This window comes from Microbacterium sp. KNMS (assembly GCF_053851835.1).
This window is the reverse complement of the sequence record NZ_JBSQBP010000015.1, coordinates 1-55,728: the sequence shown is the minus strand read 5'-3', so window position 1 is coordinate 55,728 and position 55,728 is coordinate 1. Positions and strand designations below refer to the sequence as shown.

Annotated in this window: 54 protein-coding genes and 3 tRNA genes (1 of these 57 only partly in view); 23 read left to right on the top strand and 34 right to left on the bottom strand. The window is 70.7% G+C overall.

The annotated features are described in order from the left end of the window. Nucleotides 1–361: the beginning of a pyruvate dehydrogenase (acetyl-transferring) E1 component subunit alpha gene (pdhA, locus tag ACWXWW_RS10750; protein ID WP_282979670.1), read on the bottom strand. The gene continues 758 nt to the left of window position 1, outside the view; only the first 361 of its 1,119 coding nucleotides appear in the window; its start codon is at nt 359–361; its stop codon lies off the left edge, out of view. A 316-nt stretch (nt 362–677) separates the two neighbouring features. Next, on the bottom strand, nt 678–2,117 hold the full coding sequence (locus ACWXWW_RS10745; RefSeq protein ID WP_271173848.1) for an NAD(P)H-quinone dehydrogenase: 1,440 nt from the start codon (nt 2,115–2,117) through the stop codon (nt 678–680). 69 nt (nt 2,118–2,186) lie between these two features. On the opposite strand from ACWXWW_RS10745, the gene ACWXWW_RS10740 reads away from it, so the two are divergent. Next, nucleotides 2,187–3,017, top strand: a complete 831-nt coding sequence (locus ACWXWW_RS10740; protein WP_455969883.1) for a purine-nucleoside phosphorylase — start codon at nt 2,187–2,189, stop codon at nt 3,015–3,017. Beyond that, nucleotides 3,017–4,672: a phospho-sugar mutase gene (locus ACWXWW_RS10735; protein WP_455969882.1), complete on the top strand. Its 1,656-nt coding sequence runs from the start codon at nt 3,017–3,019 to the stop codon at nt 4,670–4,672. The genes ACWXWW_RS10740 and ACWXWW_RS10735 overlap by 1 nt, the downstream gene beginning before the upstream one ends. An 83-nt stretch (nt 4,673–4,755) precedes the next feature. On the opposite strand, the gene ACWXWW_RS10730 is transcribed toward ACWXWW_RS10735, so the two are convergent. Next, nucleotides 4,756–6,678 (bottom strand): BglG family transcription antiterminator, encoded by a 1,923-nt coding sequence (locus ACWXWW_RS10730; RefSeq protein WP_455969881.1) that lies wholly within the window; start codon nt 6,676–6,678, stop codon nt 4,756–4,758. Nucleotides 6,679–6,839: 161 nt separating this feature from the next. On the opposite strand from ACWXWW_RS10730, the gene ACWXWW_RS10725 reads away from it, so the two are divergent. From ACWXWW_RS10725 to ACWXWW_RS10705, 5 genes are read left to right on the top strand one after another with little or no spacing between them, the layout of a single operon-like run. Continuing rightward, entirely contained in the window at nt 6,840–7,163 is a 324-nt protein-coding gene (locus ACWXWW_RS10725) for a PTS sugar transporter subunit IIB (RefSeq protein WP_271173852.1), read from the top strand. Between the two features lie 16 nt (nt 7,164–7,179). Beyond that, entirely contained in the window at nt 7,180–7,455 is a 276-nt protein-coding gene (locus tag ACWXWW_RS10720; protein WP_271173853.1) for an HPr family phosphocarrier protein, read from the top strand. After that, nucleotides 7,455–9,110: a phosphoenolpyruvate--protein phosphotransferase gene (gene ptsP / locus ACWXWW_RS10715; protein WP_324014234.1), complete on the top strand. Its 1,656-nt coding sequence runs from the start codon at nt 7,455–7,457 to the stop codon at nt 9,108–9,110. The genes ACWXWW_RS10720 and ptsP overlap by 1 nt, the downstream gene beginning before the upstream one ends. Nucleotides 9,111–9,139: 29 nt before the next feature. After that, a complete protein-coding gene (locus tag ACWXWW_RS10710) occupies nt 9,140–11,209 on the top strand; it encodes a PTS mannitol transporter subunit IICBA (protein WP_455969880.1) in 2,070 nt (689 codons plus the stop codon). Beyond that, entirely contained in the window at nt 11,209–12,354 is a 1,146-nt protein-coding gene (locus tag ACWXWW_RS10705; RefSeq protein ID WP_455969879.1) for a mannitol-1-phosphate 5-dehydrogenase, read from the top strand. The genes ACWXWW_RS10710 and ACWXWW_RS10705 overlap by 1 nt, the downstream gene beginning before the upstream one ends. Before the next feature lie 87 nt (nt 12,355–12,441). Here the strand turns inward: ACWXWW_RS10705 and ACWXWW_RS10700 are convergent, their stop codons facing one another. From ACWXWW_RS10700 to sdhC, 11 genes are all read right to left on the bottom strand, one after another. Further along, a complete protein-coding gene (locus tag ACWXWW_RS10700; protein ID WP_282979680.1) occupies nt 12,442–13,557 on the bottom strand; it encodes an adenosine deaminase in 1,116 nt (371 codons plus the stop codon). A 67-nt stretch (nt 13,558–13,624) separates the two neighbouring features. Beyond that, a complete protein-coding gene (locus tag ACWXWW_RS10695) occupies nt 13,625–14,914 on the bottom strand; it encodes a thymidine phosphorylase (RefSeq protein ID WP_282979681.1) in 1,290 nt (429 codons plus the stop codon). Further along, nucleotides 14,911–15,306 (bottom strand): cytidine deaminase, encoded by a 396-nt coding sequence (locus ACWXWW_RS10690; protein ID WP_271173859.1) that lies wholly within the window; start codon nt 15,304–15,306, stop codon nt 14,911–14,913. The genes ACWXWW_RS10695 and ACWXWW_RS10690 overlap by 4 nt, the downstream gene beginning before the upstream one ends. Nucleotides 15,307–15,311: 5 nt before the next feature. Further along, nucleotides 15,312–16,598, bottom strand: a complete 1,287-nt coding sequence (locus ACWXWW_RS10685; RefSeq protein ID WP_455969878.1) for an ABC transporter permease — start codon at nt 16,596–16,598, stop codon at nt 15,312–15,314. After that, on the bottom strand, nt 16,595–17,857 hold the full coding sequence (locus ACWXWW_RS10680) for an ABC transporter permease (protein WP_455969877.1): 1,263 nt from the start codon (nt 17,855–17,857) through the stop codon (nt 16,595–16,597). Before ACWXWW_RS10680 ends, ACWXWW_RS10685 begins: the two co-directional genes overlap by 4 nt. Further along, nucleotides 17,854–19,374, bottom strand: coding sequence for an ABC transporter ATP-binding protein (locus tag ACWXWW_RS10675; RefSeq protein WP_455969876.1), 1,521 nt, complete (start codon nt 19,372–19,374; stop codon nt 17,854–17,856). Before ACWXWW_RS10675 ends, ACWXWW_RS10680 begins: the two co-directional genes overlap by 4 nt. Before the next feature lie 74 nt (nt 19,375–19,448). Further along, the gene (locus tag ACWXWW_RS10670) at nt 19,449–20,543 is read right to left on the bottom strand and encodes a BMP family lipoprotein (RefSeq protein ID WP_455969875.1); all 1,095 of its coding nucleotides are present in this window, start codon (nt 20,541–20,543) and stop codon (nt 19,449–19,451) included. A gap of 162 nt (nt 20,544–20,705) precedes the next feature. Beyond that, complete coding sequence (locus ACWXWW_RS10665; protein ID WP_271173864.1) at nt 20,706–21,461, bottom strand: succinate dehydrogenase iron-sulfur subunit; 756 nt, start codon at nt 21,459–21,461, stop codon at nt 20,706–20,708. Continuing rightward, nucleotides 21,461–23,287, bottom strand: coding sequence for a succinate dehydrogenase flavoprotein subunit (gene sdhA, locus ACWXWW_RS10660; RefSeq protein WP_271173865.1), 1,827 nt, complete (start codon nt 23,285–23,287; stop codon nt 21,461–21,463). Before sdhA ends, ACWXWW_RS10665 begins: the two co-directional genes overlap by 1 nt. Nucleotides 23,288–23,307: 20 nt before the next feature. Continuing rightward, nucleotides 23,308–23,781, bottom strand: coding sequence for a succinate dehydrogenase, hydrophobic membrane anchor protein (sdhD, locus tag ACWXWW_RS10655; RefSeq protein ID WP_271173866.1), 474 nt, complete (start codon nt 23,779–23,781; stop codon nt 23,308–23,310). Continuing rightward, nucleotides 23,781–24,215, bottom strand: a complete 435-nt coding sequence (sdhC, locus tag ACWXWW_RS10650) for a succinate dehydrogenase, cytochrome b556 subunit (RefSeq protein ID WP_271173867.1) — start codon at nt 24,213–24,215, stop codon at nt 23,781–23,783. Before sdhC ends, sdhD begins: the two co-directional genes overlap by 1 nt. A 198-nt stretch (nt 24,216–24,413) precedes the next feature. On the opposite strand from sdhC, the gene ACWXWW_RS10645 reads away from it, so the two are divergent. Together ACWXWW_RS10645 and ACWXWW_RS10640 are read left to right on the top strand one after the other, a co-directional pair. Then, complete coding sequence (locus ACWXWW_RS10645) at nt 24,414–25,529, top strand: mannose-1-phosphate guanylyltransferase (RefSeq protein WP_271173868.1); 1,116 nt, start codon at nt 24,414–24,416, stop codon at nt 25,527–25,529. 69 nt (nt 25,530–25,598) lie between these two features. Continuing rightward, entirely contained in the window at nt 25,599–26,441 is an 843-nt protein-coding gene (locus ACWXWW_RS10640; protein ID WP_271173869.1) for an exodeoxyribonuclease III, read from the top strand. 61 nt (nt 26,442–26,502) lie between these two features. Here the strand turns inward: ACWXWW_RS10640 and ACWXWW_RS10635 are convergent, their stop codons facing one another. After that, nucleotides 26,503–27,246, bottom strand: a complete 744-nt coding sequence (locus ACWXWW_RS10635; protein ID WP_455969873.1) for a hypothetical protein — start codon at nt 27,244–27,246, stop codon at nt 26,503–26,505. A 189-nt stretch (nt 27,247–27,435) separates the two neighbouring features. On the opposite strand from ACWXWW_RS10635, the gene ACWXWW_RS10630 reads away from it, so the two are divergent. The 4 genes from ACWXWW_RS10630 (at nt 27,436) to pstB (ending at nt 31,566) form a co-directional block, all read left to right on the top strand. Continuing rightward, entirely contained in the window at nt 27,436–28,545 is a 1,110-nt protein-coding gene (locus ACWXWW_RS10630) for a phosphate ABC transporter substrate-binding protein PstS (RefSeq protein WP_271173871.1), read from the top strand. 138 nt (nt 28,546–28,683) lie between these two features. Further along, nucleotides 28,684–29,667, top strand: coding sequence for a phosphate ABC transporter permease subunit PstC (gene pstC / locus ACWXWW_RS10625; protein WP_271173872.1), 984 nt, complete (start codon nt 28,684–28,686; stop codon nt 29,665–29,667). A gap of 1 nt (nt 29,668) precedes the next feature. Continuing rightward, nucleotides 29,669–30,751 carry a phosphate ABC transporter permease PstA gene (gene pstA / locus ACWXWW_RS10620; RefSeq protein WP_455969872.1) on the top strand — a complete coding sequence of 361 codons (1,083 nt, stop codon included), beginning with the start codon at nt 29,669–29,671 and terminating at the stop codon, nt 30,749–30,751. Between the two features lie 35 nt (nt 30,752–30,786). After that, the gene (pstB, locus tag ACWXWW_RS10615) at nt 30,787–31,566 is read left to right on the top strand and encodes a phosphate ABC transporter ATP-binding protein PstB (protein WP_271173874.1); all 780 of its coding nucleotides are present in this window, start codon (nt 30,787–30,789) and stop codon (nt 31,564–31,566) included. A 749-nt stretch (nt 31,567–32,315) separates the two neighbouring features. Here the strand turns inward: pstB and ACWXWW_RS10610 are convergent. Both ACWXWW_RS10610 and ACWXWW_RS10605 read right to left on the bottom strand, forming a co-directional pair. After that, nucleotides 32,316–32,945 (bottom strand): DNA-directed RNA polymerase subunit beta, encoded by a 630-nt coding sequence (locus tag ACWXWW_RS10610; RefSeq protein ID WP_455969870.1) that lies wholly within the window; start codon nt 32,943–32,945, stop codon nt 32,316–32,318. Between the two features lie 75 nt (nt 32,946–33,020). Then, nucleotides 33,021–33,410 (bottom strand): hypothetical protein, encoded by a 390-nt coding sequence (locus tag ACWXWW_RS10605; RefSeq protein WP_271173876.1) that lies wholly within the window; start codon nt 33,408–33,410, stop codon nt 33,021–33,023. 38 nt (nt 33,411–33,448) lie between these two features. Between ACWXWW_RS10605 and ACWXWW_RS10600 the strand changes: the two genes are divergently transcribed. After that, a tRNA-Lys gene (locus ACWXWW_RS10600) sits at nt 33,449–33,524 on the top strand. Nucleotides 33,525–33,552: 28 nt separating this feature from the next. Here ACWXWW_RS10600 and ACWXWW_RS10595 read toward each other — a convergent pair. Further along, nucleotides 33,553–34,422: an SDR family oxidoreductase gene (locus ACWXWW_RS10595; RefSeq protein WP_455969869.1), complete on the bottom strand. Its 870-nt coding sequence runs from the start codon at nt 34,420–34,422 to the stop codon at nt 33,553–33,555. A 119-nt stretch (nt 34,423–34,541) separates the two neighbouring features. Here ACWXWW_RS10595 and ACWXWW_RS10590 point away from each other — a divergent pair, with 119 nt between their 5' ends. Both ACWXWW_RS10590 and ACWXWW_RS10585 read left to right on the top strand, forming a co-directional pair. Beyond that, complete coding sequence (locus tag ACWXWW_RS10590; protein ID WP_455969868.1) at nt 34,542–35,342, top strand: fructosamine kinase family protein; 801 nt, start codon at nt 34,542–34,544, stop codon at nt 35,340–35,342. A gap of 22 nt (nt 35,343–35,364) precedes the next feature. Beyond that, nucleotides 35,365–35,982, top strand: coding sequence for a GyrI-like domain-containing protein (locus ACWXWW_RS10585; protein WP_455969867.1), 618 nt, complete (start codon nt 35,365–35,367; stop codon nt 35,980–35,982). 3 nt (nt 35,983–35,985) lie between these two features. Here the strand turns inward: ACWXWW_RS10585 and ACWXWW_RS10580 are convergent, their stop codons facing one another. Beyond that, the gene (locus ACWXWW_RS10580; RefSeq protein ID WP_324014220.1) at nt 35,986–36,558 is read right to left on the bottom strand and encodes an isochorismatase family protein; all 573 of its coding nucleotides are present in this window, start codon (nt 36,556–36,558) and stop codon (nt 35,986–35,988) included. Nucleotides 36,559–36,589: 31 nt separating this feature from the next. Continuing rightward, nucleotides 36,590–37,030 carry a MarR family winged helix-turn-helix transcriptional regulator gene (locus ACWXWW_RS10575; RefSeq protein ID WP_455969866.1) on the bottom strand — a complete coding sequence of 147 codons (441 nt, stop codon included), beginning with the start codon at nt 37,028–37,030 and terminating at the stop codon, nt 36,590–36,592. A 42-nt stretch (nt 37,031–37,072) separates the two neighbouring features. Here ACWXWW_RS10575 and ACWXWW_RS10570 point away from each other — a divergent pair, with 42 nt between their 5' ends. Then, nucleotides 37,073–37,270 carry a hypothetical protein gene (locus tag ACWXWW_RS10570; RefSeq protein ID WP_271173882.1) on the top strand — a complete coding sequence of 66 codons (198 nt, stop codon included), beginning with the start codon at nt 37,073–37,075 and terminating at the stop codon, nt 37,268–37,270. A gap of 7 nt (nt 37,271–37,277) precedes the next feature. On the opposite strand, the gene ACWXWW_RS10565 is transcribed toward ACWXWW_RS10570, so the two are convergent. From ACWXWW_RS10565 to ACWXWW_RS10515, 11 genes are all read right to left on the bottom strand, one after another. Further along, nucleotides 37,278–37,676, bottom strand: coding sequence for a hypothetical protein (locus ACWXWW_RS10565; RefSeq protein ID WP_324014219.1), 399 nt, complete (start codon nt 37,674–37,676; stop codon nt 37,278–37,280). 58 nt (nt 37,677–37,734) lie between these two features. After that, nucleotides 37,735–37,807 (bottom strand) — tRNA-Thr (locus tag ACWXWW_RS10560). 103 nt (nt 37,808–37,910) lie between these two features. After that, entirely contained in the window at nt 37,911–39,491 is a 1,581-nt protein-coding gene (locus ACWXWW_RS10555; protein WP_455969865.1) for an alpha/beta hydrolase, read from the bottom strand. Further along, a complete protein-coding gene (locus ACWXWW_RS10550; RefSeq protein WP_271173885.1) occupies nt 39,488–40,645 on the bottom strand; it encodes a DNA polymerase III subunit delta' in 1,158 nt (385 codons plus the stop codon). Before ACWXWW_RS10550 ends, ACWXWW_RS10555 begins: the two co-directional genes overlap by 4 nt. A gap of 55 nt (nt 40,646–40,700) precedes the next feature. Further along, entirely contained in the window at nt 40,701–41,321 is a 621-nt protein-coding gene (tmk, locus tag ACWXWW_RS10545; RefSeq protein ID WP_455969864.1) for a dTMP kinase, read from the bottom strand. 2 nt (nt 41,322–41,323) lie between these two features. Continuing rightward, the gene (gene topA, locus ACWXWW_RS10540; protein WP_271173887.1) at nt 41,324–44,065 is read right to left on the bottom strand and encodes a type I DNA topoisomerase; all 2,742 of its coding nucleotides are present in this window, start codon (nt 44,063–44,065) and stop codon (nt 41,324–41,326) included. A 72-nt stretch (nt 44,066–44,137) separates the two neighbouring features. Continuing rightward, on the bottom strand, nt 44,138–44,458 hold the full coding sequence (locus ACWXWW_RS10535; protein WP_455969863.1) for an Rv3654c family TadE-like protein: 321 nt from the start codon (nt 44,456–44,458) through the stop codon (nt 44,138–44,140). Continuing rightward, the gene (locus ACWXWW_RS10530; protein WP_455969862.1) at nt 44,458–44,820 is read right to left on the bottom strand and encodes a TadE family type IV pilus minor pilin; all 363 of its coding nucleotides are present in this window, start codon (nt 44,818–44,820) and stop codon (nt 44,458–44,460) included. The genes ACWXWW_RS10535 and ACWXWW_RS10530 overlap by 1 nt, the downstream gene beginning before the upstream one ends. Next, nucleotides 44,820–45,008 carry a DUF4244 domain-containing protein gene (locus ACWXWW_RS10525; RefSeq protein ID WP_271173890.1) on the bottom strand — a complete coding sequence of 63 codons (189 nt, stop codon included), beginning with the start codon at nt 45,006–45,008 and terminating at the stop codon, nt 44,820–44,822. The genes ACWXWW_RS10530 and ACWXWW_RS10525 overlap by 1 nt, the downstream gene beginning before the upstream one ends. Before the next feature lie 43 nt (nt 45,009–45,051). Then, nucleotides 45,052–45,996 carry a type II secretion system F family protein gene (locus ACWXWW_RS10520; protein WP_455969861.1) on the bottom strand — a complete coding sequence of 315 codons (945 nt, stop codon included), beginning with the start codon at nt 45,994–45,996 and terminating at the stop codon, nt 45,052–45,054. After that, the gene (locus ACWXWW_RS10515; protein ID WP_455969860.1) at nt 45,987–47,012 is read right to left on the bottom strand and encodes a TadA family conjugal transfer-associated ATPase; all 1,026 of its coding nucleotides are present in this window, start codon (nt 47,010–47,012) and stop codon (nt 45,987–45,989) included. Before ACWXWW_RS10515 ends, ACWXWW_RS10520 begins: the two co-directional genes overlap by 10 nt. Nucleotides 47,013–47,141: 129 nt before the next feature. Here ACWXWW_RS10515 and ACWXWW_RS10510 point away from each other — a divergent pair, with 129 nt between their 5' ends. Both ACWXWW_RS10510 and acs read left to right on the top strand, forming a co-directional pair. Continuing rightward, a complete protein-coding gene (locus tag ACWXWW_RS10510; protein ID WP_455969859.1) occupies nt 47,142–47,798 on the top strand; it encodes a CatA-like O-acetyltransferase in 657 nt (218 codons plus the stop codon). A gap of 123 nt (nt 47,799–47,921) precedes the next feature. Further along, on the top strand, nt 47,922–49,889 hold the full coding sequence (gene acs / locus ACWXWW_RS10505) for an acetate--CoA ligase (protein ID WP_455969858.1): 1,968 nt from the start codon (nt 47,922–47,924) through the stop codon (nt 49,887–49,889). 51 nt (nt 49,890–49,940) lie between these two features. Here acs and ACWXWW_RS10500 read toward each other — a convergent pair whose 3' ends face one another. Beyond that, nucleotides 49,941–50,408, bottom strand: coding sequence for a RidA family protein (locus tag ACWXWW_RS10500; RefSeq protein WP_271173922.1), 468 nt, complete (start codon nt 50,406–50,408; stop codon nt 49,941–49,943). Then, a complete protein-coding gene (locus tag ACWXWW_RS10495; RefSeq protein WP_271173923.1) occupies nt 50,405–50,629 on the bottom strand; it encodes a hypothetical protein in 225 nt (74 codons plus the stop codon). The genes ACWXWW_RS10500 and ACWXWW_RS10495 overlap by 4 nt, the downstream gene beginning before the upstream one ends. Nucleotides 50,630–50,728: 99 nt before the next feature. On the opposite strand from ACWXWW_RS10495, the gene ACWXWW_RS10490 reads away from it, so the two are divergent. From ACWXWW_RS10490 to ACWXWW_RS10480, 3 genes are all read left to right on the top strand, one after another. After that, nucleotides 50,729–53,338 carry a transglycosylase domain-containing protein gene (locus tag ACWXWW_RS10490; RefSeq protein ID WP_455969857.1) on the top strand — a complete coding sequence of 870 codons (2,610 nt, stop codon included), beginning with the start codon at nt 50,729–50,731 and terminating at the stop codon, nt 53,336–53,338. Continuing rightward, the gene (locus tag ACWXWW_RS10485) at nt 53,338–54,255 is read left to right on the top strand and encodes a metallophosphoesterase (RefSeq protein ID WP_455969856.1); all 918 of its coding nucleotides are present in this window, start codon (nt 53,338–53,340) and stop codon (nt 54,253–54,255) included. Before ACWXWW_RS10490 ends, ACWXWW_RS10485 begins: the two co-directional genes overlap by 1 nt. A 107-nt stretch (nt 54,256–54,362) precedes the next feature. Beyond that, a complete protein-coding gene (locus ACWXWW_RS10480) occupies nt 54,363–54,623 on the top strand; it encodes a hypothetical protein (RefSeq protein WP_455969855.1) in 261 nt (86 codons plus the stop codon). Nucleotides 54,624–54,658: 35 nt separating this feature from the next. On the opposite strand, the gene ACWXWW_RS10475 is transcribed toward ACWXWW_RS10480, so the two are convergent. Continuing rightward, on the bottom strand, nt 54,659–55,303 hold the full coding sequence (locus ACWXWW_RS10475) for a Pr6Pr family membrane protein (RefSeq protein ID WP_455969854.1): 645 nt from the start codon (nt 55,301–55,303) through the stop codon (nt 54,659–54,661). A 146-nt stretch (nt 55,304–55,449) separates the two neighbouring features. Here ACWXWW_RS10475 and ACWXWW_RS10470 point away from each other — a divergent pair. After that, a tRNA-Pro gene (locus ACWXWW_RS10470) sits at nt 55,450–55,526 on the top strand. Nucleotides 55,527–55,728 lie beyond the last annotated feature (202 nt).

Below are 55,728 nucleotides of genomic sequence, written 5' to 3'. Positions count from 1 at the left end.
GCAGCAGGTCGCCGAGGTCGACGCCCCGCAGCACGGCGAGGGCGTGCTCGCGGTACGAGCCGAAGACGAAGTCGGTCTCGCGGAGGGCGTGCGCGGCCCCGACCTGCGCCGCCTCCTGTCCGCGCAGCGGCGGCCACAGCACGAGCTCGCCCTGGCGGGTCAGGGCGAAGGCCTCCTCGTCGACGCGGCGCACGAGGGACATGTCGACGAAGAGGTCGGTGAGCGCGGTCTCGTCGAGGTCGGCCAGGTGCTCGTCGAGCGTGCGGCACGCGCGTCGGGAGCCGTCAGGGGCGAGGACGCCGAGCGGGGTGTCGAGCCCCTCGACCAGCTCGCTGCGGGGTGCGGGAATGGCGATCGACATCGCGGAACCTCCTCGTTCGCGCTGCGCCTTGTGGGCGTCATTGCCGTCCTGGTCCGGACACCGCTCACGCTACGCCGACGCAGCAGACCGAGCAATGACATCCGTCAGAAGTCCGCAGATTGCTCACTCCTCGCCGCCCCTCCGGCTCTGCATGTCTCACTTATCGTCGTTATGGGACCCCGAAACCCACGACGAGTGAGACATGCACGAGAGCGGCATGCACGAGAGCGGCGTGCACGAGAGCGGCATGCGAAGAGCCGGCCCGGGACGATCCCGGGGCCGGCTCTTCCGCGCGCCGCGCCGGCGCCTGAGGTTGCTAGCTCCGGCGGTCGACGTGGTGCAGGGCGCGCGCGGCGTCGGTGATCGAGCCGGCGAGCGACGGGTACGCCGCGAACACCCGCGCGATCTGGTCCACCGTGAGACGGCGCTCGACCGCGATCGAGATCGGGTAGATGAGCTCCGACGCGCGGGGCGCGACGATGACGCCCCCGACGATCGTGCCGGATCCCTCGCGCGCGTAGAGCTTCACGAAGCCGTCCTTGACGCCCATCATCTTCGCGCGCGCATTCGAGGCGAGCGGCAGCTTGTGCACCTCGGCGCTGACCTCGCCCTCGTCGACGGCCGGCTGCGTCCAGCCGACGGTCGCGATCTCGGGGCTCGTGAAGATGTTGGAGGCGATCTTGTGCGTGTCGAAGGGGATGGCCACATCGCCCATCGCGTGGAAGACGGCGGTGCGGCCGAGCATCGACGCGACCGACGCGAGCGGCATCATCGTCGTGCAGTCGCCCACCGCGTACACGTTGGGCACCGACGTGCGCCCCACCTTGTTGATGCGGATGTGCCCCGACTCCGTGCGCTGGACGCCCGCGTCCTCGAGGCCGATGCCGGCGGTGTTCGGGATCGAGCCGACCGCCATGAGGCAGTGCGAGCCCTCGACGACGCGGCCGTCGGAGAGGGTGACGGTGACGCCGTCTCCCGTGTTCTCGACCTTGTCGGCGCGCGACTTCGCGAGCAGCGTCATGCCGCCGCGCGTGAAGACCTTCTCGAGGACCTTCGCGGCGTCCTGGTCCTCGCCGGGGAGCACCTGGTCGCGGCTCGAGACGAGCGTGACCTTCGCGCCGAGGTTCATGTACGCCGACGCGAACTCGGCGCCCGTGACGCCGGAGCCGACGACGATGAGGTGCTCGGGCACGGCCTCGAGGTCGTACAGCTGCTTCCACGTGAGGATGCGCTTGCCGTCGGGCTTGGCCGAGGGCAGCTCGCGCGGCGACGCGCCCACCGACACGATGATCGTGTCGGCCTCGACGCGGTCGAAGTCGGTGCCCTTCGGGCCCGTCGAGACGACGATCGCCTCATCGCCCTCGAGGCGCCCGTGGCCGGAGATGATCTTGACGCCGGCCTCGATGAGCTGCGCGCGCATGTCCTCCGACTGCTGCCCCGCGAGCGCGAGGAGGCGCTTGTTGATCGCGAGGAGGTTGATGGCGACCTCGGGCTTGAGCGGCTTGCCGTCCTCGCCGCGCGCGTAGAACTGCACGCCGAGCTCCCCCGCGTCGGCGATCGACTGGGCCGCGTCGGCCGTCGCGATGAGCGTCTTCGACGGGACGACGTCGGTCAGCACCGCCGACCCGCCGACGCCCGTGTGCTCGACGAGGGTCACGTCGGCGCCGAGCTGAGCGCCCGCCAGGGCCGCCTCGTAGCCGCCGGGGCCGCCTCCCAGAATCGCGATGCGCTGCGTCCGCTCGAAATCAAAGACCATGCCTCCATTCTCCCCCTTCCTGCGAGATCGGCACGACCCCGGCCGGAGACCGGTCGTTATGCTCATGCCATGACTCTGGAAGGCGCACATCCGCTCGATCCGCCCGCCGACCCGTTCGAGGTCGCCCAGGCCGCCGCGGCCGACATCGCGCGGCTCACGGGGGTCGAGCGACACGACGTCGCGGTGACCCTCGGCAGCGGCTGGGGCAAGGCCGCCGAGCTCATCGGCGAGACCGTCGCGACCATCCCGGCGACGGAGGTCACGGGCTTCTCGCGCCCCGCGCTCGAGGGGCATGTCGGAACCCTCCGCAGCGTCCGCACGCCCGCAGGCCGGCACGTGCTCGTGATCGGTGCGCGCACGCACTACTACGAAGGGCACGGCGTCCGCCGGGTCGTGCACAGCGTCCGCACCGCCGCGGCGACGGGTGCGAAGGTCATGGTGCTCACCAACGGCGCGGGCGGCATCAAGGAGACCTGGAGCGCGGGCCAGCCCGTGCTCATCAGCGACCACATCAACCTCACGGCCGACTCGCCGCTCGAGGGCGCGACGTTCATCGACCTCACCGACCTGTACGCCACGCGCCTGCGCGACATCGCGCTCTCGGTCGACCCGACGCTCGACAGCGGCGTCTACTGCCAGTTCCGGGGCCCTCACTACGAGACGCCCGCCGAGGTGCAGATGGCGAAGGCGATCGGCGGCGACATCGTCGGCATGTCGACCGCCCTCGAGGCCATCGCCGCGCGCCAGGCCGGCATGGAGGTCCTCGGGTTCTCCCTCATCACCAACCTCGCCGCGGGGATCTCGCCCGATCCGCTCAGCCACGAGGAGGTCATCGAGGCGGGGCGGATGGCCGAGGGCCGGATCTCGGCTCTGCTCGCCGAGGTCGTGGGGAAGCTCTGATGGACGTCCTGTCGCACGCGCGCGACTGGCTCGCGCAGGACCCGGACCCGGTCACCCGCGAGGAGCTGTCCGGGCTCATCGCGCGCGCGGAGGGCGGTGATGCCGCGGCCTCGGCGGACCTCGCCTCGCGCTTCGCGGGGCGCCTCGCGTTCGGCACGGCCGGCCTGCGCGGAGAGCTCGGGGCGGGCCCCATGCGGATGAACCGCGTGCTCGTGGCGCAGGCGGCCGCCGGCTTCGCGGCATACCTGTCCGAGCGCGCAGCGGACGGCGCGCGGCCCCGCGTCGTCATCGGGTACGACGGGCGCCGCAACTCCGACGTGTTCGCGCGCGACTCCGCGGAGATCTTCGCGGGGGCCGGGCTGACCGCCATCCTCCTCCCCCGCCTTCTGCCGACGCCCGTCCTCGCGTTCGCGGTGCGCCACCTCGGCGCCGATGCGGGCGTCATGGTCACCGCGAGCCACAACCCGCCCGACGACAACGGGTACAAGGTCTATCTCGGCGGGGCCGATGAGGGCGCGCAGATCGTCTCGCCCGCCGACCGCGAGATCGCCGCGCACATCCAGCGCGTCGCCGACGAGGTCCGCGTTCCCGACCTGCCGCGCTCCGACGCGTACGAGCTCGCCGACGAGGAGGTCGTCGAGGCCTACGTCGCCGCGACCGCCGCGGTCGCGCCGGCTCCCGCATCGGCCGCCGGGATGCGCTGGGCCTACACGGCGATGCACGGCGTCGGGTGGGAGACGCTCGAGCGCATCCTCGCGCGCGCCGGGTATCCGGCCCCGGCCGTCGTCGCGGAGCAGATCGCGCCCGACGCGGCCTTCCCGACCGTCGCGTTCCCGAACCCCGAGGAGCCGGGCGCGATGGACCTCGCCTTCGCGACGGCAGCCGCGCACGACGCCGAATTCGTCCTCGCGAACGACCCCGACGCCGATCGGCTCGCGGTCGGCGTGCCGGGCCCCGACGGATGGCGGCGGCTGACCGGCAACGAGATCGGGATGCTGCTGGGTGCACGGGCCGCACGCTCCGCCGAGGGCACGCCGGGGGCGTCGCTCGCCTGCTCGCTCGTGTCGTCGCCGGGGCTCGGAGCGATCGCCGAGCGGCACGGACTGGACTTCCACACGACCCTGACCGGATTCAAGTGGATCTCGCGTGCCCCGGGCATCGTGTTCGGCTTCGAGGAGGCCCTGGGCTACCTCGTGAACCCCGAGACCGTGCGCGACAAGGACGGCATCTCGGCGGCCGTCGCCGTCCTCGGCCTCGCGGCAGAGGCGCGCGGCCGCGGGACGACGATCTCCGGGATGCTCGACGAGCTGGCCGCGGAGATCGGCCACTTCGCGAGCGGCCAGGTCTCGATCCGCGTCGACGACATCTCGATCATCGGCCGGATCATGGATGCGCTCCGCCAGTCGCCGCCCGGCGCCTTCGGCGAGCGCACCGTGACGCGCGCGGAGGACCTCCTGCACCCCGCAGACGGCGGCCCGTCGGGCGACATCCTGCGCTACACGCTCGACGACAGCTCGCGTGTCATCGTGCGCCCGAGCGGGACGGAGCCGAAGCTCAAGGCGTACCTCGACGTGCGCGGCGACTCTCCCGAGGACGCCGCTGCCCGCCTGTCCGCGCTCGACGCAGCGGCGCGGGAGGCGCTCGACCTGGGCTGAGCCGACCGGCGGCGGCTCACTGCGTTTCGTCTCGCTGCGCTCGCTCAACGTCCGGGCGCTGAGCGCCCGGAGGTCGCAGAGTATTACTGGCCGATGATCGCGACGAGCTCGTCGAGGAAGCCGGTGAAGTCGGTGCCGCGGCGGATGATCCGCTGCACGTTCTCACGCTCGCCGAACACCTCGACGAACTGCTCGAACACCGTCTGGAACGCCTCGCGGTCGCTCTCGCTGAACGCGGCGAGGGCGACCACCTGCACGCGCCCGTCTCCCCATGCGACCGACGGGTCGGCGATCCCGATCGCGATGGCCGTGCGCGATGCCGTCATCCGCAGCGCATGCGGAACCGCGAGGGCGTCGGTGAACGCGGTCGACGACATCCGCTCGCGCTCGATCGCGCCCTCGACGTAGGCGTCGTCGATCACCCCGCGCTCGACGAGCAGCGCGCCGAGCGCGCGGATGATCCCCTCCTCGCCGAGGGTGTCGTCGAGGCCTCGGACGAAGGCGCCGGCGTCGAAGTAGCGCTCGAGCTCGGCGCGCAGCCGCGACAGACGGCGGCCCCGGCGGATCCGGGCGGCGGCCTGCATGACGCGCTCGACGTCGCCGTCGGTGAGGAACGGGCGGATGCGGACCGTGCTCTCAGACGGCGTGGGCGGCTCGATCGTCGTCAGCACGAGGTCGGTGTCGATCGCCTTCCAGTCGGGGTCGACGCGCGTGACGACCTCGGTGACCTCGACCGCCTGCCCGAGGGAGCGGGTGATGCTCGAGCGGAGGAGCTCGTGCAGCTCGTAGTAGCCGGGGCACACGATCGTCGCGGTGAGGCGGGTCTCGGCGCGCCGCTCGCGCTCGAGCTCGCCGCCGACGTGCATCGCGATGTACGCGATCTCGTCGTCGCGGATCGACATGCCGAGCCGTTCGGACAGCTCCCCCGCGATCGAGACGGCGACCTCGAAGATCATCGGGTACGTCGTCTTGAGCGATCGGGTGAGCGGGTTGCGCGACCACGCCTGCTCGCGCGCGCGGTGCGCGAGGTTCTGCACGTGCAGCGCGAGCCGCTCGACGAACTCGTCGCGGCCGAGCGCGACGAGGTACTCGTTCGACACCCGCGCGACCGCCGCGCGGACGGCGGCGTCCACGACCGGGTCGACGCCCGCGGTGCCCACGGCGCCGGCTCCGGGCACGACGACGCGCGTGAGGAGGAGCGAGGCGAGGTGCATGCGGTCGCCGCGCCCGAGGGTCACGCCGAGGGCCGCCTCCGCGAGGCGCCCGACCACCTCGGCCAGGCGCTCCTGCTCGGCGGGCGGCGTGCCGTGCACCGTCTCGAGCGCGCGGCCCTGGCTCGCGCGATCGACGGCGATCGACACGTGCAGCGTGACGTCGGCGACGGCGAACTCGTTCACGAAGTAGCCGAGGTCGCCGAGCTCGGCCGCGAGGGCGGACTTGAACCGCCCGAACGCCTCGGCGGGAACCGAGGTCGATCCCGCGACCCGGCGGAGCGCCTCCACGTCGAACGCGCCGTCCTCCATCTCGTCGTGCGCGAGCGACGACAGCAGGCGGCGGCGCGCGAGCTCGGTGCCGACGAGCGCGATGCGCGGCCCGCTGCGGTCGAGGGAGAGCTCGCCGCCCTCGCGGACGAGAGCGCGCACGCGCGCGAGGTCGGACTCGAGCGTCGCCTCGCTCACGTGGAACGCGGCGGCGGTCTCGTACACGTCGAGGCCGTCGTCCGCATCGATGAGCGCATGGATGAGCCGGTGCAGGCGGTCGCGCGGCGCGCTCTGCGGGGGCTGGTCGCGCTCGCGCAGGAGCGCGGCCCCCGTGGGGTGCGCGCGATACCCCGCGGGGCCCGAGGCGATGACAGGATGGTCGGGCACGCGCGCGTTCACGGCGGTCACGTACGAGCGCACGCTGCGCGGCGTGACGCCGAGGAGGTCGGCGAGCGCCGCGGCCGTCATCCATCCGCCGTCCCTGAGGAGGATCGCGACGAGACGATCCTGACGCTGTCTCGACACGCGCACCTCCTCCTCCGACAGTCAATCACGTCGCGCTGGCCGCGGGCGCACGCCCGGGCGCGCTGCGGCGTGCGGGGCCGCCCGCGCTTTCCGCCCGGGCGGAAGAAAGAGTGGTTGTCCTGCCGAGCGCGCCTCGGGAGGATGAGGATCAGGAGGCGTCGATGAGGATCCTGGTTGTGTGCGGTGCAGGGGCATCGAGCACGTTCGTCGCGCATCGCGTGAACCGCGCTGCGCGCGCCGCCGGGCTCTCCTGGTCGGCCTTCGCGGGCACGCAGGTGTCGCTGCCGGTCGATCTCGACGCGGCGGACATCGTGCTCGTGGGGCCGCACCTCACGACATCGCTCGACGCGATCCGCGGGGCGGCGTCGCCGCGCGGGGTCGCCGTCGTGCCGCTGCCGGACGACGTCTTCACCGACACCGACGGCACGCGCGTGCTCGCGCTCGTGCGGGCCGCCGCCGCCCCGGATGCGCCCGCATCCGAATGAACCGCAAGGAGCACCCATGTCCGCTGTCACCCGCACCGTGAAGATCGCATCGTCGCACGGACTGCACGCGCGCCCCGCCAAGCTGTTCGCCGAGGCCGCCAAGAACTCGGGGCTCGCCGTCACGATCGCGAAGGGCGACGGCAAGCCCGTCAACGCCGCGAGCATCCTCGGTGTCATCTCGCTCGGCGCCAACACGGGCGACGAGGTCACCCTCACGGTCGAGGGCGACGGCGCCGAGGCCGTGCTCGACCAGCTCACGGCTCAGCTCGAGACCGACACGGACGCCGAGTGATGCTCGAGCTCCGCGGCGTCGGGATCGGCCAGGGCGTCGCGCAGGGGCCGATCGCCCGCATGGCATCGCGCCTCGAGCCGCCGCGCGACGAGAAGAGCGCGAAGAGCCCCGACGAGGAGAAGGCCGCGGTCGCCGCGGCGGTCGCGGCCGTCGCCGCGGAGCTCAACGCCCGCGGCGAGCGCGCCGGCGGCGCGGCCCGCGACGTGCTCGAGGCCCAGGCCATGATGGCCGAGGACCCGACCCTCGAGGAGGGCGTCCACGCGCGCATCGACGCGGGCAGCACGGGCGAGTGGGCCGTGCACGCGGCCTTCGCGGAGTTCGCCGAGACCCTCCAGGCGATGGGCGGCTACCTCGGCGAGCGCGCCGCCGACCTCGCCGACGTCGCGCAGCGCGTCATCGCGCACCTGCGCGGTGTCTCCGCTCCCGGCGTGCCCGACCCCGGCCATCCGTTCGTCCTCGTCGCGCCCGACCTCGCCCCGGCCGACACGGCCCTGCTCGACCTCGAGAAGGTCCTCGCGGTCGTGACCACGGAGGGCGGCCCGACGTCGCACACGGCGATCCTCGCGGGCGACAAGGGCATCGTGGCGATCGTCGGGACCGGCGAGAGCGATGCGCTCGTCGACGGCGCCGTCGCGATCGTCGACGCGGCGGCCGGCGTCGTCACGATCGACCCGACCGACGAGCAGCGCGCGGCGGCGGCCGAGCGCGCGGAGGCGCGGCGCGCCGCGGCGAGCGCGCCGATCACCCCCGGTGCGCTCGCGGACGGCACGGCCGTGCCGCTGCTCGCGAACCTCGGCAACCCGGATGGCGCGGCCGAGGCCGTCGCGCTGGGCGCCGAGGGCGTGGGGCTCTTCCGCACCGAGTTCCTGTTCCTCAGCTCCGACGAGGCGCCCAGCGTCGAATCGCAGACGGCGTCGTACACGAAGCTGCTCGAGGCCTTCCCCGGCAGGAAGGTCGTGGTGCGCGCGCTCGACGCGGGTGCGGACAAGCCGCTGAAGTTCCTCACCGACGAGGGCGAGGAGAACCCCGCGCTCGGGCGACGCGGTCTGCGCGCGCTGCGCCACCACGAGGAGGTCCTCCGCGACCAGCTCACGGCGCTCGCGAACGCCGACGCGGCGACCGACGCCGATCTCTGGGTCATGGCGCCCATGGTGGCCACGGTCGAGGAGGCCGAGTACTTCACGCGCATCGCGCGCGAGCACGGCATCAAGACGGCCGGCGTCATGGTCGAGGTGCCGTCGGTCGCGCTCCTCGCGGACGCGGTGTACGAGGTCACCGACTTCGGCTCGGTGGGCACGAACGACCTCGTGCAGTACACGATGGCGGCCGACCGCATGCTCGGCACGGTGTCGTCGTACCAGGACCCGTGGCACCCCGCCGTGCTGCGCCTCATCGCCGAGATCGGCCGGGCCGGCGCGAAGCACGGCAAGCCGGTCGGCATCTGCGGTCAGGCCGCGGCCGACCCGCTCCTCGCGGTCGTCCTCGTCGGCCTGGGCGCCACGACGCTGTCGATGTCCCCGCCCGCACTCGTCGACGTGCGCGCCGAGCTCCTGAAGCACACCCTCGAGGACGCGCAGCGCATCGCGCAGGCCGCGCTCTCGGCGAGCAGCGCGGAGGCGGCGCGCGAAGCCGCCCGAGCCGCCGTCTCCTCCTGAGATCCCCCACAGCAGAAAGCCCGATACCCATGAGTGACACCCGCACCGCGGCGAAGACGCCCGGATCGCTTCGCGTCGGAGTGCAGAAGGTCGGCACCTTCCTCTCCGGCATGATCATGCCCAACATCCCCGCGCTCATCGCATGGGGCCTCTTCACCGCGTTCTTCATCGAGGTCGGGTGGACGCCCAACGAGGCGCTCAACTCGATCGTCGGGCCGATGATCCACTACCTCCTGCCGATCCTCATCGCCGCGCAGGGCGGTCGGATGATCTACGACACGCGCGGTGCGGTCGTCGCGTCGATCGCGACCTTCGGCGCGATCGCCGGCTCGGACTGGCTCATCGGCCTGCAGAACGCGGACCTCCCCGCGGGCGAGAGCCCCATCCCGACGATCCACATGTTCATCGGCGCGATGATCATGGGCCCGCTCGCCGCGTGGATCATGAAGAAGCTCGACGCGCTCTGGGAGGGCCGCGTCAAGGCCGGCTTCGAGATGCTCGTCAACATGTTCTCGGCCGGCATCTTCGGCTTCGTCGCGGCGATCTTCGCGTTCTACGTGCTCGCGCCGGTCGTGAACTTCCTCATGAACATCCTCGGCGGGGCCGTGGGATGGCTCGTCGACAACAACCTGCTGCCGCTCACGAGCATCCTCATCGAGCCGGCCAAGGTGTTCTTCCTCAACAACGCGATCAACCACGGCGTGCTCACGCCGCTGGGCCTCGCGCAGGCGACGGAGGACGGCAAGTCGATCCTCTTCCTCCTCGAGGCGAACCCGGGCGTGGGCCTCGGCCTGCTCCTCGCCTTCACCTTCTTCGGCGTCGGCGCGGCTCGCGCCTCCGCTCCCGGTGCCGCGATCATCCATTTCTTCGGCGGCATCCACGAGGTGTACTTCCCGTACGTGCTCATGAAGCCGGCCCTCATCCTCGCGGTGATCGGCGGCGGCATGACGGGTGTGGCGACCAACGTGCTCTTCCGCTCGGGCCTCGTGGCCCCCGCGGCGCCGGGCTCGATCATCGCCGTCCTCATCCAGACCGCGCGCGACAGCTACCTCGGGGTCATCCTCGCGGTCGTGCTGTCGGCGGCCGTCACGTTCCTCATCGCCGCGGTCATCCTGCGCGCGAGCCGCAAGCGCGACCTCGCCGCCGAAGCGGCGGGCGCAGACGGATTCGCCGACGCCGTCGCGCGCACCGAGGCGAACAAGGGCCGGAAGTCCAGCGTGCTGGGCGGCCTCGCCGGCGGCACGGCCGTCGCGACCCGGCCGATCGAGAAGGTCATCTTCGCGTGCGACGCCGGCATGGGGTCGTCGGCGATGGGAGCGAGCGTCCTGCGCAACAAGATCAAGCAGGCGGGCATCGAGGGCGTCACGGTCACGAACAAGGCCATCGCGTCGCTCGACGGCACGGCGGACCTCGTGATCACGCAGGCGCAGCTGACCGACCGCGCCCGTCAGCGGGAGCAGAGCGCTGTGCACGTCTCCGTGGACAACTTCATGAACTCGCCGCGCTACGACGAGGTCGTGGAGCTCCTGCGCGAGCAGGCATCGGGCGGGACGGCCCCCGCGGAAGCCGACGCGCCTGCCGCGCCCACGACGCGCCGCGAGGCGCGTGCCGTGCCCACGACGACCGGCCCCATCGGCAGCGGCACGTCGCGCCCCGCCGACGACGCGGTCCTCACGCGCGGCAGCGTCCGCATCCACGCCGGCTCCGCGACGCGGGAGGAGGCGCTCCAGGAGGCCGCCGACATCCTCGCGAGCGCAGGTGCCGTCACGGGCGCGTACTTCGACGCGATGCTGGCCCGCGAGCAGACCGTGTCGACCTTCATGGGCAACGAGCTGGCCATCCCGCACGGCACGAACGAGGCGAAGGACGCGATCCTCGGGTCGGCGCTCTCGGTCGTCCGCTATGACGGCGGGGTGGACTGGGACGGCGACGCGGTGACGTTCGTCGTCGGCATCGCCGGCAAGGGCGACGAGCACCTGAAGATCCTGTCGAACGTCGCCGAGCTGTTCAGCGACGAGTCGCAGATCGCGCGTCTCAAGGCCGCGGCGACCCCCGAGGAGCTCTTCGAGCTCTTCCAGAGCGTCAACCAGGAGGACTGATGAAGGCCGTCCACTTCGGCGCAGGGAACATCGGCCGCGGCTTCGTCGGCCTGCTGCTGCACGAGGGAGGGTACGAGGTCGTCTTCTCCGACGTCGCCGCTCCCCTCGTCGACGCGCTGGCTGCCGCCGACGCGTACACGGTCCACGAGGTCGGCGCGGGCGGCGTCGACCGGGAGGTCACGGGGTTCCGCGCGGTGAACAGCGCAGAGGACCCGCAGGCGGTGGCCGACGAGGTCGCGACGGCCAACGTCGTCACGACCGCCGTCGGGCCGACGATCCTGAGGTTCATCGCTCCGCACATCCTCGCCGGGATCGCGCTGCGCGACCCCGACGCTCCCCCGCTGCAGGTCATGGCGTGCGAGAACGCGATCGGAGCGACCGACCAGCTCCGCGCGGAGATCGTCGAGCTCGCCGGCGGCACGTGGGACGCCCTCGAGGGTCGCGTCGTGTTCGCGAACACGGCCGTCGACCGGATCGTCCCCGGCCAGCCGGCCGACGGCGGCATCGACGTCACGGTCGAGCCGTTCTTCGAATGGGCGATCGAGCGCGGCCCGTTCGACGGCGACCTGCCGAGCATCCCCGGTGCGCACTTCGTCGACGACCTCGCGCCGTACATCGAGCGGAAGCTCTTCACGGTGAACACGGGGCACGCGGCGACCGCGTACCACGGCGCGCGGGCCGGCTTCGAGCGCATCGCCGAGGCGCTGGCCGACCCGGCCGTCGCGGCGTCGGTCGAGGCGGCTCTCGAGGAGACGTCGGCGCTGCTCGCCGCGAAGCACGGGTTCCCCGCCGACGAGCTCGCGACCTACCGCGCGACGATCCTCGAGCGGTTCCGCAATCCGGCGCTGCCCGACACCGTCCAGCGCGTGGGACGACAGCCGCTGCGCAAGCTGTCGCGCCACGAGCGCTTCGTGGGCCCCGCCGCCGAGGCCGCCGAGCGCGGCCTGTCGACGAGCGCCCTCGTCGCGGCGATCGCGGCGGCCCTCGCGTTCTCCGACGAGGGCGACGAGCAGGCCGTGCAGCTGCAGGCGCTCCTCGGCGAGCTCGACGCCGACGCGTTCACCCAGCAGGTCACGGGACTCGAGCCCGCCCATCCGCTGTTCCCGGCCATCCGCTCGGCCGTCGCGGAGCACCAGGCCGCATAGGCCCCGCCCTGCGCAGCATGTCTCACTCGCCGCGGGATTGCCGTCGGCTATCCCGCGGCGGGTGAGACATGCCCCAGGGGGCGGCGCCTACCGCGCGAAGCCCTCGGAGATGAGGTCGATGAGCTCCTCGCGCTGCTCGACCGGCAGGAACGACGCGGCCGCGGCGTTGAGCTGGAACTGCTCGATGTCGTCGAGGTCGTAGCCGAAGGCCGCCTGCAGGATGGCCAGCTCGCGCGTGAGCGAGGTCCGGCTCATGAGGCGGTTGTCGGTGTTGACCGTCACGCAGAAGCCGAGCTGGTAGAGCAGGTCGAACGGATGGTCCTCGATCTGGCTCCCCCAGTGGGCCACGGCGCCGGTCTGCAGGTTCGACGAGGGCGACAGCTCCAGCGGGATCTCCCGATCCCGCACCCAGCGCGCCAGGTCGCCGAACTGCACGAGCACCTCCTCGCCCTCGCGCGAGACGACCTCGAGGTCCCGGGCGATCGCGACGCCGTGCCCGAGCCGCAGCGCGCGCCCGTCGAGGAGGGCCGACCGGATCGACGCGACCCCGGCGGCCTCGCCCGCGTGCACGGTGACCGGGAAGAACTCGCCGGCGAGATAGTCGAACGCCGCGCGGTGCTGCGATGGCGGGAAGCCGTCCTCAGGACCGGCGATGTCGAACGCCACGACCCCGTCCTGGCGGAACGCGACAGCGAGCTCGGCGACCTCCTGCACGCGGTCGCCCTGGCGCATCGCGGAGAGGATCTGGCCCACGCGGATGCTCCGCCCGCTGTCCTCGACGATGTCCTCGCCCTGCTCGATGCCGTCCTGCACGGCCTCGACCGCCTCCTCGAGCGTGAGCCCGCCGTCGAGGTGCTGCTCGGGCGCCCAGCGCACCTCGCCGTACACGACGCCGTCGGCCGCGAGGTCCTCGACGAACTCGCGCGCGACGCGGGTGAGCGCCTCGCGCGTCTGCATGACGCCCACGGTGATCTCGAAGGTCTTCAGGTACTCGACCAGCGAGCCGGAGTCTGCGCGCTCGGCGAACCACTCCTGCAGCGCTGCGGCGTCCGACGCCGGCAGCGCGACATCCGTCCCCTCCGCGAGCTCGAGGATGGTCTCCGGCCGCAGGCCGCCGTCGAGGTGGTCGTGCAGCGAGACCTTGGGCAGGCTGCGCAGCGCGACGCCCTGCACGCGGGGCTCAGCGGTCTTGTCCTTCGCCATGTCGGCCTCCAGGGTCGTGCGGTGCGGACGGATGCGGGATGGCCGCGGTCCGGATGTCGTCGGTCGGTCAGGCGGTGATGCGCTCGCGCACGAGAGGCGCGGTCTCGGGAGCAGTATCCCCGATCTCGTACGCGCCGTCGAGAGCGTCCAGCGCCCTGTCGAAGCGCGCGCCGTCATCCGCCGAGAGCGTGAAGAGCGCCTGGCCCTCGGCGACCGCGTCGCCAGGCTTCACGAGCAGGTCGATGCCGGCCGCGTGGACGACCGCGTCCTCGGCCCGCGCGCGCCCTGCTCCGAGCCGCCACGCGGCGATCCCGAAGTCGTAGGCGTCCATCCGGGTGACGACGCCGGAGCGGCTCGCCGTCACGGTGTGCGTCTCGCGCGCGACGGGCAGGGGCGCATCGGGGTCGCCGTCCTGCGCGCGGATCATGCGGCGCCAGGTGTCCATCGCGCGGCCGTCCGCGAGCGCCGCCTCGACGTCGGCGTCGGGCTGTCCGGCGAGCGCGAGCATCTCGCGGGCGAGCGCGACGGTGAGCTCGACGACGTCGGCGGGGCCGCCGCCCGCGAGCACCTCGACCGACTCGCGCACCTCGTTCGCATTGCCGATCGCAAGCCCGAGCGGGGTGTTCATGTCGGTGAGGAGCGCCGTGGTCTTCACGCCGGAGTCCGTGCCGAGCGCGACCATCGTCTCGGCGAGCTCGCGTGCGCGCGCGGGGTCCTTCATGAAGGCGCCCGTGCCGAACTTCACGTCGAGCACGAGCGAGTCGGTGCCCTCCGCGATCTTCTTCGACATGATGCTCGACGCGATGAGCGGGATGGCCTCGACCGTGCCGGTGACATCGCGCAGCGCGTAGAGCTTCTTGTCGGCGGGGGCGAGACCGGTGCCCGCGGCGCAGATCACGGCGCCGACGTCGGCGAGCTGGGCGAGCATCTCCTCGTTCGAGAGGGCGGCGCGCCAGCCGGGAATCGACTCGAGCTTGTCGAGCGTGCCGCCCGTGTGGCCGAGCCCCCGCCCGGAGAGCTGCGGCACGGCGACGCCGAAGGCCGCCACGAGCGGGGCGAGGGGCAGCGTGATCTTGTCGCCCACGCCGCCCGTGGAGTGCTTGTCGGCGGTCGCCTTGTCGAGCGACGCGAACGACATCCGCTCCCCCGACGCGATCATCGCGTCCGTCATGACGCGGATCTCGTCCCGCTCCATGCCGTTCAGCAGCACGGCCATCGTGAACGCCGACATCTGCGCGTCGGAGACGTACCCGCGCGTGTAGGCGTCGACCATCCAGCGCAGCGCGTCCTCGGGGACCGCGCCGCCGTCGCGCTTGGCGCGGATGACGTCGACCGCGTCGAACGGCTCGGGGCTCATCGCTCCTCCAGGTCTCGGGGTCCGAACGCGTCGGGCAGCACCTCTTCGATGCTGCGGATGCCCGACACGGTCTCGAGCAGCATGCCCGGCAGGGCGTGCTCGAACAGCAGCTGCCGGCAGCGTCCGCACGGCATGAGGGTGCGGCCCTCGCGATCCACGCACACGAACGCGACGAGCTGCCCGCCGCCGGTCATGGCGAGATTCGAGATGAGGCCGCACTCCGCGCACAGCCCGACGCCGTACGACGCGTTCTCGGTGTTGCACCCCGCGACGATCCGGCCATCCGTCACGAGGGCGGCCGCCCCCACGGGGAACTTCGAGTAGGGCACGTACGCCCGGGTCATGGCGTCGGTCGCGACGGCACGCAGCTCGTCCCAGTCGATGTCTGTCATCTCTCCTAGCCCTTGATGTACGGCTGTCCCACCGCGGCGGGTCCTCGCGAGCGACCGACAGCGCCTGCCACCACGAAGATGGTCACGAGGTACGGCAGCATCAGCATGAACTCTCCCGGCACGGGAGAGCCGATCACGCTGAGCGTGTTCTGCAGGTTCGACGCGAAGCCGAACAGCAGCGCCGCGAGGGTCGCCTTGATCGGGTGCCACTGACCGAAGATCACTGCTGCCAGCGCGATGAATCCCATGCCGTTGGTCATCTCCTGTCCGAACGGGATGCCGTTCCCAACAGTGAACACCGTGCCTCCTGCGCCCGCGATCGCGCCTCCGAGGAGCACGTTCAGGAAGCGCGTGCGCCCCACGCGGATGCCGACCGTGTCCGCAGCCTGAGGGTGCTCGCCGACGGCACGAAGCCGCAGTCCCCACCGGGTGTGGAACATCGCGAAGTAGACCGCGAAGACCGCGACGTACACCGCATAGACGAGGATCGTCTGACGGAACAGCACGGGCCCGATCACCGGGATGTCCGCAAGCAGCGGGATCGGTATCCGGTCGAAGCGGGGCGGAGTGTTGAGAGTGGCCGCGTTCGGCTGCATGACCTGTGAATAGAGGAAGCTCGTGAGCCCGGCGATCAGCACGTTGAGCACGACGCCGACGATGATCTGGTCGACGACATAGACGATCGCGAACACAGCGAGCAGCGCGGCCACGAGCACACCCGTGATGATCGCCGCAAGAAGACCGAGGATCGGCTGCCCCGTGAGCGTGGCGATGAGCGCGGCGCTGAACGCGCCGCCGAGAAGCTGCGCTTCGATGGCGATGTTCACGACTCCGACGCGTTCGCCGATCACCCCGCCGAGCGCACCGAAGATGAGCGGTACCGCGAGGGCGAGCGATCCGGCGAGGAGCCCGGTCACGGGGATCGTCGCTCCTGCGGCCGCCCAGCACAGGAATCCGAAGACGCCGATGACGATGAACGCCGCGATGATCCATCGCGGCACGGAGGCGGACCGAGAGACGAAGTACGCGGCCGCCGCGGTCAGCAGCGCCATGAGGAGGATCGAGCCCCAGGCTCCGATGCCCACGCCGACGACCAACGACGGCAGGACGACCACGTCGCCCTCGGAGGACAGCCGGAACGTCGATTCCCCGGCCCGCGGCGCGAGCGTCGCCACGATGACGAGCAGCACCGTGAACACGGCGAGGGTGATGGGTGCCTTCCAGCTGCGGGTGAGTGGCGTCACGCCCGCGTCAGCGGCGAGCGCGGGGGGAACTCGCACCGCGTCGCTCATCGCTCTCCGCCTTCCGTGCCGGCAGCGACAGCCAATCGCGCCTTCATCCGCTTCTTCTCCTTCTTGCGCCGGTCGCGCTCGGGCGAGGGCAGACCGAAGATCGCCCGCACGAGCGGTGGCGCTGCGATGAACAGGACGATGAAGGACTGGACGACGAGCACGATCTCGAGGGGGATCTGCTCCGCCGCCTTCATCGTGAAGCTTCCCGCCTTGAACGCGCCGAACAGCAGGCCCGCTGCGAACGTCCCCCACGGCGTGGAGCGCCCGAGAAGCGCCACCGTGATGGCGTCGAAGCCGATGCCGGCGTCGACGCCGGACGCGAAGCCGTTCGTCGAGGTGCCGAGAACCTGGGCGACGCCGGCGATGCCGACGAGGGCACCCGACATGAGCATCGCGAGCACGTACATGCGCTTGACGTCGATCCCGGCCACTCGCGCAGCACTCGGGTTCTCCCCGACGGCCTTGAACTGGAATCCGAGGCTCGACCGGTTCAGGATCCACCACACGAGGACGGTGGCGGCGATGACGACGAGGAAGCCCGCATGCAGGTTGAACTGCGGCCCGAGCAGCGACGGGAAGATCGCGGTCTCCTTCATCGCGGGCGACTTGGGGTCACTGGACCCGGGCTTCTGCAGCAGACCCGGCGTCCGCAGCATCCAGGACACGAGGTGGAACGCGATGTAGTTGAGCATGATCGTGAGGATCACCTCGTGCGCCCCCGTGCGCGCCTTGATGAAGCCCGCGATTCCGCCCCAAAGCGCTCCGGCGACGATTCCGCCCAGGAGCGCCACGAGCGTGTGGATCCCCGCCGGCAGATCCAGGCCGAAGCCGATCCAGCCCGCTGCCGACGCGCCCATGAGCATCTGACCGCGCCCGCCGATGTTGAACATCCCGACGCGGAAGGCGAGCGCGACGCCCAGCCCGCCTGCGATCAGCGGCGTCGCGTAGGTGAGGGTCTCCGTGAGAGGTCGGATGGCGCGAACGAATCCGTCCGCCTCGTAGTTGAAGATCGCACCGCGGAAGAGCGCGGCGTACGCCCCGCCGACCGCCTCCCAGATCGCGGCGACGGTATCCGTCGGTCGCGCGAAGAAGTACCCGGAAGCGCGTTGGACGTCGGCGTCGGTGGCAGCGATCATGATGCCGCCGATCACGAACGAGAGCAGGATCGCGAGCACGATGATCGTGCCGTTCGCGCGCGCGATGCTCATCATTGCGACATGCCAGCGCGATGGCGATGTGGCCTGCTGCGCATCGGTCATGCTGCCGTTCCTCCCTGCGGGGCCGGCTCGCCCGCCATCATGAGTCCAAGCACGTCTCGAGGCGTGTCGCCCGGCACGATCCCGACGATGCGACCGCGGTACATCACCATGATGCGGTCGGCGAGCGCAGCGACCTCGTCGAGCTCAGTGGAGACCACCACAACGGGTACCCCCGCGTCGCGCGTCGCGACGATGCGCTTGTGGATGAACTCGATCGACCCCACGTCGACGCCGCGCGTCGGCTGCGCAGCGACCAGTAGTGAGAGGTCGCGGCTCATCTCGCGTGCGAGCACGACCTTCTGCTGGTTGCCGCCCGACAGGCTGCCGACGGGGGCGTCGATCCCGGGCGCCCGAACGTCGTACTCGGCGAATCGCTCCTTCGCGAACTCCTCCAGATAGGAGCGTCGGATCGCTCCACGCCGTACGAACGGCTCACCGTGAGCACGGTCGAGCATGAGGTTCTCGGCGATCGAGAACGCGCCGACGAGCCCGTCCTCCTTGCGGTCCTCGGGGACGAACCCCACGCCGGCATCGAGGATCTGCCGCACGGACCGACCCACGAGCTCGCGACCGTCCAGCCGGATGCTCCCGTGGACGCGCTCCTGGAGCCCGAGGAGGGCCTCCGTCAGCTCCGTCTGCCCGTTGCCCTGCACGCCCGCAACGGCGAGGATCTCCCCTGCTCGGACTTCGAACGAGGCACCGTCGACGACCTTGCTTCCCAGATCATCGACCACCGTGAGTCCGTCGACGATGAGGCGCGGTTCGCCGAGCCCGGGAGCGTCCTTGTGGACCGTGAGCTCGACAGCACGGCCCACCATCATCGCCGCAAGGTCCTGATTGCTCGCGCCCGGGTCGGCTTCGCCGACGACCTTGCCGAGACGGATGACGGTGATGCGGTCCGCGACTTCGCGCACCTCTCGGAGCTTGTGGGTGATGAAGACGATCGCAGCGCCCCCATCGCGCAGCTGCCGCATCGTGGCCATCAGCTCGTCCGTCTCCTGCGGGGTGAGGACGGCGGTCGGCTCGTCGAAGACGAGAACGCGGGCGTCCCGGGAGAGCGCCTTGATGATCTCGACCCGCTGCTGCACGCCGACAGGGAGATCCTCGACCACGGCATCGGGATCCACATCGAACCCGAATCGCGCCGAGATCTCGCGAACGCGCTCTCGAGCGGCGTCGATGTCGAGAATTCCGCCGGCCTTCGTCGCCTCGTGACCGAGCATGACGTTCTCGGCCACCGTGAAGACCGGGATGAGCATGAAGTGCTGATGCACCATGCCGATGCCGGCGCGCATCGCATCGCCGGGACCCTGGAAGGCCTGGGGCTGATCGTCGAGGAGGATGGTGCCCTCGTCGGCCTGGTAGAGGCCGTAGAGCACGTTCATGAGCGTTGACTTGCCTGCGCCGTTCTCGCCAAGCAGGCAGTGGATCTCTCCGGGCTGCACGACGAGGTCGATGTGATCGTTGGCTGTCAGGGCGCCGAACCGCTTCGTGATACCACGGAGTTCGAGCTTCATATGCCGATCCTAGTGAGAGGGCTGGACGTGCGAGTGCGGGGAGGTCGCACGCGACCTCCCCGCACTCGAAGGGATCACTCGGCGAGGTAGGACTCGACCGCGATGGACCCGTCGATGATCCCCGCGGAGATGTCATCGAGCTCGGCCTGCAGCCCCTCGGGGACCTTGTCCTCGAAGTCATGGAACGGGGCGAGCGAGACGCCGCCGTTCTCCAGCGTGCCGACATACGGGGTGGCGTCGAACTCGCCCGCGCCTGCCGCCTCGACCGTCTCCTGAACGGACACATCCATGCCCTTGCGGATGGAGGTCAGCAGGAGATCGGCGACCGACGGGTCGGACTCGTAGACGTCCGCGTCCACGCCGATGAGAGCGATCTCGCGACCCGAGTCGCGGATGACCGATGCGGCGCTCTGGTAGATCGGGCCGCCCACCGGCAGCAGCACGTCGACACCCTGGTCGACGATGCCCTGCGCGGCATTAACCGCGGCCTGGTCTGCGGCGAATCCTCCGGTGAACACGCCGTCGGAGCCGTCCCAGCCGACAACCTGGACGTCGCCGTCGTTCTGCTCGTTCCAGTACTCGACTCCCTGGCGGAAACCGTCCATGAAGATGGTGACCGTCGGGATGTTGGCGCCACCGAAGGTGCCCACCTTGCCGGCCTCGGAGTACGCGGCCGCCGCGTAACCGCCCAGGAACGCGGCCTGCGCGGTGTCGTAGACGAGAGGCTTGATGTTCGGCTGGTCCGTCTCTCCGTCGCCGTCGAGATCGATCATCTCGTCGATCGAGACGAAGTGGACGTCCGGGTTCGCCTCTGCGGCGTCGTTCGCGTCGGCGGCGAGCTTGAAGCCCACCGTCACGATGAGGTTGCAGTTCTGGTCGACGAGGCTCGACAGGTTGCCCGCGTACTCCGACTCGTCATTCGATTCGACCGTGATGGGCTCGACTCCGAGCGTCTCGCTGGCGGCCGTCAGGCCCTCGAAGCCGAGCTGGTTGAACGACTTGTCGTCGAATCCGCCCTCGTCGGAGATCATGCAGGGCAGGAAGTCGCTCTCGGCGCCGCCGCCGCTTCCGCCCGTGGTCTCCTCCGGCGCCGACCCGCATCCGGCGAGCAGCACCGCCGAAGCGGTGAGCGCGAGACCGCTGAGCGCAGCCTTCTTGGTGGTCTTCACACTGTCCTCCAGAGTGTGCGGGCCCCGAACCGACCCGGGGCCAATATGCTCACGCTAGTTCGCTCACACCGTGCGAAACGACGATCCGGGCGACCGCAACGCGATAGTTACAAACACGACGACGGGGCCCGGGGAACTCCCGGGCCCCGTCGCGGGCGAAGGTCAGCGGCCGCCCTTGAGGATGGCCTGCTTGACCTCGGCGATGGCCTTCGTGACCTCGATGCCACGCGGGCACGCCTCGGTGCAGTTGAAGGTCGTGCGGCAGCGCCACACGCCCTCCTTGTCGTTCAGGATGTCGAGGCGCACCTGCGCCTCGTCGTCGCGCGAGTCGAAGATGAAGCGGTGCGCGTTCACGATGGCGGCGGGCCCGAAGTACTGCCCGTCGGTCCAGAACACGGGGCACGACGAGGTGCACGCCGCGCAGAGGATGCACTTCGTGGTGTCGTCGAAGCGCTCGCGATCGGCGATCGACTGCACGCGCTCCTTGCCCTTGGCGGGCGCGCTGTTCGCCTGCAGGAACGGCTGGACGTCACGGTACGCCGCGAAGAACGGGTCCATGTCGACGACGAGGTCCTTCTCGAGCGGCAGGCCCTTGATCGCCTCGACGTAGATCGGCTTCGAGATGTCGAGGTCCTTGATGAGCGTCTTGCATGCGAGACGGTTGCGCCCGTTGATCCGCATGGCGTCCGACCCGCAGATGCCGTGCGCGCACGAACGGCGGAAGGTCAGCGAGCCGTCGACCTCCCACTTGATCTTGTGCAGCGCGTCGAGCACGCGATCGGTCGGGTACATCTCGACGTCGTAGTCGACCCAGCGGGGCTCGCTGTCGGTCTCCGGGTCGAAGCGCCGGACGATGAACGTGACGAGGTACGACTGGATGGCGGTCTCGGCGGCGGGCGCCTCTGCGACGGTCGACATCAGTACTTCCTCTCCATCGGCGGGTAGTTGAACTCGCCCTTCTCGTTCTTGGTGAACACGACGGGCTTCCAGTCGAGCTTGATGTGGTCCTCCGGGTCCGGCGAGTGCGGGTCGCCGGTCAGATAGGCCATCGTGTGCTTCATGAAGTTCTCGTCGTCGCGGTCGGGGTAGTCCTCGCGCATGTGGCCGCCGCGGCTCTCCTTGCGGTTGCGGGCGGCGTAGGCCACGATCTCCGCGAGGTCGAGCAGGAAGCCCAGCTCGATCGCCTCGAGCAGGTCGGTGTTGAACCGCTTGCCCTTGTCGTCGACGTAGATGTTCTTGTAGCGCTCGCGCAGGTCGTGGATGGTGCCCATGACGTTCGTCAGGGTCTCCTCGGTGCGGAACACCTGCGCGTTCGCGTCCATCTGCTCCTGCAGCGTGCGGCGGATGTCGGCGATGCGCTCGGTGCCGTTGGCGGTGCGGATGCGCTCGACGAGCTCGCGCACCTCCTTGGCCGGGTCCTCGGGCAGCGGGACGAGCTCGCCGGTCTTCACGTACTCGACCGCATGGCGGCCCGCTCGCTTGCCGAAGACGTTGATGTCGAGCAGCGAGTTCGTGCCGAGTCGGTTCGCGCCGTGGACCGACACGCACGCGCACTCCCCCGCCGCGTACAGGCCGGGGACGACGGTCGTATTGTCGGCGAGCACCTGCGCATCGTTGTTCGTCGGGATGCCGCCCATCGCGTAGTGCGCGGTCGGCATGACGGGCACGGGCTCGACGACGGGGTCGACGCCGAGGTATGTGCGCGCGAACTCCGTGATGTCGGGCAGCTTCGTCTCGAGCACCTCGGCGCCCAGGTGGGTGCAGTCGAGGTAGACGTAGTCCTTGTTGGGTCCGGCGCCGCGGCCCTCGAGGACCTCCTTGACCATGCAGCGGGCGACGATGTCGCGCGGGGCGAGGTCCTTGATCGTCGGCGCGTAGCGCTCCATGAACCGCTCGCCCGAGGCGTTCCGGAGGATGGCTCCCTCGCCGCGCGCGCCCTCGGTCAGCAGGATGCCGAGGCCGGCGAGGCCGGTCGGGTGGAACTGGAAGAACTCGATGTCCTCGAGCGGCAGGCCCTTGCGCCACACGATGCCGACGCCGTCGCCCGTGAGGGTGTGCGCGTTCGACGTCGTCTTGAAGACCTTGCCGAAGCCGCCCGTCGCGAAGATGACGGCCTTGGAGTGGAAGACGTGGAGGTCGCCCGTGGCGAGCTCGTAGGCGACGACGCCCGCGATCTTCGTCGTGCCGTCCGCGTCCTTCACGGTGATGAGGTCGAGCGCGTAGAACTCGTTGAAGAAGTTGATGCCGAGCTTGACGCAGTTCTGGAACAGCGTCTGCAGGATCATGTGGCCCGTGCGGTCGGCCGCGTAGCACGCGCGGCGCACGGGGTTCTTGCCGTGCTCGGCCGTGTGACCGCCGAAGCGACGCTGGTCGATCTTGCCGTCGGGTGTGCGGTTGAACGGCAGGCCCATGTTCTCGAGGTCGATGACGGCGTCGATCGCCTCCTTGGCGAGGATCTCCGCGGCGTCCTGGTCGACGAGGTAGTCGCCGCCCTTCACCGTGTCGAACGTGTGCCACTCCCAGGAGTCCTCCTCCACGTTCGCGAGGGCTGCGGCCATGCCGCCCTGCGCGGCTCCCGTGTGGGAGCGCGTGGGGTACAGCTTCGTGATCACGGCGGTTTTCGCGCCCGGGCCGGCCTCGATGGCCGCGCGCATGCCGGCGCCGCCGGCGCCGACGATCACGATGTCGAACTCGTGGTAGTACACGCCGTCCTTGAGCACGGCGTCGGTGTGCTGTGTCGTCACGTCTCTTCCGTCAATCCCTGTCAGTTGGCCGCAGCCTGGCAGACCTCGAACAGCGCGCTGTCGGGGTTCTCGAACGCGCCGAACACGCCGGCGCACGGGTCGAAGGTGAACACCACGAGCGTGCCGAGCACGATCATGAGCGCGGCGACGATGCCGATGACCCACACGAGCGCGGTGCGCACGGTCTTGCCCTGCACGTAGTCGTTGACGATCGTGCGCATGCCGTTAGCGCCGTGGATGAACGCGAGCCAGAGCATGAGCACGTCCCACCACTGCCAGAACGGCGACGCGAACTTGCCCGCGACGAACGCGAAGTTCAGCGCGTGGACGCCGCCCTCCGGCAGCACGAGGTTCACGAGCAGGTGGCCGAAGATGAGCACGACGAGCAGGACGCCCGACACGCGCATGTAGAGCCATCCCCACTTCTCGAGGTTGACACCGCGGCTGGCGGGCCGCTGCGGGGAGCGGGGTGCGGCGAGGTCTGCGGCGGTCATCAGTGTCCTCCTCCGAAGTCGCCGAACACGTTCATGAGCTGACGCGGGACGAAGCCGGCCATGACCACGGCCCAGACGCCGAGGACTCCCCAGAAGAGCTGGCGCTGGTACTTCGCGCCCTTCGACCAGAAGTCGACGAGGATGATGCGCAGCCCGTTGAACGCGTGGAACGCGATCGCGCCGACGAGCGCGATCTCGCCGATGCCCATGATCGGGTGCTGATACGTGCCGATCACCGCGTTGTACGCCTCCGGCGAGACGCGGATGAGCGCGGTGTCGAGCACGTGCACGAGAAGGAAGAAGAAGATGGCGATGCCGGTGATGCGGTGCAGCACCCACGACCACATGCCCTCGCGGCCGCGGTACAGGGTGCCCCTCGGTGTTCTCGACGTCGTCTCCGACACCCGGGGCGTCGGTCGCGCGGTAGCGGACAAGATCGTCCTCCTGCTCTCAGGGCCTGCGAGGCGGCTCGTGGACCTGCCGCCGATCGCCCTTCAGGCTACTCCCAGGGGCGCCGAAGCGGCCATTGAGGATCGCCTAACTATCTCGACGTCGAGAGGTCAGGGCACCCTTACTCCGCGTGATTCCGCGCCTCCCGGGGTTCGGAGGCGACGCCTTGTAGCCTGGTGCTCATGCCAGAACCGATCAAGGACTTCTTCGCCGTCATCCCCGCAGGCGGGGTGGGCTCGAGGCTGTGGCCGCTGTCCCGCGCGGAGACGCCCAAGTTCCTCCACGATCTGACCGGTTCCGGCCGCTCGCTGCTCCAGGAGACATGGGATCGGCTCCTGCCGCTGGCCGACCGCGAGCACATCGCCGTGGTGACCGGGCGCGCGCACGGGCCGAAGGTCGAGAACACGCTCCCCGACATGCCCGAGCACAACGTCTTCGTGGAAGCCGACCCGCGCGAGTCGGCCGCCGCGATCGGCCTGGCCGCGGCCATCCTGCACCGCCGCAATCCCGACGTCATCATCGGCTCGTTCGCGGCCGACCACGTCATCAAGCGGCAGCGGGTGTTCGAGTTCACGGTGCGCCAGGCGGTCGCCGTGGCGCGCGAGGGCTACATCTGCACGATCGGCATCCAGCCGTCCGAGCCCGCCGTGGGCTTCGGGTACATCAAGACCGGCGGCGAGCTCGTCATCGACGACGCGCCGCTGGCCGCCATGGTCGACGCGTTCGTCGAGAAGCCCGACCTCGAGACCGCCCGCCGCTACTACGCCGACCGCTCGTTCCTCTGGAACGCCGGCATGTTCATCTCGCGCGCCGACGTCATCCTCGACGAGCTCAAGGCGAACGAGCCCGAGCTGCACGCGGGCCTCGTCGAGATCGCGGATGCGTGGGATGACCCCGCGCGCAAGGACGAGACCGTCGCACGCGTCTGGCCGACCCTCAAGAAGATCGCGATCGACTACGCCGTCGCGGAGCCCGCGGCCGCGAAGGGGCGCCTCGCCGTCGTCCCCGGCCAGTTCGACTGGGATGACGTCGGCGACTTCGCGAGCCTGTCGAACCTCATCTCCGACGGCGACGGCGAGCGGATGAGCGTGCTCGGGCCGAACGACAAGGTGATCGTCGACGAGTCCACGGGTCTCATCGTGTCGCAGACCAACCGCGTCATCGCGGTCATCGGCGTCGAGAACCTCATCGTCGTCGACACCGACGACGCCCTTCTCGTCACGACGAACGAGCACGCGCAGCGCGTCAAGGGCGTCGTGGGCCGCCTGCATGAGGGCGGCCGCGACAGCGTCCTCTAGAGCCGCCCCCGGTCGTTGAGCGAGCGCCAGCGAGTCGAAACGTCCGACCCCCTCGGTAGGGTCGAGATCATGTCTCGAACGATCCGCGTCGCCACAGTCAACGTCAACGGAATCCGCGCAGCCGCCCGCAAGGGGATGGCCGGATGGCTGGATGCTGCCGACGTCGACATCCTCACACTGCAGGAGGTGCGCGGCGAGCGCGAGCACCTCGACGCGGCGCTGCCCGGATGGCACATCCTCGAGGACAAGGCCCTCCAGAAGGGGCGCGCGGGCGTCGCGATCGCGAGCCGCCTCGAGCCGACGGCGTCGAGCATCGCCCTGGGCGACGACGCGCTCGAGTCGAACGGGCGCTGGCTCGAGGCCGACTTCGAGGTGGAGGGTCACAAGCTCACGGTGGTCAGCGCGTACGTGTTCACGGGCGAGGCCGACACTCCCAAGCAGGAGCAGAAGTGGGCATTCCTCGACGCGATGGACCTCCGGCTTCCCGAGCTCGCCGCCGACGGCGCGCTCGCGGTCGTGACGGGCGACCTCAACGTCGGCCACCGCGAGCTCGACATCAAGAACTGGAAGGGCAACCTCAAGAAGGCGGGCTTCCTGCCGCGTGAGCGCGCCTACTTCGACCGCTGGCTCGGCGCCGAGGGCGAGACCGTCGACTGCGCGGACGGCACAACCGGCACGGGCCTCGGCTGGGTCGACATCGGGCGCCGCTTCCACGGCGAGGTGCCGGGCCCCTACACCTGGTGGTCGCAGCGCGGTCAGGCGTTCGACAACGACGCCGGATGGCGCATCGACTACCAGCTCGCGACGCCGCCGCTCGCGGAGCGCGTCAGCACGTACCGCGTCGATCGTCACGCGTCGTACGCCGAGCGCTGGACGGATCACGCCCCGGTCGTCGTGGACTACGCGTTCTGACCGCTCACGCAGAGGGCGCCTCGGATTCCGAGGCGCCCTCTGCGTGTCTCCGCCTCGTGGCTCAGCGGCGCAGGAGATCGATCAGCGCGGCCTTCGTCAGGCGCGAGTAGCCCGAGAGGCCCGCCTCCCGAGCACGAGCCCGCAGGGCCGGGACCGTGAGGCCGGCCAGCTCGTCCGACGCGGGCTCCGGTGCGGCGGAACGGCGCGCACGCCGTGGAGCGGGCGCGGCGGGCGCCGCGGCGATCTCCTCCACGATCCGCTCGATCGGCGCGATCGCCGGCGGTCGCACGACCGTGCGCTTGGCCGCGTCCGCTGCGCGCTTCTCCTTCTCGGTCGCCTTCCTGCGGTCGCCCTTCGCGCCATCCGCGCGCTTCGCGTCCTTCTTCTTCGCGGCGTCCTTCGCGGCGGGCTTCGCGTCCTTCTTCTTCGCGGTGTTCTTCTTCGCCGCGTCCTTCTTCGCCGCGGGCTTCGCGTCCTTCTTCGCGGCAGGCTTCGCGGTGTCCTTCCTCTTCGCCGCGGGCTTCTCCGCGGCCGCCTTCTCCTCGGCCTTCCGGACCGCGGCCTCGGTGGCGGAGCGCAGCGCCGCTGCGGCCTCCTCGGCCCGGCGCGCCGTGCGCTTGGGCGCCTTCGATGCGCTCTTGGCCGAGGTCCCGGCGATCTCGGCCGCATCGGCGATGAGGGGCTCGAGGCGCTGCGCGGCCTTCTTCGGGAGCCGCTTCGCGGCCTTCTTCGCGGTCGAGACCGCCTTCGCGGCTTCCTGGAGGGCCTTGTGCGCTGCGCGTTCGCGCTCGGGTGTCTTCGCCATCCCTGCATGGTAGAGCTCCGTGAGAGGCCGCGCCGGTCAGGCCGTCGGCCGTCCTCGGCATTCGTCCAGGCGCGTTCACCGTCCGTTCACCTGCGCACCGCAGTCTCTTCACCGGGCACTCCTAGCGTCACGACGTGCCCTGCGACCCGGCGGGGCTGTCCCTGACACTGAACCGAATGAGGATTCACAGTGAAGATCACTCGTCTTTCGAGCCTGGCGGCCGTGGGCGCCATCGCCGCCCTCACTCTCGCGGGCTGCGCCGCGAACGAGGGTGGAGCCACCCCCGAGACGGAGGGCAGCACCGGCGGCGACAGCGCGCTCAGCGGCACGATCGACGCGACGGGCGCCTCGTCGCAGACCGCCGCGCAGGAGGCCTGGGTCGCCGCGTTCCAGACCGCCAACCCCGACGTCACCGTGAACTACGAGCCCACGGGCTCGGGCACGGGTCGTGAGAACTTCCTCTCCGGCGCGAGCGCCTTCATCGGCTCCGACCGCGCGTTCGACGACGACGAGGTCGCCGCAGGCGGCTTCGGCGCCTGCATGACCGACGACATCGTCGAGGTCCCGCTCTACATCTCGCCGGTCGCCGTCGCCTTCAACCTCGAGGGCATCGACACGCTCAACCTCGACGCCGCGACGATCGCCGGCATCTTCAAGGGCGAGATCACGAACTGGAACGACGACGCGATCGCCGCGACGAACCCCGACGTCGAGCTGCCCGACCTCGCGATCACGCCCGTTCACCGCTCCGACCCCTCGGGCACGCAGGAGACCTTCACGACGTACCTCCAGGCGACCGCTCCGGACGTGTGGACCGACGAGCCCTCGGACGAGTGGCCGCTCGAGGGCGGCGAGGCCGCACAGGGCACGTCCGGCGTGATCCAGGCGATCAGCGGCGGCAACGGCACGATCGGCTTCGCCGACGCGTCGCAGGTCGGCGACCTCGGCCAGGTCCACGTCGAGGTCGACGGGGAGTTCGTCGCCTACTCGGCGGAGGCCGCCTCGCTCCTCGTCGAGAACTCGCCGCTGGTCGAGGGCCGCGGCGAGGCCGACCTGGTCTTCGACGTCGACCCGGCTTCGGCCACCGACGGCGCGTACCCGATCGCTCTCGTGAGCTACCTCATCGCGTGCGAGCAGTACGAGGACAAGGAGCAGGCCGCTCTCATCAAGGCGTACCTCGAGTACATCGCGAGCGCCGAGGGCCAGGAGGCCGCTGCCGAGAACGCGGGCAGCGCGCCGATCTCCGACGGCCTCCGCGAGCAGGTGCTCGCGGCCATCGACCTCATCCAGGTCGACTGACACAACCTCACGGCGGACAGCTGAGCGACGGTGCCCTCGCGCCCTTGTCCGAGGAAGGATTCCTCGGCAGGATGCGAGGGCACTGTCGCGAAGCCCCGCAGACGACGACCCCCACGATGACCCGAGGACTGGGAGCACATGAGCATCTCTGAGAAGACGGCGGAGGAAGCGCCGCCGGCAGCGCCCGCGCCGGGCGAGCCCATCAAGGCGAAGCAGCGGCTCGGAGACCGGATCTTCTCCGGCACGGCCCTCGGCGCCGGACTGATCATCCTCATTGTGCTCGCCGCGGTCGCGCTCTTCCTGATCGTCCAGAGCATCCCCGCCTTCGAGGCGGACACCACCGACAACCACATGCTGCGCGGCCAGTCGTTCTGGTCCTACGTGTGGCCTCTGATCTTCGGCACCGTCTGGTCGTCGCTGATCGCGCTCATCGTGGCCGCGCCGATCGCCATCGGCATCGCGCTCTTCATCTCGCACTACGCGCCTCGACGACTGGCCGCCGTCCTCGGCTACATCATCGATCTCCTGGCCGCGGTGCCCTCCGTGGTCTTCGGTCTGTGGGGCGGCCTCGTCTTCGCGCCCATGCTCGTCGGCCTCTTCGCGTGGCTCAACGAGAACCTCGGCTGGATCCCGCTCTTCTCGGGCCAGGTGTCCCCGACGGGGCGCACCATCCTCACCGCCTCCCTCGTGCTCGCCGTGATGATCATCCCGATCATGACCGCCATCTCGCGCGAGGTGTTCCTGCAGACGCCGAAGCTCCACGAGGAGGCCGCGCTCGCGCTGGGCGCCACCCGCTGGGAGATGGTGCGGATGGCCGTGCTCCCCTTCGCGCGCGGCGGCATGGTGTCGGCGGCGATGCTCGGTCTGGGGCGCGCCCTCGGCGAGACGATGGCCGTGACGATGGTCCTGTCGGCCTCCGGCGCGATCACGTTCGAGCTGCTCACCTCGACGAACCCGACCCCCATCCCGGCGAACATCGCCCTCCGCTTCCCGGAGGCGCACGACTCGGGCGTCAACACGCTCATCGCGACGGGCCTCATCCTCTTCATCGTGACCTTCGCGGTCAACGCGTTCGCGCGCTGGATCGTCGCGCGCCGCGCCGAGTTCTCGGGAGCCAACTGACATGGCCGCCATCGCCGCCCCCGCGCAGAGCGCGCGCCTGACCTCTGGACGCCTTCCGGGCTGGGCCCCGTGGGCCCTTCTCGTCGGCTGCTTCGTCGCCTCCTCCATCGTCTTCGGCATCATCGCCGCCGGCGGCGAGCTGGCCGACTTCAACATCGCCGGTGCGCTCATCGTCGGCATGATCCTCTACATCCTGCTCATCGCGGTCACGTCGTCGATCGCCGAGAGCAGCCGCAAGGCCGTCGACCGGGTGATGACGGCGCTCGTGTCGACCGCGTTCGTGATCGCGCTCCTCCCGCTCGTCTCGCTCCTCTGGACGGTCGTCGTCAACGGCATCCAGCGCTTCGACGCCGAGTTCTTCTCGTACTCGATGCGCAACATCGTCGGCGAGGGCGGCGGCATCGTGCACGCCATCTGGGGCACGATCCTCATCACGCTCATGGCGACCCTGATCGCGGTGCCGATCGGCCTGATGACGTCGATCTACCTCGTCGAGTACGGCCGCGGCAAGCTCGCGCGGGCGATCACCTTCTTCGTCGACGTCATGACGGGCATCCCGTCGATCGTCGCCGGTCTGTTCATCTACTCGGTGTTCGCGCTCTTCATCCGCCCGGGCATCTCGATGGGCTTCATGGGCGCACTCGCCCTCGCGGTGCTCATGATCCCGGTCGTCGTCCGCGGAAGCGAGGAGCTCCTCCGCATCGTCCCGAACGAGCTGCGCGAGGCCTCGTACGCGCTCGGCGTGCCGAAGTGGCTCACGATCGTGAAGGTCGTCCTCCCCACGTCGATCGCCGGCATCACGACGACGATCATGCTCGCGATCGCGCGCGTCATCGGCGAGACCGCACCGCTCCTCCTCACGGCGGGGTACACGCTCAGCCTCAACACCAACCTGTTCGACGGGCAGATGATGACGCTGCCGGTGTTCGCGTACAACCAGTACATGAACCAGGGCACGAGCCCCGACGCCGCGGTCGCGCGCGCGTGGGCGGCCGCCCTCACCCTCATCCTCATCGTCATGCTGCTCAACCTCGTCGCGCGCCTCATCGCGAAGGTCTTCGCCCCGAAGACCGCGGGCCGCTGAGCCGAGACTTCTCCGACCACAACGAAGGAACCCCCGTGTCCAAGAGCATCGAAGTCAACGACCTCAACGTCTACTACGGCGACTTCCTCGCCGTCGAGGGCGTCTCGATCGACATCCAGCCCCGCACCGTGACGGCGTTCATCGGCCCGTCGGGCTGCGGCAAGTCCACCTTCCTCCGCACGCTCAACCGCATGCACGAGGTCATCCCTGGTGCGTCCGTCAAGGGCCAGGTGCTCGTCGACGGCCAGGACCTCTACGGCCCGGGTGTCGACCCCGTGCTCGTCCGCCGCCAGGTCGGCATGGTCTTCCAGCGCCCGAACCCCTTCCCCACGATGTCGATCCGCGAGAACGTGCTCGCGGGCGTCAAGCTCAACAACAAGCGCATCTCGAAGAGCGACGCCGACGCCCTCGTCGAGAAGTCGCTCACGGGCGCGAACCTCTGGAACGAGGTCAAGGACCGCCTCGACAAGCCCGGGTCGGGCCTCTCGGGCGGTCAGCAGCAGCGTCTGTGCATCGCGCGCGCCATCGCGGTCTCGCCCGACATCATCCTCATGGACGAGCCCTGCTCGGCCCTCGACCCGATCTCGACCTTCGCGATCGAGGAGCTCATCAGCGAGCTGAAGAACGACTACACGGTCGTCATCGTCACGCACAACATGCAGCAGGCGTCGCGCGTGAGCGACAAGACCGCGTTCTTCAACATCGCGGGCACCGGCAAGCCCGGCAAGCTCATCGAGTACGACGACACCACGAAGATCTTCACGACGCCCCAGGTGCAGGCGACGGAGGACTACGTCTCGGGTCGCTTCGGCTGAACCGCCCCGTGCCCGAAGGGCCGGTCTCGCTTCCGCGGGGCCGGCCCTTCTGCATGCGGACGGGCGGATGGCGGCGGGCCGCTGTGCGCGCACACCGCCCGGCACGCCCGCGCCGGCCGCGGCGCCTGCGTGTGGCTCGCCCGTGCGCGGAATCGGACCCCTGGGGCTGGTGTGCGCGTGTCAGCCCCAGCCGACACCATCCGCCCCACCGATCCGAATCGGCGCACGCCCCGCGCCGCCCGCGCCCCGCGCCGCCCGTGCGCGGAATCGGACCCCCGGGGCTGGTGTGCCCGTGTCCGCCCCAGCCGACGCCATCCGCCCCACCGATCCGAATCCGGAGACGCCCTCGCCCCGCCGCCCGTCCGCGGAATCGGACCCCCGGGGCTGGTGTGCGCGTGTCCGCCCCAGCCGACACCATCCGCCCCACCGATCCGAATCGGCGCACGCCCCGGCGGATGGATGGCCGCTGCGAGCGGGCAGGGAACGCCGCGCCAGGGCGCAACGGGCAGGGAACGTCGCGCAAGGGCCCAGCCAGGGAGGGAACGTCGCAGCAGGGCCCCGGCAGGCCCAGCCAGCCCGGCACGCCCGAGGGTCGCCGCGTGCTGAATGCCCCATGGGAATACCCGACAGGGGGTGCCCGTTAGACTGTGATGGCCGGGCCGCAGTAACCCCGGGCTCCAAATTCTGCCGCTGCGAGCGGCCTTCCGCCGAGAGGCGTTTTCTGCGGCTCGGCCTTTTTCATGCCCCGGTCACTCGAGGGCATCCCGACGCCACAGGCGCGCCGCCGCCGCGAGATCGGCGGCGAAGGCCGACAGGCGCAGTGCCCGCGTCGTGAGGGCGGATGACCGCTCCGGCTCGGTCGGCTCGTAGTCGTCGGCGAGGTGCGTCGCTCCGGACGCGACAACGCGGCAGTACGCTGCCGTGCGATCGAGCGCGACGGCGTAATCGCCCGTGAAGGCGCCGTGCAGGATGGTGTCGATGAGGCGCACGAGCTCCTGCGGCCCCGCCGGCGTCGGCGCCCCGGCGATCACCGGATCGGCCGAGTGCAGCTCGACCCTTCCGCGCTCGTACAGCAGCGATGCCGTGTGCGGGTCGTCGTGGATCGAGAGCTGGACGAGGTAGAGGCGCCAGAGCGAGCCGGGCAGCGAGCGCGCGGGCGACTGCGACCACAGCTCGGCGATGTCGTCGATGCCGTGGTGCGCGGTGAACGAGATCAGCCGCTCGACGACATCCGCGTCGGCCTCCTCACGCACGCGCGAGAGCAGCGCGACGGCCGTCGCGTGCGCCGCGCGCGAGACCTCGGCCGGGTCGCTCCCCGCGAACAGCCGGTCGAACATCTCCGAGGGCCGGCGCACCGGCTTGCTGAACTCCGCACTCATCCCGAAAAGGCTACGCCCGGGTCGCGCCCCGGTCTCCGGGGCGACGCACATGCCGGACGGATAGGCTTCCCCCCGTCAGCGCGGCGCGGAGTAGCGCGCGGCGATCTCCTGCAGGAACGCCCCGCCGAGGCGCTCGACGTCGTCGAAGGTGAGCGTGAGATGCTCGCCGATCGCGTTGCCGAGCACGGCGCGCGAGCGGTCGTAGACGATCGGCGGATGCTCGCGCAGCACGCCGTCCGACATGATCGCCTCGACGACGAGCGAGACCTCGGTGAGCGGGTTGGTGTCCTCGCCGGCGACGCTGCGCAGCCGGTGCACGAACCAGCGGTCGAGCGCGAGGAGGATGCCCTCCGACGCGCGGCGCTCGCCGATCGTGTGGACGTCGCGGGCGGCCTGGAGCGTCTCCTCGAACCACTCGCGCGCGTACGCCTGCTCTTCGTCGGTGAAGGTGCGTCTGTCGAGCATGGCCCGAAGCTACCACCGGGTCCGCGTAAAGTGGTCTCGGGCCTATAGCTCAGTCGGTAGAGCAGCGGACTTTTAATCCGTAGGTCGAGGGTTCGAGCCCCTCTGGGCCCACCAGACGTCGCCTCGCGACGCCGCACTCGCCTCACCCGAGCGAGAATCCGCCGTCGCTCGTGAGCACCTGCCCGACGATCCACGCCCCCTCGTCGGTGGCGAGCCATCCGATGAGGCGCGCGGGATCATCCGGCCGCCCGAAGCGGCCGAACGCGGTGCGCGCGAGCGCCTCCTCGATGCCGCTCAGGTCGCGGTCCGTCGAGTCGGCGTCGAGGTACCCCGTGTTCACGGGCCCCGGGTTGACCGTGTTCAGCACGATCCCCACGTCGAGGAGCTCGGCCGCGGCCGTCGCCGTGATGCCCGCGAGCGCGGCCTTGCTCGTCGCGTACGCCACCTCACCGCGCATGGCGCCGTGGATCTGGCCCGAGGTCATCCAGAACACCCGCCCGGTCGGCTCCGGGAAGGGGCCCCGCCGACCCACGTGGTCGCCCGGGCGCAGCGCGGCGTCCGGCGTCACACCCGAGATGCGACGTGCGTACTCGGCGGTGAGCAGCAGCACCGAGCGCGCGTTCGCCTGCCAGTGCTCGTCGAGGCGCTCCGCGGTCATGTCGAGCAGGCTCCCGTCGCCGCCGCTGCGCGCGTGATTGCAGACGAGGATGTCGACACCGCCGGTGAGCGCGAAGGCGTCGTCGAGCAGGGCAGGGATCTCCGCGGGGTCGCGCAGGTCGGCTGCGCGGTCGCCGAGGCGCGCGCCCGGAGCGAGATGGCCGCGCAGCTGCTCCGTGAGCGCCTCGATGTCGTCCCCTCCCCAGGGCTGGTCGACGTCGTGCGCGCGGAAGTGGTGGATGAAGACGCTCGCGCCGAGTGCGGCGAGACGCGCGGCGACGGCGAATCCGATGCCGCGTCGTCGCGAGACGCCGGTGACGAGGGCGGTCTTGCCGGACAGAGGGAGTGCAGGCATGCAGGAGGTCCTTCCGAGATGCGCAGACGCGCGAGATCAGGGGGCGGAAGCGGCTCACCGGCATTGCATGACGCCCATGCTAGTCGGACCGCAGCCCGCGACGGCTACCCTCGTCCTCGATGGGCGACACGTTCACGAAGACACGACGCGACGGCGACGACCTGCTCGGCGAGGCGGCCGGGCTCCGATGGCTCGCGGAGGCGGATGGCGGTGCGCGCGTCGCGCGGGTCGTCTCCGCCGACCGCGATCGGCTCGTGCTCGAGCGGATCGACGAGGCCGCGCCGTCCGCGGAGGCGGCGCGCGCGTTCGGCCGCGCGCTGGCGCGCACGCACGCGGCGGGCGCGGCCTGGTGGGGCTGCCCTCCCCCGGATCACTCGGGCGCAGACAGCATGGGCCGTTCGCGCACGCCGCTCGTCGTGGACGCCGCGGAGGCCGCCGGCACGTGGGGCGCCTTCTACGCCGAGCACCGGATCGAGGTCTTCGCGCGGCGCCTGAGGGACGACGGCGTGATCGACGCCGACCACGCCGCCGTGTTCGAGCGGCTGGCGTCGCGCCTGCGTGACGGCGCCCTCGACCATCCGCAGCCCGCGCTCGTGCGCGCGGCGGGCCATCCCGTCGCGCGCGTCCACGGGGACATGTGGGCGGGGAACGTCCTCTACGCCGACGACCCGTCGGGCGCCGCGCTCATCGACCCGATGGCGCACGGCGGCCATGCCGAGACCGACCTCGCGACGCTCTCGGTCTTCGGCTTCCCGCATCTCGAGGACGTGTACGCGGGCTACGACGACGCCTCCCCGCTCGCGGACGGATGGCGCGAGCGCATCGGGCTGCTTCAGCTCGGGATCGTCATCATGCATGCGCACCTCTTCCGCGGCGGCTACACGGCATCCGCGCTGCGACTGGCCCGCGCGTACGTCTGAGGCCGCCGTTACGCTGGCCGTCATGGCGGACAAGATCGACCTCCGGAAGACCCTCGACGCCTACCGCGCGCGACAGGGCGAGTTCCGGATCGTCGATCTCGAGCCCGCCCGATACCTCATGGTCGACGGACACGGCGATCCGAACACATCCCCCGCGTTCGCGGAGGCGATCGAGACCCTGTACCCCGTCGCCTACGCGCTGAAGTTCGCCAGCAAGCAGGAGCTCCAACGCGACTACGTCGTCCCGCCGCTCGAGGGCCTCTGGAGCGCCGACGACATGGCGAGCTTCACGACGGCCCGCGACAAGTCCGCGTGGAACTGGACCCTGGTCATGCGCACACCCGACTGGATCGACGCCGGCCTCGTCGACGCCGCCATCGGGAAGGCGGCGGCGAAGAACCCGCCCCGACTCGCGGAGCTGCGCTGGGAGCTGCTCGACGAGGGGCGGGCCGTCCAGACGCTGCACGTGGGCTCCTTCGACGACGAAGGGCCCGTCCTCGAGCGGATGCACGATGCGTTCATCCCGCAGCACGGCCTGCGGATGACGGGACGCCATCACGAGATCTACCTCAGCGACTTCCGCAGGGTCCCGCCCGAGCGACGGCGGACCATCCTGCGGCAGCCCGTGGAGGCCGCCTGAGATTCAGACGATCTCGGCTCCCGCGTGCGCGAGCTCGGCGAGCGCCGCCTCCGACGACTCGGCGCCGACCCCCGCGATGAGCCCGGTGAGGACGCGGACGTGCTGTCCGTGCGCGATCGCGTCGAGCGCGGACGCACGGACGCAGTGATCGGTCGCGATGCCGACGACGTCGACAGCCTCGATCCCGCGCGCATCGAGGATGCGGCCGACGGTCTCGCCGTCATCCGTCTGACCCTCGAACATCGAGTAGGCGGGGCGTCCCTGGCCCTTCTTCACATGGTGTGTGACCGAGGCGGTGTCGAGCCCGGGATCGTAGTCGGCCCCTGGCGTGCCCGCGACGCAGTGCACGGGCCACGTGTCGACGAAATCGGGATCGGCGCCCACGGCGAAGTGCCCGCCGTTGTCGCCATCGGCATCGTGCCAGTCGCGCGAGGCGATGATCGCCGCGTACTCCCCCGCATGCTCGGCGAGGTGCCGCGTGATCCCCTCGGCCACGGCGTCGCCGCCCGCGACCGCGAGCGCACCGCCCTCGGTGAAGTCGTTCTGCACGTCGACGATGAGAAGCGCCCTGCTCATGGTCCGAGCGTACGCCTCCCCCGGATCGACGTCAGGCGTCCAGGTTCCCCGAGAAGGGCGCGAGCGAATCCCGGATGCTCGCGAGCTGCGCGGCGTCGAGGCCGACGCGCGCCATGATCTGCTCGGGAACGGCGAGCGCCTGCTCGCGCAGGGCGGCGCCCTCCTCCGTGAGCCCGATCGCGAGCCGCCGCTCGTCATCCGGTCGGCGCTCGCGACGGACAAGGCCCTGGGCCTCGAGACGCTTCACGAGGGGCGACGCGGTCGCGGGCTCGAGCGCGAGCTCCGCCGACAGCTCACGGAGTGTGCGCGGGGCCTCCTCCCACAGGGCGAGCATCACGAGGTACTGCGGATGCGTCAGCCCGAGGGGCTCGAGCACGGGCCGGTAGATCGACACGACGTTGCGCGCGGCCGTCACGATCGCGAAGCACAGTTGGTTCTCGAGCTTCAGCAGGTCCTCGCGATGGTCCGTCACCCGACTACCCTATCGAGGTCTATTCGTTAGTACACTAATTACATGCACGCACGCGTCGAGCGAACACCCCTCCGCACCCGCATCCGCGAGGCGGGTGGCTTCTACCAGTGGTTCAACACCACCCTGATCAGCCTGGCCGGCCCCGCGCAGGTGGGTGAGGGAAAGGGCACGCCCTGTCATCGCTGCGGCGCGCACAAGGTCGACCACGCCCTCGTGGACGGCGAGCTGCGCTGCCCCTGAGCGCGGCTCAGCGCATCGCCACGAGGATCAGCTGCACGATCGTCGACACGGCCCCGAGGCCCCCGAACGCGATCGCGCCCCAGCCGAGGAATCGGGGCAGCGGCGAGTGCTGGTGGAGTCGCACGGATCCCGGGCGCTGCGGATTCGTGAAGACGTCGACCTCGTCGGCATCGCCGGCGGCCGCGCGCAGCTCGGGCGTGAGCGGCGCCTCCCCGACAGTGTGACCCACCGTGAACCAGCGCAGGATCGGCGGCTCCTGCTCCGACAGCACGAACGCCCGAACGGGGACCCACGTGCCGTCCGCGAGGCGCGCGATGATCGCGATGAGACCGAGGACGAGCGCCGCACCGAAGCCGATCCACGAGAAGATCTCGGTGATCGCTCCGATCACGTGGCTCGCGTCCATGGGGCTCCGTCGGTATGGCAGAAGGCGCGCTCCGGATGGAGCGCGCCTTCTGTATCGGAGCCACCTGTCGGAATCGAACCGACGACCTATTCATTACGAGTGAATCGCTCTGCCGACTGAGCTAAGGTGGCGATCTCGCGCCGCCCGAGCGGCACGAGAATCAAGCATACCGGGTCGGAGCCCGTGCTGCGAACCGACGGCGTCAGCCGGGCGTTTCGCATCAGAGCAGTCCGGTCAGGAGCAGACGAGCCCGTCCTCGGGCACGGTGCCGTCGACGAGGAACGCCTCCACGGCGTCGTTGATGCACTCGCTCGCGCCGTTGTACGCCGTGTGCCCCTCCCCCTCGTACGTGAGCAGCACCCCCGATTCGAGCTGGGCTGCAAGCGCCTCGGCCCACGCGTACGGGGTCGCCGGATCGCCCGTCGTGCCGACGACGAGGATGGGCGCGGCTCCGGAGGCGGAGATCTCGCCGCGCTCGCCGGTCGGCGGGTAGGGCCAGTACTCGCAGGCGGATGCGCCGGACCAGTACGGCGCGATCGTCGGCGCCTCCTCCGCGATCCGCCGCTCGGTCTCCTCGACCGCCTCTTCAGGGTCTTCCGGGTAGTCCATGCAGTTGTAGGCGTTGAAGGCCTCGGTCGAGTTGTCCTGGTACTCGCCGTTCTCGCGGCCGTTGTAGAAGTCCGCGAGGAAGAAGGCGGTCGACGGGTCGCCTTCGAGGGCGCCCGCGAGCGCCTCCGTGAGGTACATCCAGTTCGCCTCGTTGTAGAGCGCCGCGATGATGGCCGTCATGAGCGCATCGGCGCCGAGCTCGCGCCCGTCGTCGTAGGGCAGAGGGCGCGCGTCGACGCTCGCGAGCAGTGCCGAGAGGTCGTTCATCGCGTCCTCGGCCGACCCCGCGAAGGGGCAGGCCGCGCCCGTGTCACCCGCCACGCACGCCTCCATGTAGGTGCGCAGGGCGTTCTCGAAGCCGACCGCCTGTGTCACGCCGACCTCCTCCCCGGAGGTCGAGGGGTCGATCGCGCCGTCGAGCACGAGGCGGCCGACGCGATCCGGGAAGTTCTCGGCGTAGGTCGCTCCGAGGAACGTGCCGTACGAGAACCCGAGGTAGTCGAGCTCGGCCTCGCCGAGGACGGCGCGCAGCAGATCGAGGTCGCGCGACGACTGCTCCGTCGTGATGAACTCGAGCAGCCCGTCGCTGTTCTCCGCGCACGCGTTCGCGAACGCCTCGGCGCGCTCCTCGAGCTCCGCCTCCCACTCGGCGGAGCCGCGCTCACCCTGCGGGATGTCGTAGAGGTAGGCGTCCATCTCATCCGCGTCGAAGCAGCGGACAGCGGTCGACGCGCCCACGCCGCGCGGATCCCATCCGACGACGTCGTAGCTCTCCTGCAACGCGTCCCCGATCGACCACGCGATGTTCTCGCGGATGAAGGAGACACCACTGCCGCCCGGACCGCCCGGGTTGGTCAGCAGCGATCCCTGTGCCCGCCCGGAGAGCGCGGTCTGGCGGATCACGGCGAGCTCGATCTCGCCCGCCTCGGAGTGCTCCCAGTCGAGCGGCGCGGTGACCGTCGAGCACTGGAAGTCGCCGCCGCACGGCGTCCACTCGAGCTGCTGGTCGTAGAACGGCAGCAGCTCGTCGGGAACGCCGTCGAGCACCGGCTCGGCCCCGAGGACGGTTCCCGACTGCCCCTCCCCTTCGACCGGGATCTGCGCGGTGAGGCAGCCCGACAGCGCAAGGGCGGCCGCGGAGAGACCCGCGACGACGGCCGTCGGACGGCCGAACCGCCTCCGGAGGGGATGACGGGCGATGGTCATGTCTTCCTTCCGCTGACGATGGTGACGAGCAGGCTCTCGAGCGCGAGCGTGGGCTGCACGTTCTTCTCGAGCGCGTCGCGCGTCTCGGCGATGTGGTCGAGCACGACCAGCGTGCGCTCGGGCTTCCACGCGCCCGCCAGCGCTCGGAGGTCGTCGAGGAGCTCGAGGTTGATGAGGCCCTCCTCCCGCCCGAGCTGCAGGAGCACGACGTCGCGGTACAGGGACTGCAGATCGGTGAGGACGCGATCGATCCCGTCGCGCAGGCTGCGCGTGGCGCGCTTGCGCTGCTCGTCCTCGAGCGCCGTGATCTGCGCGCGCACGGCCGGCGGGATCCGGGCGCCCTCCACGACGCCCACCGTCCGCAGGAGGGCGGCGCGCTCTGCCTCGTCGCGCTCGGCGGTGAGGGCCTTGGCGTCGTCCGTGGCGGCCTGCACGATCTCGCCGGCGACCTCGACGACGTCGCCGATGCCCCGCACCCGCATGACGGCGCGCAGCGTGTCGTCGCGGCGCCGGCGCGACGCGGCGTCGGTCGCGAGCCGCTGCGCCATGCCGATGTGACGCTGCGCGTGACGAGCCGCCTGCTCGGCGGTCGCCTCGTCGACACCCGTTCGGGCCTGGATGAGCGCGGCGACGTCGGCGACCTCCGGCTCGCGCAGGCGCAGGAGCCGCACACGCGAGCGGATGGTCGGCAGCAGATCCGCATCGCTCGGCGCGCAGAGCACCCACACGGTCTCGGGCGGCGGCTCCTCGAGAGCCTTCAGGAGCACGTTCGAGGTGCGCTCGGTCATCCGATCGGCGTCCTCGACGACGATCACGCGGTACCGCCCGGTCGATGGCGAGAAGTACGACCGCTCCACGAGGGCGCGGGCCTGGGCGATCGTGATGATGACACCCTCGGTGCGCAGCGCGGTGAGGTCGGGGTGCGTTCCCGCGAGCACCTGCTTCATCGTCGCGGTGTCGTCAGGCGCCGACGCGATGAGCGCGGCGGCGAACGCCCGCGCGAGGGTCGATCGCCCCGAGCCGGGCGGACCGGTGATGAGCCACGCGTGCGCGAGCGAGCCCGCGCCCGACGCGGCGGCCTGGAGGATCTCGACGGCCTCGTCCTGCCCCCACACATCCCCCCACGGAAGAGCGGGCGCCGCGACGGAGGTCATACCGTCAGCCTAACCAGCCCCGCCGACAATGCCCTCCGCGCTCACGCGTGCGGGGTCAGAGCAGGGGCGCGACGCGCGCGCGGATGGCCTCGGCGAGCGTCTCCGGCGAGAGGGCCGCATCGACGACGAGGAAGCGCTCGGGCTCGGCGGCCGCGAGCGCGAGGAAGGCCTCGCGCACGCGACGGTGGAAGTCCTCCTTCTCGGCCTCGAGCCGGTCGAACGGCTTGTCGTCGGCGTCGAGCCGTGCGCGCGCCGCGGCCGGGTCGAGATCGAGCAGCACGGTCACGTCGGGCAGCGCCCCCTCCGCGGCCCACAGCGACAGACCGCGCACCTCGTCCGCGTCGAGCACGCGACCGGCACCCTGATAGGCGACCGACGAGTCGAGGTAGCGGTCCTGGATGACGACCTCGCCGCGGTCGAGGGCGGGGCGGACGACCGCGCGCACATGGTGGGCGCGGTCGGCCGCGTAGAGGAGAGCCTCCGCGCGCGGCGCGATGTCGCCGCGGTGGTGCAGGACGATGTCGCGGATGAGCTGGCCCACATCGCTGCCGCCCGGCTCGCGGGTGCGCACGACCGTGCGGCCCTCGGCGGCGAGCCAGTCTTCGAGCAGACGCGCCTGCGTCGTCTTGCCGACGCCGTCGCCGCCCTCGAACGTGATCCAGACCCCGCGCGCCACCGTCACTTCTTCTTCGCGGCCGGCTTGCGCGTCGTGGTCGTCTTGCGCGTCGTCGTGCGCTTCTTGACGGGCCCCTTGGCGCGCTTGTCGGCGAGCAGCTGCTTGGCGCGCTCGAAGTCGATCTCGTCGACCGTCTCGCCGCGCGGGATCGTCGCGTTCGTCTCGCCGTCGGTCACGTACGGCCCGAAGCGGCCGTCGCGCACGCGGATCGGCTTGCCGCTCACGGGGTCGTTGTCGAACTCCTTGAGCGCGCTCGACGCCCGGCGCGCGCCGTACTTCGGCTGCTTGTAGAGCTCGAGCGCCTGCTCGAGCGTGATGTCGAAGATCTGGCTCTCGCTCTCGAGCGAGCGCGAGTCGGAGCCCTTCTTCAGGTAGGGGCCGAAGCGGCCGTTCTGCGCGGTGATCTGCTCGCCGCTCTCCGGGTCCTCGCCGACGACGCGCGGGAGCGACAGCAGGCGCAGCGCGGTGTCGAGGTCGACCGTCTCGGGCGTCATGCTCTTGAAGAGCGACGCCGTGCGCGGCTTCGGCGCAGCGGCCTTCTTGGCGCCGCGCTTCTTCGGCTCCTCGGCCACCTCGCCCGTCGCCTCGTCGACCTCATCGGCCGACGGCGGCTCCTGCTCCTGCACATACGGACCGTACCGGCCGTCCTTCACGACGACGATCTTGCCGTTCTCCGGGTTCTCGCCGAGCACCCGGTCGCTCACGACCGGAGCATCGATGAGCTCCTGCGCCTTCTCGGGCGTCAACTCGTCGGGCGCGAGATCCTCCGGCACGTTCACGATGCGCGGCTTCTCGTCGGGCTTCGCGGGGTCGACGACCTCGAGGTACGGGCCGTACTTGCCGACCCGCAGCGTCGCCGTCTCGGTGATCGGCATGGAGTTGATGGCACGCGCGTCGATTTCGCCGAGGTTGTCGACGATGTTGCGGAGGCCGGGATGCCCCTCGCCGCCGAAGTAGAACGACTTCAGCCAGTCGACGCGGCGCTGCTCGCCGCGCGCGATGGCGTCGAGGTCGTCCTCGAGCTCGGCCGTGAAGTCGTAGTCGACGAGCTCGGAGAAGTGGTCTTCGAGCAGGCGGATCACGCTGAACGCGATCCAGGTCGGGACGAGCGCCTGACCGCGCTTGACGACGTACCCGCGGTCGAGGATGACGCCGATGATGCTCGCGAACGTCGAGGGCCGCCCGATGCCGCGCTCCTCGAGCGCCTTGACGAGGCTCGCCTCGGTGTAGCGCGGCTTCGGGGTCGTCTCGTGCCCCTTCGCGGTCGCGTCGGAGAGCGCGAGCTCGTCGCCCTCCGCGACGCGCGGGAGCGACTGCTCCTTCGCCTCGTCGGCGTCGCCGCGCTTCTCGTCGCGCCCTTCCTCGTACGCCTCGAGGAAGCCCTTGAACGTGTAGACGGTGCCCGACGCCGTGAACTCGACCTTCCGGCCATCCGCCTCGGTCTCGAGCGTGACCGTCGTCGTCTCGAACTTCGCGTCGGACATCTGGCTCGCGATGGTGCGCTTCCAGATGAGGTCGTACATCCGCTGCTCGTCGCGCCCGAGCTGCCCCGCGACCTCCTTGGGTGTGCGGAAGCGGTCGCCCGACGGGCGGATCGCCTCGTGCGCCTCCTGCGCGTTCTTGCTCTTCGACGCGTACGACCGCGGCTTGAGCGGCACGGCGCTCTCGCCGTACAGCGCGACCGCCTGCTCGCGCGCGGCGCTGATCGCCTGCGCGCTGAGGTTGGTCGAGTCGGTGCGCATATAGGTGATGTATCCGCGCTCGTACAGGCTCTGCGCGACCGACATCGTGACCTTCGCGGTCATGCCGAGCTTGCGGCCGGCCTCCTGCTGGAGGGTCGACGTCGTGAACGGCGCGGAGGGGCGCCGCGTGCCGGGCTTCGCCTCGACCTTCGTGACGCGCGCCGTTCCCGTCTCGTCGATCGCGGTCGAGAGCTGCCGTGCGCCCGCCTCGTCGAGCACGACGACCGCGCGCTTGAGCTGGCCCTTGTCGTCGAAGTCGCGGCCGACCGCGAGGGGCGCGCCGTCGACGCGCACGAGACGCACCGAGAAGCTCTCGGCGGCGCGCGCCGCGGTCGCCTCGATGCCCCAGTACGAGGCCGACACGAACGCCATCCGCTCGCGCTCGCGGTCCACGACCATCCGCGTGGCCGCGGACTGCACGCGTCCTGCGCTGAGCGCGGCGCCGGAGCTGCCGCTGCCGATCTTGCGCCACAGGACCGGGGAGACGTCCCAGCCGTAGAGGCGGTCGAGGATGCGCCGGGTCTCCTGGGCGTCGACGAGGGCGAGATCGAGCTCGCGCGTCTTCTCGACGGCGGCCTGGATGGCGTCCTTGGTGATCTCGTGGAACACCATGCGCTTGACCGGGATCTTCGGCTTGAGGGTCTCGAGGAGGTGCCACGCGATGGCCTCGCCCTCGCGGTCCTCATCAGTGGCGAGCAGGAGCTCGGAGGCGTCTTTGAGCGCGCGCTTGAGCTCGGAGACGGTCTTCGTCTTCCGATCGCTGACGACGTAGTACGGCTCGAAGCCGTGCTCGATGTCGATCGAGTACTTGCCGTAGGCCTCGCGGTCCTTCTCGGGGATGTCGCGCTTGTCGGCGAGGTCGCGGATGTGGCCGACCGAGCTGAGCACCTCGTAGCCGTCGCCGAGATAGCTCTGGATCGAGCGCATCTTCGTCGGGGACTCGACGATGACGAGCGTCTTGCCGGCAGCGGTCTTGCCTGATGCCGTCTTGCCTGATGCCAAGGGGCGTCCTTTCCTCGAAGCACACCATACACATCGCGCGCCGACCGGACGCTCACAGGGGAGCGCCTCGGCTCATGAGGGAGGCGGGCCCGCTCGGGCAGCGGCCGCCACCGGGAATCCGCCGTATCGGGACTGGACGGAGACGGTTGCGATGAGACCCTCCACGGTACAGGACGCCAGGGATGCCCGGCCCGCACCCGCCACCTGGCCCGCGAGCCCGCAGGGGTCGCCGGCGACCGCGCCGCTCGCCGCATCGGCCGCGGCGAGCGCCGCTGCGTCGGCCACGCTCGCGATGCGCTGGCTCTCGGCCGCCGCCCCTCCCGCGGCGGCGAGCCCGACGACGAGCGCGCATGCTGCCGCGACCACGCCCGCCCCGATCGCGGTGCCCGACATCACCATCCTCCGGCGAGTGCGCAGCTCGACGCGGAGAGCGGGACGGCGAGCACTCCGATGCGGGCCTCGGCCTCGGCCGTCGCGCACACGAGGTCGCCGTGGTTCGCGATCGAGAGCGCGCCGCCGACCGCCGCGACGATGCCGGCGGCGCGCCCCTCCTCCTCTCCCCTCGCGATGAGCCGCGCCGCGTCGGCCGCGGCGTCCTGGAGCTGCACCTGGCGCGAGGCCGCGCCGAGCCCGGCCATGCCGAGCGCCGCGACGAGCACGACGGCGGGCAGCGCGACGGCGAGCTCGGCCGTGACCGAGCCGCGCTCGCTGGCCCGCCACCGCCATCCGCGTCGCCGCCGCACCGCCCGCCGCATCACGGAACCGTGAGCGCGCGGCGCACGAGGTCGGTGAGGATCTGCTGCACCTCGCCCGACCGCATGATCATCACGAGCAGGCCGGCGAACGCGACGGCCGCCATGGTGACGATCGCGTACTCCGCCGTCGACGCTCCGGTCTCGTCGTCGAGCAGCTCGACGAGTCGGAGGGTGGGCTTCTCTGACATGTGCTCCTTCTTTCTCTCTGGATGGATTCCCGGGGTCGATGGCTCAGCCGCCGAGTGCGGGCAGAGGGGTCGCGCGGATGACGCTGAGCATCATCGGCGCGACACCGAGGCACAGGAACGCCGGCAGCGTGCACACGCCGAGCGGCAGCAGCAGACGCGAACCGAGGCGCGCCGCGCGCATCCGGCCCTGCGTGCGCGCGTCGTGCCGGTCGTGCGCGGCGGCGGCGCGGAGCAGCTCGACCGCTGGCACTCCTGCCGAACGCGACAGAGCGAGCACGGGCTCGATGTGATCGACAGCACGGGGTCCGCCCGCGGCCTCGTCGACGAGCCGCGTCGCGCGGTCGATCGACACGCCGCCCGCGAGACCGATGGCCATCAGCTCGGCGGTCATGCCCGGTGTCCCGGCCGGGGGCTGAGCCGCGCGGACGAGCCGACCGGTCCAGATGCGAGCCAGGAGGAGGAGGCCGAGCCCGCTCCCCAGGCAGACGAGGCCGATCGCGTCGCCCACGAGAACGGAGAGCGTGTCGAACCCGAGAGCCCCGCCGATGAGCAGACCGAACAGCGGCAGCCAGGCCATGAGACGCGCGGTGCCGGCGGGCTCCGCGAGGGCGACCCGCACGTCGTCACCGCTCTCCTGCGCATCGCGGAGCGCGGCCGCCATCGCGCGGAGGCTCTCGGCGAGCGGCGCGCCCACCGCGATCGACACATGCCACGCGGCTGCGACGTCGCGCCAGGCGGCGGCGAGGCGGTTGGCCGCCGGATCGCGCCGGCGCTCGACGGCCGCCGCCTCCGCCTCGATCGCCTCGACGAGGGGCATGCCGGCGGCCGAGCGCGCGACGATCCGCTCGGCAGCCGCGTCGCCCGACTCACTGAGGTGGCGCCATGCCGTCGTCGGCGATGCACCCGCCTGCAGCAGCACGGCCAGACGCAGGACGCTCTCCGCGACCGGACCGGTCGGCTCGTCGCGGCGCCTTCTCCTCAGCGCCACGGCTCGACCTCCTCGATCGCCAGCCGACCCCGTCCATCCGCGAATCGCCCTACGCGGGCCAGCCGGCGCTGCCCGGCGCGGTCGCGCTCGAGGTGCAGCACGAAGCCGATCGCGCTCGTGACCTGGCGCGCGACGGCGTGGTCGTCCATGCCCGCAAGCGCGCCGAGGGCCTCGAGACGCGCCGGCACGTCGTCGAGACCCGATGCATGCAGGGTGCCCGCGCCGCCGTCGTGACCCGTGTTGAGCGCCGTGAGGAGCTCGCGGACCTCCTCGCCGCGGCACTCCCCCACGACGATCCGGTCGGGGCGCATCCGCAGCGACTCCCTCACGAGCCGGGCGAGGCCGATCGCGCCGGCGCCCTCGAGGTTCGGCTGCCGCGCCTCGAGCGACACGTGATGCGGATGCGCGATGCGCAGCTCGGCGACGTCCTCGATCGTCACGATCCGCTCGTTGGGCGGAGTGTGCGAGAGCATCGCCGCGAGCAGCGTCGTCTTGCCGCTGCCCGCGGCTCCCGTCACGAGCACGTTCTCGCGCCGACGCACGATCTCGACCAGCCAGGCGCGGACGTCGTCGGCGAAGGCGCCGCCGCGGCACAGGTCGCCGAGGTCGGCGCGGGTCAGTCGGGGCACGCGGATCGACAGCGACGTTCCGCTCGAGCTCACCGGCGGCAGGACCGCGTGGATGCGCATGCCGCCCGGCAGGCGCACGTCGACGCACGGCGTCGCGTCGTCGATGTGGCGTCCGCCCCGTGCGATGAGCTCGGTGGCCAGGTCGCGCACCTCGCGCTCCGATGCCCGCCAGCTCGGATCGTGTCGCGGCCCCTCCCCGCGGTCGACGAAGAGCCCCGCGGTCCCGTTGACGAAGAGGTCGGTCACGGCGTCGTCGGCGAGGTACGGCGCGAGCGGCCCCAGGTCCGCCCGCGCCGCCAGGTCGTCCCGCCGCGCGGCCTGCACGTCGTCATCTCCGGGCGCGCGGCGGGGGTTTCCACGCGGCTGGACGATGAAGGGAACGGCCATGCCTCGACGCTAGGGAGCCCGCGCCCTCGAGAACGGGCGCTCGCGCCATCCGTGGAGAACCACGACGAGACACGCCGCCTGGGCACACGGCGTCAGGCGGCACATCGCCCGGATGACAGGATCGATGTCATGCCCGTCGCGACCCCGATCGACCTTGAGCGCTGGCCGCGCCGCGAGACGTTCGAGCACTACCGGGATCGCGTGCCCTGCACCTACGCGATGACGGTCGACCTCGACGCGACCGCCTTCGCCGTGGCGCTCGCGGCGTCGCCGCGCAAGACCTACCTCGCCCAGATCTGGGCGATCGCCACCGCCGTCAACGGCCGGAGCGAGTTCCGGATGACCGTCGACGCCGACGGCGCGCCCGCCACATGGGACGTGGTCGATCCTGCGTTCACGGTGTTCAACCGCGACCGCGAGACGTTCGCCGCGGTGTCATCACCCTACGACGCCGACTTCGGGCGCTTCCACGAGGCGGCCGTCGAGGTGCTCGCGGATGCATCGCGTGCGACCGAGATGTTCCCGCAGGGCGGCCTCCCCGCGAACGCGTTCGACGTGTCGAGCATCCCGTGGACGAGCTTCAGCGGATTCGCCCTCCAGATCGACGGAGGCACCCGCCATTACGCGCCCATCTTCACGCTCGGGCGGTACCGCGAGAGCGGAGGGCGCACCGTGCTGCCGTTCGCGGTGCAGATCCATCACGCGGCCGCGGACGGCTTCCACACGTCCCGCCTCGTGGACGACATCCAGCGTCTCCTCGCGGATCCGTCCTGGGTGGTGGCCTGAGGGCACCCCCGACTTTCGGAGGTACCCGACCCGTCCGGCGGCGGCGTAGGTTCGGATGGTCGGCTTCGTCAGCCGGCGCCGCGGCGTCGCGGCTTCAGGACCTGCACGCGAAGGAGCGATCGAATGTCCAGCCAGATCGACCACCTGCTCACCGAGACGCGCCGATTCGCGCCGTCGCCCGAGTTCGCCGCGAACGCCGTCGCGAAGGCCGACCTGTACGAGCGCGCCGGCGCCGATCGCGAGGGGTTCTGGGCCGAGCAGTCCCGCGAGCTGCTGCACTGGGAGAAGCCGTTCACCCAGGTGCTCGACTGGTCGACGCCGCCGTTCGCCAAGTGGTTCGCCGATGGCGAGCTGAACGTCGCGTACAACTGCCTCGACCGCCACGTCGAGGCGGGCAACGGCGACCGCGTGGCCCTGCTGTGGGAGGGCGAGCCGGGCGACTCCCGCACGGTCACCTACGCCGAGCTCACCGACGAGGTCAAGCGCCTCGCGAACGTGCTCACCGACCTCGGTATCGGAGCGGGCGACCGCGTCGCGATCTACCTGCCGATGATCCCCGAGGCCATCGCCTCGATGCTCGCGGTCGCGCGAATCGGCGCCATCCACTCGGTCGTCTTCGGCGGGTTCAGCGCCGACAGCCTGCGCTCGCGCATCGACGACGCCGGCGCGAAGCTCGTCATCACGGCCGACGGCGGCTACCGCAAGGGAAACGTGTCGCCGCTCAAGCCCGCCGTCGATCAGGCGCTCTCCGACCGCGGCGACGGCGCGCAGCTCACCGTCGAGCACGTTCTCGTCGTCAAGCGCGGTGAGAACGAGGTCGAGTGGACCGAGGGCCGCGACCTGTGGTGGCACGACGTCGTCCCGCAGGCGCCGGCCGAGCACACCGCGCAGGCCTTCCCGTCGGAGAACCCGCTGTACATCCTGTACACGTCGGGCACGACGGGGAAGCCGAAGGGCATCCTGCACACGTCGGGCGGCTACCTCACGCAGGCTGCGTTCACGCACCGGAACGTGTTCGACCTCCACCCCGAGTCCGACGTGTACTGGTGCACGGCCGACATCGGATGGGTCACCGGGCACACGTACGTCGCGTACGGCCCGCTCGCGAACGGCGCGACGCAGGTCCTGTACGAGGGCACGCCCGAGTTCCCCGCACCCGGCCGGTGGTGGGACATCGTCGAGAAGTACGGCGTGACCATCCTCTACACCGCCCCCACGGCCATCCGCGGGTTCATGAAGCAGGGCAGGGTCATCCCGCAGCAGCGCGACCTGTCGAGCCTGCGCGTCCTCGGCTCGGTCGGCGAGCCGATCAACCCCGAGGCGTGGGTCTGGTACCGCGACGTCATCGGCGGCGGGAAGACCCCCATCGTCGACACATGGTGGCAGACCGAGACGGGCGCGATCATGGTGTCGGCGCTGCCCGGTGTGACGGAGGCGAAGCCCGGCTCGGCTCAGGTGCCCCTCCCCGGCATCTCGATCGACGTCGTCGACGAGAAGGCCGAGCATGTCGGCAACGGCAACGGAGGCCTGCTCGTCATCACCCAGCCGTGGCCGAGCATGCTCCGCGGCATCTGGGGCGACCCCGAGCGCTACAAGGAGACCTACTGGGACAAGTTCGCCGAGCAGGGCTACTACTTCGCGGGGGATGGCGCGCGCCTCGACGAGGACGGCGACATCTGGCTGCTCGGCCGCGTCGACGACGTCATGAACGTCTCGGGGCACCGGCTCTCCACCGCGGAGATCGAGTCGGCCCTCGTCGCCCACGAGGCGACCGCGGAGGCCGCGGTCGTGGGCGCCTCGGACGAGACGACGGGTCAGGCGGTCGTCGCGTTCGTGATCCTGAAGGAGAGCTACCTCAAGGAGCACGGCCCGGATGGTCTCGCGCAGCAGCTGCGCGCATGGGTCGGCGAGCAGATCGGCCCGATCGCGCGTCCGCGCGACGTGTACATCGTCGGCGAGCTGCCGAAGACCCGCTCGGGCAAGATCATGCGCCGCCTGCTGCGCGACGTGGCCGAGGGACGCGAGGTCGGCGACACGACGACACTGGCCGACACCGCCGTGATGAGCGTGATCTCCGCCCAGGTGCGGTAGGACGACGACAGAGGCCGGGCCCCGCGGGGCCCGGCCTCTGTCGTCGTCCTGTCAGGCGAAGAGGAACGCCACCTCGACCTCGACGGGAGCGTCGAGCGGCAGCACCGAGACGCCGACCGCGGAGCGCGAGTGCCGCCCGGCCTCGCCGAAGATCTCGCCCAGCACCTCGCTCGCGCCGTTGATGACGCCGGGCTGGCCGGTGAAGGCCGGTGCCGATGCGACGAACCCGGTCACCTTGAGCACGCCCGTGATGCGGTCGAGTCCGCCGACCGCGTCCGCCGCGGCGGCGAGTGCGTTCAGGGCGCAGATGCGGGCGAGTGCCTTCGCGTCGTCGGCGGCGACGAGGCCCTCGCCATCGCCGACCTTGCCCGTGTGCGGGAGCGAGCCCGACACCATCGGCAGCTGACCCGACGTCTGAACAACATCGCCGTGCACCTTCGCGGGGATGTACGCGGCCACGGGTGCGACGACGCCTGGGAGCTCGATGCCGAGCTCTGCGAGCCGCGCGCTGACCGTCACTGGGCGCCGCCCTCGAACTGCTTCGCCGCCTCGGCCGCGGCGCCGAGGCCCGCGTTCGACGGCCCCGCCTCGGTCAGCGGCCGCTTCAGGTAGGCGACGAGGCCGCCCTCGGGGCCCTGCACGACCTGCACGAGCTCCCAGCCCTGCTTGCCCCAGTTGTTGAGGATAGCCGCCGTGTTGTGGATGAGCAGCGGCGTGGTGAGGTACTCCCACGTGGTCATGGAACTCCTGTCGTTCGAGCGTGTGCGGCGCTGGGAATGCGGTCCGAGGACCATGGCCGAAGGCGGGGATGTTCAGGGAACTCCCCTACGATCAAGCCTATGCCCGGAGCGAAAAGGACTGCGAGCGGTGTTCTCGGCGGTGTGCTCGGCCTCGTCGGCCTGAGCGCGATCGCCGGAGTGCTCGTCACCGCCACCGTCACCCCCGCGATCGCCGTCGCCGGCTCTGCCGCGTCGAGCGCGATCACGATGTTCGACAAGCTGCCCGCGTATCTCGAGGTGGATACGCCGATGCTGCCGACCACGATCTACGCGAAGGGTCTCGACGGCAAGGACTTCGTCCTGACGTCGTTCTATGACCAGAACCGCGTCCCCGTCTCGTACGACGAGGTCACGCAGACGATGTACGACGCGCTCCTCTCCAGTGAGGACCCGCGCTACTACGACCACGGCGGCATCGACCTCATCGGCACGACGCGCGCCCTGCTCAACAACTTCCAGGGCGGCGACACCCAGGGCGGCTCCTCGATCAGCCAGCAGTACGTCAAGAACGTGCTCATCCAGAAGTGCGAGCAGGAGGCGCCCTTCGGCTCGCAGGAGCAGCTCGACTGCTACAACGACGCGATCGAGGCCGAGGGCGTCGAGGGCTACGAGCGCAAGCTCCAGGAGATGCGCTACGCGATCTCGATCGAGCAGGAGTACTCGAAGGACGACATCCTCATCGGGTACCTCAACATCGCGAACTTCGGCGGTCAGACGTACGGCATCGAGGCCGCCGCGCAGTACTACTTCCACACGACGGCCGCGAAGCTCACGCTGAGCCAGGCCGCAACGCTCGCCGGCATGGTGCAGAACCCGAACCGGTACCGGTTCGACCTGCCGGATGGCTCCTACACCGATTCCGAGGGCGTCGCGCGCAACACCGCGGAGGATGGCTACGCGGCGACGAAGCAACGACGCGACTACGTCCTCGGCCGCATGCTCGAAGACGGCAAGATCACCCAGGAGCAGCACGACGCTGCCGTCGAGGAGCCCATCGAGCCGCAGATCACCCCGCGTGAGACGGGCTGCGGCGCCGCAGGCGGCTCCGCGTACTTCTGCAAGTACGTGCAGCAGACGATCCTCACCGACCCCGCGTTCGGCGAGACCGACGAGGAGCGCTGGGAGACGCTGCGACGCGGCGGGCTCAAGGTCTACACGACCCTCGACTTCAACATCCAGATGCCCGCCGAGGCGGCGATGAAGGCCACTGCTGCGTCGCACATCGACGGGATCGAGTTCGGCGCCGCGGCCGTGACGGTCGAGCCGAGCACGGGCAGGATCCTGGCGATGGCCCAGAACACGAACTTCTCCGAGGACGAGAAGGTCGTCTCGACGCAGCCGGGTTACTCCTCGCTCGTCTACGCGGCAGACAGCGCGCACGGCTCCGCCAACGGATTCCCGGTCGGATCGACATACAAGCTCTTCACGCTCATCGACTGGCTCGAGAAGGGCCGTTCGATCAACGAGGTGCTGAACGGCAACAACCGCGTCTTCCAGTACAAGTGCGACGGCGTCCAGCAGTACAACACGTCGAAGATCGGCAACTTCGCCAACGGCAACGGTTACACGGGGACGGTCACCCGCTTCACGAGGGACTCGCTCAACTCGGGCTTCCTCGCGATGGCCGAGCAGCTCGACGTCTGCGAGATCAACCGCGTCGCCGAGCGCTTCGGAGTGACCCTGGGCAACGGCGGATCGGTCACCGACGAGAACGTGCTCTACGACGTCCTCGGCTCGAAGGCCATCGCGCCCATCGACATGGCGTCGGCCTACGCGACGATCGCCAACAACGGCGTGCGCTGCGAGCCGCACGCGATCGATCGGATCACCGACATCGACGACAAGGAAGTGCCGGTCCCCGAGACAGGCTGCGAGCCGGTCATCGAGCCCAATATCGCCGCGACGGCGGCCGAGGCGCTCAAGTCGGTCATGAACGGCGGAACGGGTGCGGCAGCGAACCCCGGCGACGGCACCGAGCTCATCGGCAAGACCGGAACGCACGAGAACGTCTCGACAATGATGATCGAGTCGTCCACGGCCGCCACGACGGCCGTCTGGGTCGGCAACACCCGGGGGCTCACGGATCTCCGCACGATCTGGAGCAACGGGATCAACGGCAACAACGTCCGCTATGAGCTCGCCCGCCCGATCCAGGCCGCGGCCAACGCGCACTACCCCGGCGGCGCGTTCCCCACGCCGGATCCGAACCTGACGCGTCGCGTGCTCGTCGATCTCCCGGACGTCACGGGCAAGTCGATCGACGAGGCCACGAGCATCCTCCGCGGTGCCGGCTTCGGTGTCACGGTCGGCGAGACCGTCCCGGGCGATCAGCCCGAGGGCACGATCCAGCGTCAGGACCCGGGCGCGGGTCAGGCCGCTGGCGGCACCAACGTCACGATCTTCCCGAGCGATGGCAAGGCGTCGTCTGTTCCCGATGTATCGGGCATGTCGGTGCAGGCCGCATTCGCGGCGATCACCGGCGCAGGCTTCGACAACGTCGAGCGTGGCAGCTGCTCCGAGAACTCCGACGCCGGCAGCGGCAAGGTAACCGGGACCGACCCCGAAGCAGGAACGGTCGCCGATCCGAACACCGTGATCCGCGTGAACTACGAGGCCAAGAGCTGCGGCGGCGGAGGCGACGACAAGAAGAACGACAAGGACGACGACTAGTGGCGTCGCGTCCTGGTGTCGCGGCCCTCGGCGCCCTCGCGGGCGCGGGGGCCGCGGCCGCCGTCTGGGGCATCGGCATCGAGCGGCACCTCTTCACCGTGCGCCACCACACCGTGCGCGTGCTCGAGCCGGGGGCGACTCCCCTGCGGGTCCTGCACGTCTCGGACGCCCACATGGCGCCGTGGCAGCGGGGCAAACAGGAGTGGATGGCTAAGCTCGCATCGCTGCGCCCCGATCTCGTCGTCAACACCGGCGACAATCTCGGGCACCGCGAAGGCCTGGCCGGCATCCGCCGGGCGTTCGAGCCGTTCGCCGGCGTCCCCGGTGTCTTCGTGCACGGGTCCAACGACCTGTACGAGCCGTCTCCGCGCAACCCCCTGCGCTACGTCCTCGGGCCATCCGAGCGGGCCACGACCGCGCCGAAGCTCGACACCGCGGCCCTCGACGCGTTCTTCGCCGACGAGCTCGGCTGGACGAGCCTCAACAACGCGGCCGCCACTCTGGACGTGCGCGGCACGGCCGTGAAGGTGTTCGGTGTGAGCGACGCGCATCACGACCTCGATGACCTCGATGCGCTCCCCGCGCACGTCGCGGCGCTGCCATCCGCTCCGGTCTCGATCGGCGTGACCCACGCCCCGTACCGACGCGTCCTCGACGCGTTCACGGAGCTCGGCGCCGACGTCCTCATCGCGGGTCACACGCACGGCGGCCAGGTGCGCGTGCCGTTCTACGGCGCCCTCGTCTCCAACTGCGACCTTCCGCCGAAGCAGGCGCGGGGGCTGTCGAGCTGGACGCACGACGGCCGGACCGTGCCGCTCAACGTGAGCGCGGGCCTCGGGCACTCGATCTACTCCCCCGTGCGCTTCGCGTGCCCGCCGGAGGTCTCGCTGCTCACGCTCGCGCCGCGCGCCCGCTGATCAGCCGGCTCGACGTTTTCGCAGCCGAGGCACGGATGCAAAACCTTCCATCCTCACCGCAACGAGCGTCTGCGAGCAGCGTCCGGTGGCTGCTGTTCGCGGGGGCCGTGCTGCTCGGGCTGTCCCTGCTCACGGCAGGTCAGCCACCCGACCGAGGTGAAGAAGACGCGGTCATCCTGGTCCTGCTGATGTTCGCAGCTCCCGGCTTGTTCCTGGCGGGGCTCGCGATCGCTCGCGGCGCGCGCGGGCGCAACCCTGGTGAACTCGGCCGTGTCATTCTTCCCGTGCTGATTCCGTGCGGGCTCGCACTTGCCATCCTCGCCGTCGTCGCCGTAATCGGTCGCCTCCCGGCCGAGTTCGTCCCCTGACTTCGCTGCTCACGCTCGCGCCGCGCGCCCGCTGATCAGCCCGCGCGGCGCGCGCCTGAGTCGGTTCCGCGAGGGATCCGGCTCATCCCCCACACGAGCGCGCCCGCGGCTGTCAGCGCGACCAGCAGCCCGACGACGTGCGCCACGAGGGAGCCCTCGCCGCGCTCCGGCAGCAGGAACCCGTACGGAACCCAGCCGTCGACCGCGCCGCGCACGAGGACGACGGCGAGCCAGAGTACGGGGTAGGGGAAGACGACCCACAGCTCGCGCCACGAGAGCCGCGGACGATCCGGCGCGACGAGCCAATCGACGAGGGCGAGAGCCGGGAAGACGATGTGGAGGGCGATGCTCACCCAGACGGGAGCGGACCCCGTACCTGGCACGAGCACGTTGTAGACGACGCCCACGATGATCAGGCACGTCGTCGCCACCGCGCGGGCCAGTGCCAGCCAGCGCGGAGCCGCGCTGCCACGAAGTCCGTATGCGCCCGTCGTGACGAAGACCCCTGCCGCGAGCAGGCTCGACAGATTCGTGAAGTACCCGAAGTAGTCGAACGGGTTGAATCCGTCACGTCCGAGCGCGAACGTGTAGCCGAGCACGACAATGACGGCGACGCCCGCCGCGATGCGGGCCAGGCTCAGCGCTCGCCCCGGACGTGGGATGGTGGCCGAGCGCTGCATGGCTCGACAGTACCCGGCGGCGTCTGGGTGAGACCGGGTGCGCGCCAGCCCCAGGCAGACCGGGGTGGCGCCGAAGCCGCGGCACTCCCGGGGACACGCCGGATTCGGCTCACCGCGTCGGATCGGGTAGAGTAGACGGGTTGCCACGGGGTGTGGCGCAGCTTGGTAGCGCGCGTCGTTCGGGACGACGAGGCCGCAGGTTCAAATCCTGTCACCCCGACCACACGAGAAGGGCCGGTTCCATCGGAACCGGCCCTTCTGCTGTCCCGGCCTTCGGCCTCGGGTGAGGGTTATCGGCCAGAAAGAGTGGATGGGTCGGGTGTGTCATCCTCGTCCTGCCCACCCAGAGCGGGCCCAGAGGCCTTCGGTGGCGTCGAGGCCTTGCCCGTAGAGGGTGGGGGTGATCTGGTCGTCGTGGCGGGGTT

Bases quoted from the DNA above. Each gene is read 5' to 3' on its own strand.
- ACWXWW_RS10745 (WP_271173848.1), bottom strand. From the start codon at position 2,117: ATGGTCTTTGATTTCGAGCGGACGCAGCGCATCGCGATTCTGGGAGGC.
- ACWXWW_RS10740 (WP_455969883.1), top strand. From the start codon at position 2,187: ATGACTCTGGAAGGCGCACATCCGCTCGATCCGCCCGCCGACCCGTTC.
- ACWXWW_RS10735 (WP_455969882.1), top strand. From the start codon at position 3,017: ATGGACGTCCTGTCGCACGCGCGCGACTGGCTCGCGCAGGACCCGGAC.
- ACWXWW_RS10725 (WP_271173852.1), top strand. From the start codon at position 6,840: ATGAGGATCCTGGTTGTGTGCGGTGCAGGGGCATCGAGCACGTTCGTC.
- ACWXWW_RS10720 (WP_271173853.1), top strand. From the start codon at position 7,180: ATGTCCGCTGTCACCCGCACCGTGAAGATCGCATCGTCGCACGGACTG.
- ptsP (WP_324014234.1), top strand. From the start codon at position 7,455: ATGCTCGAGCTCCGCGGCGTCGGGATCGGCCAGGGCGTCGCGCAGGGG.
- ACWXWW_RS10710 (WP_455969880.1), top strand. From the start codon at position 9,140: ATGAGTGACACCCGCACCGCGGCGAAGACGCCCGGATCGCTTCGCGTC.
- ACWXWW_RS10705 (WP_455969879.1), top strand. From the start codon at position 11,209: ATGAAGGCCGTCCACTTCGGCGCAGGGAACATCGGCCGCGGCTTCGTC.
- ACWXWW_RS10700 (WP_282979680.1), bottom strand. From the start codon at position 13,557: ATGGCGAAGGACAAGACCGCTGAGCCCCGCGTGCAGGGCGTCGCGCTG.
- ACWXWW_RS10695 (WP_282979681.1), bottom strand. From the start codon at position 14,914: ATGAGCCCCGAGCCGTTCGACGCGGTCGACGTCATCCGCGCCAAGCGC.
- ACWXWW_RS10690 (WP_271173859.1), bottom strand. From the start codon at position 15,306: ATGACAGACATCGACTGGGACGAGCTGCGTGCCGTCGCGACCGACGCC.
- ACWXWW_RS10685 (WP_455969878.1), bottom strand. From the start codon at position 16,598: ATGAGCGACGCGGTGCGAGTTCCCCCCGCGCTCGCCGCTGACGCGGGC.
- ACWXWW_RS10680 (WP_455969877.1), bottom strand. From the start codon at position 17,857: ATGACCGATGCGCAGCAGGCCACATCGCCATCGCGCTGGCATGTCGCA.
- ACWXWW_RS10675 (WP_455969876.1), bottom strand. From the start codon at position 19,374: ATGAAGCTCGAACTCCGTGGTATCACGAAGCGGTTCGGCGCCCTGACA.
- ACWXWW_RS10665 (WP_271173864.1), bottom strand. From the start codon at position 21,461: ATGTCGACCGTCGCAGAGGCGCCCGCCGCCGAGACCGCCATCCAGTCG.
- sdhD (WP_271173866.1), bottom strand. From the start codon at position 23,781: ATGACCGCCGCAGACCTCGCCGCACCCCGCTCCCCGCAGCGGCCCGCC.
- ACWXWW_RS10645 (WP_271173868.1), top strand. From the start codon at position 24,414: ATGCCAGAACCGATCAAGGACTTCTTCGCCGTCATCCCCGCAGGCGGG.
- ACWXWW_RS10640 (WP_271173869.1), top strand. From the start codon at position 25,599: ATGTCTCGAACGATCCGCGTCGCCACAGTCAACGTCAACGGAATCCGC.
- ACWXWW_RS10635 (WP_455969873.1), bottom strand. From the start codon at position 27,246: ATGGCGAAGACACCCGAGCGCGAACGCGCAGCGCACAAGGCCCTCCAG.
- pstC (WP_271173872.1), top strand. From the start codon at position 28,684: ATGAGCATCTCTGAGAAGACGGCGGAGGAAGCGCCGCCGGCAGCGCCC.
- pstA (WP_455969872.1), top strand. From the start codon at position 29,669: ATGGCCGCCATCGCCGCCCCCGCGCAGAGCGCGCGCCTGACCTCTGGA.
- ACWXWW_RS10610 (WP_455969870.1), bottom strand. From the start codon at position 32,945: ATGAGTGCGGAGTTCAGCAAGCCGGTGCGCCGGCCCTCGGAGATGTTC.
- ACWXWW_RS10605 (WP_271173876.1), bottom strand. From the start codon at position 33,410: ATGCTCGACAGACGCACCTTCACCGACGAAGAGCAGGCGTACGCGCGC.
- ACWXWW_RS10595 (WP_455969869.1), bottom strand. From the start codon at position 34,422: ATGCCTGCACTCCCTCTGTCCGGCAAGACCGCCCTCGTCACCGGCGTC.
- ACWXWW_RS10590 (WP_455969868.1), top strand. From the start codon at position 34,542: ATGGGCGACACGTTCACGAAGACACGACGCGACGGCGACGACCTGCTC.
- ACWXWW_RS10585 (WP_455969867.1), top strand. From the start codon at position 35,365: ATGGCGGACAAGATCGACCTCCGGAAGACCCTCGACGCCTACCGCGCG.
- ACWXWW_RS10580 (WP_324014220.1), bottom strand. From the start codon at position 36,558: ATGAGCAGGGCGCTTCTCATCGTCGACGTGCAGAACGACTTCACCGAG.
- ACWXWW_RS10570 (WP_271173882.1), top strand. From the start codon at position 37,073: ATGCACGCACGCGTCGAGCGAACACCCCTCCGCACCCGCATCCGCGAG.
- ACWXWW_RS10565 (WP_324014219.1), bottom strand. From the start codon at position 37,676: ATGGACGCGAGCCACGTGATCGGAGCGATCACCGAGATCTTCTCGTGG.
- ACWXWW_RS10555 (WP_455969865.1), bottom strand. From the start codon at position 39,491: ATGACCATCGCCCGTCATCCCCTCCGGAGGCGGTTCGGCCGTCCGACG.
- ACWXWW_RS10550 (WP_271173885.1), bottom strand. From the start codon at position 40,645: ATGACCTCCGTCGCGGCGCCCGCTCTTCCGTGGGGGGATGTGTGGGGG.
- ACWXWW_RS10535 (WP_455969863.1), bottom strand. From the start codon at position 44,458: ATGTCGGGCACCGCGATCGGGGCGGGCGTGGTCGCGGCAGCATGCGCG.
- ACWXWW_RS10530 (WP_455969862.1), bottom strand. From the start codon at position 44,820: ATGCGGCGGGCGGTGCGGCGGCGACGCGGATGGCGGTGGCGGGCCAGC.
- ACWXWW_RS10525 (WP_271173890.1), bottom strand. From the start codon at position 45,008: ATGTCAGAGAAGCCCACCCTCCGACTCGTCGAGCTGCTCGACGACGAG.
- ACWXWW_RS10515 (WP_455969860.1), bottom strand. From the start codon at position 47,012: ATGGCCGTTCCCTTCATCGTCCAGCCGCGTGGAAACCCCCGCCGCGCG.
- ACWXWW_RS10510 (WP_455969859.1), top strand. From the start codon at position 47,142: ATGCCCGTCGCGACCCCGATCGACCTTGAGCGCTGGCCGCGCCGCGAG.
- acs (WP_455969858.1), top strand. From the start codon at position 47,922: ATGTCCAGCCAGATCGACCACCTGCTCACCGAGACGCGCCGATTCGCG.
- ACWXWW_RS10495 (WP_271173923.1), bottom strand. From the start codon at position 50,629: ATGACCACGTGGGAGTACCTCACCACGCCGCTGCTCATCCACAACACG.
- ACWXWW_RS10490 (WP_455969857.1), top strand. From the start codon at position 50,729: ATGCCCGGAGCGAAAAGGACTGCGAGCGGTGTTCTCGGCGGTGTGCTC.
- ACWXWW_RS10475 (WP_455969854.1), bottom strand. From the start codon at position 55,303: ATGCAGCGCTCGGCCACCATCCCACGTCCGGGGCGAGCGCTGAGCCTG.